Origin of the sequence: Arsenicicoccus cauae (assembly GCF_009707125.1) — a bacterium.
GTDB lineage: Bacteria > Actinomycetota > Actinomycetes > Actinomycetales > Dermatophilaceae > Arsenicicoccus > Arsenicicoccus cauae.
Window position 1 is genome coordinate 112,283 of record NZ_WLVL01000040.1, and the last position, 56,783, is coordinate 169,065.

Annotated in this window: 52 protein-coding genes and 1 riboswitch (2 of these 53 running past the window's edge); of the genes, 21 read left to right on the top strand and 31 right to left on the bottom strand. The window is 72.8% G+C overall.

Annotated elements, in window-relative coordinates:
* The 9 genes from GGG17_RS12615 to GGG17_RS12655 all read right to left on the bottom strand — a co-directional run.
* Positions 1–664 carry the 5' portion of a phage major capsid protein gene (locus GGG17_RS12615; RefSeq protein WP_154594060.1) on the bottom strand. The gene continues 236 nt to the left of window position 1, outside the view, so 664 of the gene's 900 nt are visible here — the first part of the coding sequence; its start codon is at positions 662–664; its stop codon lies off the left edge, out of view.
* A gap of 221 nt (positions 665–885) precedes the next feature.
* On the bottom strand, positions 886–1,053 hold the full coding sequence (locus GGG17_RS12620; protein ID WP_154594061.1) for a hypothetical protein: 168 nt from the start codon (positions 1,051–1,053) through the stop codon (positions 886–888).
* 19 nt (positions 1,054–1,072) lie between these two features.
* The gene (locus GGG17_RS12625; protein ID WP_154594062.1) at positions 1,073–1,507 is read right to left on the bottom strand and encodes a hypothetical protein; all 435 of its coding nucleotides are present in this window, start codon (positions 1,505–1,507) and stop codon (positions 1,073–1,075) included.
* Positions 1,504–2,085 carry a hypothetical protein gene (locus GGG17_RS12630; protein WP_154594063.1) on the bottom strand — a complete coding sequence of 194 codons (582 nt, stop codon included), beginning with the start codon at positions 2,083–2,085 and terminating at the stop codon, positions 1,504–1,506. Before GGG17_RS12630 ends, GGG17_RS12625 begins: the two co-directional genes overlap by 4 nt.
* Positions 2,082–3,365, bottom strand: a complete 1,284-nt coding sequence (locus GGG17_RS12635) for a phage portal protein (RefSeq protein WP_154594064.1) — start codon at positions 3,363–3,365, stop codon at positions 2,082–2,084. Before GGG17_RS12635 ends, GGG17_RS12630 begins: the two co-directional genes overlap by 4 nt.
* Before the next feature lie 8 nt (positions 3,366–3,373).
* Positions 3,374–4,840, bottom strand: a complete 1,467-nt coding sequence (locus tag GGG17_RS12640) for a terminase large subunit domain-containing protein (RefSeq protein WP_154594065.1) — start codon at positions 4,838–4,840, stop codon at positions 3,374–3,376.
* The gene (locus GGG17_RS17395) at positions 4,837–5,265 is read right to left on the bottom strand and encodes an HNH endonuclease signature motif containing protein (protein WP_154594066.1); all 429 of its coding nucleotides are present in this window, start codon (positions 5,263–5,265) and stop codon (positions 4,837–4,839) included. Before GGG17_RS17395 ends, GGG17_RS12640 begins: the two co-directional genes overlap by 4 nt.
* Positions 5,211–6,524: an AAA family ATPase gene (locus GGG17_RS12650; RefSeq protein ID WP_154594067.1), complete on the bottom strand. Its 1,314-nt coding sequence runs from the start codon at positions 6,522–6,524 to the stop codon at positions 5,211–5,213. The genes GGG17_RS17395 and GGG17_RS12650 overlap by 55 nt, the downstream gene beginning before the upstream one ends.
* A 169-nt stretch (positions 6,525–6,693) precedes the next feature.
* The gene (locus GGG17_RS12655) at positions 6,694–6,885 is read right to left on the bottom strand and encodes a helix-turn-helix transcriptional regulator (RefSeq protein ID WP_154594068.1); all 192 of its coding nucleotides are present in this window, start codon (positions 6,883–6,885) and stop codon (positions 6,694–6,696) included.
* 123 nt (positions 6,886–7,008) lie between these two features.
* On the opposite strand from GGG17_RS12655, the gene GGG17_RS12660 reads away from it, so the two are divergent.
* Together GGG17_RS12660 and GGG17_RS12665 are read left to right on the top strand one after the other, a co-directional pair.
* Positions 7,009–7,566 carry a helix-turn-helix domain-containing protein gene (locus GGG17_RS12660; protein WP_195849231.1) on the top strand — a complete coding sequence of 186 codons (558 nt, stop codon included), beginning with the start codon at positions 7,009–7,011 and terminating at the stop codon, positions 7,564–7,566.
* On the top strand, positions 7,548–8,624 hold the full coding sequence (locus GGG17_RS12665; RefSeq protein ID WP_311966661.1) for a tyrosine-type recombinase/integrase: 1,077 nt from the start codon (positions 7,548–7,550) through the stop codon (positions 8,622–8,624). Before GGG17_RS12660 ends, GGG17_RS12665 begins: the two co-directional genes overlap by 19 nt.
* 21 nt (positions 8,625–8,645) lie before the next feature.
* Here the strand turns inward: GGG17_RS12665 and glnA are convergent, their stop codons facing one another.
* A complete protein-coding gene (gene glnA, locus GGG17_RS12670; RefSeq protein WP_311966662.1) occupies positions 8,646–10,070 on the bottom strand; it encodes a type I glutamate--ammonia ligase in 1,425 nt (474 codons plus the stop codon).
* Positions 10,071–10,215: 145 nt separating this feature from the next.
* Between glnA and GGG17_RS12675 the strand changes: the two genes are divergently transcribed.
* The gene (locus tag GGG17_RS12675; protein ID WP_288800084.1) at positions 10,216–10,680 is read left to right on the top strand and encodes an RDD family protein; all 465 of its coding nucleotides are present in this window, start codon (positions 10,216–10,218) and stop codon (positions 10,678–10,680) included.
* Between the two features lie 151 nt (positions 10,681–10,831).
* On the opposite strand, the gene GGG17_RS12680 is transcribed toward GGG17_RS12675, so the two are convergent.
* Together GGG17_RS12680 and lipA are read right to left on the bottom strand one after the other, a co-directional pair.
* Entirely contained in the window at positions 10,832–11,635 is an 804-nt protein-coding gene (locus GGG17_RS12680) for a DUF4191 domain-containing protein (RefSeq protein ID WP_154594072.1), read from the bottom strand.
* A gap of 42 nt (positions 11,636–11,677) precedes the next feature.
* Positions 11,678–12,688: a lipoyl synthase gene (lipA, locus tag GGG17_RS12685; RefSeq protein WP_154594073.1), complete on the bottom strand. Its 1,011-nt coding sequence runs from the start codon at positions 12,686–12,688 to the stop codon at positions 11,678–11,680.
* Between the two features lie 183 nt (positions 12,689–12,871).
* Here lipA and GGG17_RS12690 point away from each other — a divergent pair, with 183 nt between their 5' ends.
* Positions 12,872–13,414, top strand: coding sequence for an ASCH domain-containing protein (locus tag GGG17_RS12690; RefSeq protein ID WP_154594074.1), 543 nt, complete (start codon positions 12,872–12,874; stop codon positions 13,412–13,414).
* A gap of 49 nt (positions 13,415–13,463) precedes the next feature.
* On the opposite strand, the gene lipB is transcribed toward GGG17_RS12690, so the two are convergent.
* The gene (gene lipB / locus GGG17_RS12695) at positions 13,464–14,174 is read right to left on the bottom strand and encodes a lipoyl(octanoyl) transferase LipB (protein ID WP_154594075.1); all 711 of its coding nucleotides are present in this window, start codon (positions 14,172–14,174) and stop codon (positions 13,464–13,466) included.
* Positions 14,175–14,328: 154 nt separating this feature from the next.
* Between lipB and GGG17_RS12700 the strand changes: the two genes are divergently transcribed.
* A complete protein-coding gene (locus tag GGG17_RS12700; RefSeq protein ID WP_195849232.1) occupies positions 14,329–16,068 on the top strand; it encodes a serine/threonine-protein kinase in 1,740 nt (579 codons plus the stop codon).
* 299 nt (positions 16,069–16,367) lie between these two features.
* On the opposite strand, the gene GGG17_RS12705 is transcribed toward GGG17_RS12700, so the two are convergent.
* From GGG17_RS12705 to GGG17_RS12725, 5 genes are all read right to left on the bottom strand, one after another.
* Positions 16,368–17,285, bottom strand: coding sequence for a TIGR01777 family oxidoreductase (locus GGG17_RS12705; protein WP_311966663.1), 918 nt, complete (start codon positions 17,283–17,285; stop codon positions 16,368–16,370).
* An 81-nt stretch (positions 17,286–17,366) separates the two neighbouring features.
* The gene (sucB, locus tag GGG17_RS12710; protein WP_154594077.1) at positions 17,367–19,238 is read right to left on the bottom strand and encodes a 2-oxoglutarate dehydrogenase, E2 component, dihydrolipoamide succinyltransferase; all 1,872 of its coding nucleotides are present in this window, start codon (positions 19,236–19,238) and stop codon (positions 17,367–17,369) included.
* Positions 19,239–19,299: 61 nt separating this feature from the next.
* The gene (gene lpdA / locus GGG17_RS12715; protein ID WP_154594078.1) at positions 19,300–20,676 is read right to left on the bottom strand and encodes a dihydrolipoyl dehydrogenase; all 1,377 of its coding nucleotides are present in this window, start codon (positions 20,674–20,676) and stop codon (positions 19,300–19,302) included.
* Between the two features lie 167 nt (positions 20,677–20,843).
* Positions 20,844–22,025, bottom strand: coding sequence for a putative zinc-binding metallopeptidase (locus GGG17_RS17245; RefSeq protein ID WP_154594079.1), 1,182 nt, complete (start codon positions 22,023–22,025; stop codon positions 20,844–20,846).
* 162 nt (positions 22,026–22,187) lie between these two features.
* Complete coding sequence (locus GGG17_RS12725) at positions 22,188–23,690, bottom strand: leucyl aminopeptidase (protein WP_311966664.1); 1,503 nt, start codon at positions 23,688–23,690, stop codon at positions 22,188–22,190.
* 117 nt (positions 23,691–23,807) lie between these two features.
* Here GGG17_RS12725 and gcvT point away from each other — a divergent pair, with 117 nt between their 5' ends.
* Both gcvT and GGG17_RS12735 read left to right on the top strand, forming a co-directional pair.
* Entirely contained in the window at positions 23,808–24,917 is a 1,110-nt protein-coding gene (gene gcvT, locus GGG17_RS12730) for a glycine cleavage system aminomethyltransferase GcvT (RefSeq protein WP_154594080.1), read from the top strand.
* 122 nt (positions 24,918–25,039) lie between these two features.
* The gene (locus GGG17_RS12735; protein WP_154594081.1) at positions 25,040–25,972 is read left to right on the top strand and encodes a DMT family transporter; all 933 of its coding nucleotides are present in this window, start codon (positions 25,040–25,042) and stop codon (positions 25,970–25,972) included.
* A 7-nt stretch (positions 25,973–25,979) separates the two neighbouring features.
* Here GGG17_RS12735 and GGG17_RS12740 read toward each other — a convergent pair whose 3' ends face one another.
* Genes GGG17_RS12740 through GGG17_RS12765 form a run of 6 tightly spaced genes read right to left on the bottom strand, consistent with a single transcriptional unit; the run spans position 25,980 to position 31,821 of the window.
* Positions 25,980–26,831, bottom strand: coding sequence for an adenosylcobinamide-GDP ribazoletransferase (locus tag GGG17_RS12740; protein ID WP_311966665.1), 852 nt, complete (start codon positions 26,829–26,831; stop codon positions 25,980–25,982).
* On the bottom strand, positions 26,828–27,373 hold the full coding sequence (locus GGG17_RS12745) for a bifunctional adenosylcobinamide kinase/adenosylcobinamide-phosphate guanylyltransferase (protein ID WP_154594082.1): 546 nt from the start codon (positions 27,371–27,373) through the stop codon (positions 26,828–26,830). The genes GGG17_RS12740 and GGG17_RS12745 overlap by 4 nt, the downstream gene beginning before the upstream one ends.
* A complete protein-coding gene (locus GGG17_RS12750) occupies positions 27,370–28,194 on the bottom strand; it encodes an ECF transporter S component (protein WP_154594083.1) in 825 nt (274 codons plus the stop codon). Before GGG17_RS12750 ends, GGG17_RS12745 begins: the two co-directional genes overlap by 4 nt.
* On the bottom strand, positions 28,191–29,861 hold the full coding sequence (locus GGG17_RS12755) for an ABC transporter ATP-binding protein (protein WP_311966666.1): 1,671 nt from the start codon (positions 29,859–29,861) through the stop codon (positions 28,191–28,193). The genes GGG17_RS12750 and GGG17_RS12755 overlap by 4 nt, the downstream gene beginning before the upstream one ends.
* Complete coding sequence (locus GGG17_RS16630; protein ID WP_154594085.1) at positions 29,858–30,982, bottom strand: energy-coupling factor transporter transmembrane component T; 1,125 nt, start codon at positions 30,980–30,982, stop codon at positions 29,858–29,860. The genes GGG17_RS12755 and GGG17_RS16630 overlap by 4 nt, the downstream gene beginning before the upstream one ends.
* 29 nt (positions 30,983–31,011) lie before the next feature.
* A complete protein-coding gene (locus GGG17_RS12765; RefSeq protein ID WP_154594086.1) occupies positions 31,012–31,821 on the bottom strand; it encodes an SCO2322 family protein in 810 nt (269 codons plus the stop codon).
* Positions 31,822–32,206: 385 nt separating this feature from the next.
* Between GGG17_RS12765 and GGG17_RS12770 the strand changes: the two genes are divergently transcribed.
* From GGG17_RS12770 to cobM, 6 genes are all read left to right on the top strand, one after another.
* Positions 32,207–33,403: a hypothetical protein gene (locus GGG17_RS12770; protein ID WP_154594087.1), complete on the top strand. Its 1,197-nt coding sequence runs from the start codon at positions 32,207–32,209 to the stop codon at positions 33,401–33,403.
* A 137-nt stretch (positions 33,404–33,540) separates the two neighbouring features.
* A complete protein-coding gene (locus GGG17_RS12775) occupies positions 33,541–34,002 on the top strand; it encodes a cobalamin biosynthesis protein (protein WP_154594088.1) in 462 nt (153 codons plus the stop codon).
* A 55-nt stretch (positions 34,003–34,057) separates the two neighbouring features.
* A complete protein-coding gene (locus tag GGG17_RS12780) occupies positions 34,058–35,149 on the top strand; it encodes a cobalamin biosynthesis protein (protein WP_311966667.1) in 1,092 nt (363 codons plus the stop codon).
* On the top strand, positions 35,146–36,642 hold the full coding sequence (locus tag GGG17_RS12785) for a cobyric acid synthase (protein WP_154594089.1): 1,497 nt from the start codon (positions 35,146–35,148) through the stop codon (positions 36,640–36,642). Before GGG17_RS12780 ends, GGG17_RS12785 begins: the two co-directional genes overlap by 4 nt.
* Positions 36,639–37,865 carry a precorrin-6y C5,15-methyltransferase (decarboxylating) subunit CbiE gene (gene cbiE, locus GGG17_RS16970; RefSeq protein WP_311966668.1) on the top strand — a complete coding sequence of 409 codons (1,227 nt, stop codon included), beginning with the start codon at positions 36,639–36,641 and terminating at the stop codon, positions 37,863–37,865. Before GGG17_RS12785 ends, cbiE begins: the two co-directional genes overlap by 4 nt.
* Positions 37,862–38,638, top strand: a complete 777-nt coding sequence (cobM, locus tag GGG17_RS12795) for a precorrin-4 C(11)-methyltransferase (protein WP_154594090.1) — start codon at positions 37,862–37,864, stop codon at positions 38,636–38,638. Before cbiE ends, cobM begins: the two co-directional genes overlap by 4 nt.
* 16 nt (positions 38,639–38,654) lie before the next feature.
* Here cobM and GGG17_RS12800 read toward each other — a convergent pair whose 3' ends face one another.
* Positions 38,655–39,776 (bottom strand): cobalt-precorrin-5B (C(1))-methyltransferase, encoded by a 1,122-nt coding sequence (locus GGG17_RS12800; protein WP_154594091.1) that lies wholly within the window; start codon positions 39,774–39,776, stop codon positions 38,655–38,657.
* A gap of 25 nt (positions 39,777–39,801) precedes the next feature.
* On the opposite strand from GGG17_RS12800, the gene GGG17_RS12805 reads away from it, so the two are divergent.
* Positions 39,802–40,551 carry a cobalt-precorrin-6A reductase gene (locus GGG17_RS12805; protein ID WP_154594092.1) on the top strand — a complete coding sequence of 250 codons (750 nt, stop codon included), beginning with the start codon at positions 39,802–39,804 and terminating at the stop codon, positions 40,549–40,551.
* Positions 40,552–40,771: 220 nt separating this feature from the next.
* On the opposite strand, the gene GGG17_RS16070 is transcribed toward GGG17_RS12805, so the two are convergent.
* Entirely contained in the window at positions 40,772–40,945 is a 174-nt protein-coding gene (locus GGG17_RS16070; protein ID WP_195849233.1) for a hypothetical protein, read from the bottom strand.
* A 158-nt stretch (positions 40,946–41,103) separates the two neighbouring features.
* A complete protein-coding gene (locus GGG17_RS12815) occupies positions 41,104–42,627 on the bottom strand; it encodes an AAA-type ATPase lid domain-containing protein (RefSeq protein ID WP_311966669.1) in 1,524 nt (507 codons plus the stop codon).
* Positions 42,628–42,823: 196 nt separating this feature from the next.
* On the opposite strand from GGG17_RS12815, the gene GGG17_RS12820 reads away from it, so the two are divergent.
* The 5 genes from GGG17_RS12820 (at position 42,824) to GGG17_RS12840 (ending at position 46,375) form a co-directional block, all read left to right on the top strand.
* Positions 42,824–43,867, top strand: a complete 1,044-nt coding sequence (locus tag GGG17_RS12820; protein ID WP_154594093.1) for an amidohydrolase family protein — start codon at positions 42,824–42,826, stop codon at positions 43,865–43,867.
* Between the two features lie 2 nt (positions 43,868–43,869).
* Positions 43,870–44,667, top strand: coding sequence for an iron-sulfur cluster assembly protein (locus tag GGG17_RS12825; protein WP_154594094.1), 798 nt, complete (start codon positions 43,870–43,872; stop codon positions 44,665–44,667).
* A complete protein-coding gene (locus GGG17_RS12830; RefSeq protein ID WP_230082954.1) occupies positions 44,664–45,698 on the top strand; it encodes an NAD(P)-dependent alcohol dehydrogenase in 1,035 nt (344 codons plus the stop codon). Before GGG17_RS12825 ends, GGG17_RS12830 begins: the two co-directional genes overlap by 4 nt.
* Before the next feature lie 126 nt (positions 45,699–45,824).
* Positions 45,825–46,040: a hypothetical protein gene (locus GGG17_RS12835; protein ID WP_154594095.1), complete on the top strand. Its 216-nt coding sequence runs from the start codon at positions 45,825–45,827 to the stop codon at positions 46,038–46,040.
* An 11-nt stretch (positions 46,041–46,051) separates the two neighbouring features.
* Positions 46,052–46,375, top strand: coding sequence for a putative quinol monooxygenase (locus tag GGG17_RS12840; RefSeq protein WP_154594096.1), 324 nt, complete (start codon positions 46,052–46,054; stop codon positions 46,373–46,375).
* A gap of 178 nt (positions 46,376–46,553) precedes the next feature.
* Here GGG17_RS12840 and GGG17_RS12845 read toward each other — a convergent pair whose 3' ends face one another.
* The 4 genes from GGG17_RS12845 to GGG17_RS12860 all read right to left on the bottom strand — a co-directional run bounded on the left by GGG17_RS12845 (position 46,554) and on the right by GGG17_RS12860 (position 51,067).
* Positions 46,554–47,090: a DinB family protein gene (locus GGG17_RS12845; RefSeq protein WP_154594097.1), complete on the bottom strand. Its 537-nt coding sequence runs from the start codon at positions 47,088–47,090 to the stop codon at positions 46,554–46,556.
* A 505-nt stretch (positions 47,091–47,595) separates the two neighbouring features.
* Positions 47,596–49,125 carry a precorrin-3B C(17)-methyltransferase gene (cobJ, locus tag GGG17_RS12850; RefSeq protein WP_154594098.1) on the bottom strand — a complete coding sequence of 510 codons (1,530 nt, stop codon included), beginning with the start codon at positions 49,123–49,125 and terminating at the stop codon, positions 47,596–47,598.
* A complete protein-coding gene (locus GGG17_RS12855; protein ID WP_288797658.1) occupies positions 49,125–49,754 on the bottom strand; it encodes a precorrin-8X methylmutase in 630 nt (209 codons plus the stop codon). The genes cobJ and GGG17_RS12855 overlap by 1 nt, the downstream gene beginning before the upstream one ends.
* Positions 49,751–51,067: a ferredoxin-like domain-containing protein gene (locus tag GGG17_RS12860; protein ID WP_154594099.1), complete on the bottom strand. Its 1,317-nt coding sequence runs from the start codon at positions 51,065–51,067 to the stop codon at positions 49,751–49,753. Before GGG17_RS12860 ends, GGG17_RS12855 begins: the two co-directional genes overlap by 4 nt.
* A gap of 193 nt (positions 51,068–51,260) precedes the next feature.
* Positions 51,261–51,340: riboswitch (cobalamin riboswitch) on the top strand.
* A gap of 48 nt (positions 51,341–51,388) precedes the next feature.
* Between GGG17_RS12860 and cobN the strand changes: the two genes are divergently transcribed.
* Both cobN and GGG17_RS16975 read left to right on the top strand, forming a co-directional pair.
* A complete protein-coding gene (cobN, locus tag GGG17_RS12865; protein ID WP_154594100.1) occupies positions 51,389–55,057 on the top strand; it encodes a cobaltochelatase subunit CobN in 3,669 nt (1,222 codons plus the stop codon).
* Positions 55,054–56,783, top strand: partial view of a VWA domain-containing protein gene (locus GGG17_RS16975; RefSeq protein ID WP_154594101.1) — the 5' portion only. 403 nt of this gene lie beyond the right edge of the window; 1,730 of the gene's 2,133 nt are visible here — the first part of the coding sequence; it begins with the start codon at positions 55,054–55,056; the stop codon falls past the right edge of the window. The genes cobN and GGG17_RS16975 overlap by 4 nt, the downstream gene beginning before the upstream one ends.

The window sequence follows — 56,783 nt, forward strand, 5'->3', positions numbered from 1 at the left end:
CGCCCCAGACGCGGAACACGCCGTCGGCGGTGGGGTCAGCCTGCAGCAGGTAGCGGCCGGAGCTGTCCTTGATCTTGCGGAGCGCGACGAAGTCGCCGGGGGTCATGAACCACTTGAGCGAGGCCATGTTCACGTTCGCCGCCAGGGCCAGGCCCCACGCGGTGAGCAGGTGGTCCAGGGTGAGTGCGCCGCCCACGTTGACGTTCTGCGTGCCCGCCCAGGCGAACATGCCACGCGGGGTGGCGATGCCGTCGCCGGAGGCGGAGAGGAACTGCGCGTCGATCTTGGCGGCGACGTCGCGGACCAGTCGCTCACGGATCGCCGCGTCCAGGTTGATGACGGACTGACGGACGAGCTCGTTAGACGTGCGCGTGATGACCTTGACCGACTTCATGGTCGAGGGCAGCAGGTGCAGCTCGTCGAAGTCGACGTCGCGCTCGGGGATGAGCTCGTTCTCGCCGGTCCAGCCGGGGTCAGCGATCGGGCCGCCGTTCTTGGGGAGGCGCAGCGGTCCGGCGGTGTCGAAGATGCGGGGGCCGGAGGCGAGGAACACGGACTGTGCCTGCAGCGGCTGCACGAGGATCGTGGAGACCTGCTCGGCGGTCAGCTCGGGAACGGCGGTGCTGCCAGCGGCGGCGGTGGTGGTCTGGGTGGCAAGGGCCATGGTGAGTCTCCTACAGACAGAACGGATTTCAAGGGGGGTTCACGTTCGGTCACCAGGGCCGTGCGTAGGGTGAGCGCCAGGCTCACCACAAGTATACCCCAGGGGGGTATGCTAGAGGTGCCTCCGGAGAGGGAGGCGGGTTGGCGCCCGGGACAGGCGTCGTAGAAGCGAGGCCCCCCACGATCCAGTCGGACTGTGGGGGGCCTCTCAGCTGTCTGGGCCTACTGGGACCGCAGACTCTCGTCCTCCTGCCGGGAGTTGATCTGCTCCAGCGACAGGGCGATGGACACCTGTGCCCATGCCTTGGCCAGCTCGATGCGCCGGTCGTCCGTCAGGCCGGACTCACGGACGTCGGCGAGTACCGCCTGCGCGTGGGTTCCGTAGCTCATGGTGATTCCTCTCGTTGGGTTAGGTCCGCGCCCGCATCAGGCCGAGCAGCGAGACCGGCTCGGCGGCCGTCATGGCCCCCTGCCCGACCGATCCTGCCGGACGACGGCTCGCGAGGTGGGGCTTGCGGGCCAGAAGCGCGTCCACAGCGGCCGTCAGCGCGGCCTCGTCCTCGAGGTGCGCCTCGTCGTAGGGAAGGTCCGTCGGGTCGGCCAGGCGGCCCGTCGCCGTCACGAGCGCGAGGTGCAGGCGCTCGGCCAGGTCGTCCCTGTCCTTGGCACGCACGCGGGCGTCGGCGGCCTCCTTGCGCAGGCGCTCGACGTAGTCGCGGGGGAAGCTCTCGGGGTCGTCACCACCCTTTTCGGTGGCGTCGCCAGAAAGGTCATCGGGGGTCGGTTCGGGCTCGACGGCGTCGGGGGTCTCGTCGGTCTCGGTGGTGGTGGTCTCGTCGGTCATGAGTTGGTCCTCTCGGTGGTAGTGACGGGGATGGGGTGGCAGCGGTCGCCGGGGTGCAGGTGCATGGGCTGCTCGGCCCGGTAGACGTGGCCCTCCCTGTAGAGCCACTGGCACAGCTGGCAGGCGTCGGCGGTGAGGCCGCGCCTGTAGCCGGTGACGTGGGGTGACCGGGCGATGCCGTCGTTGAACGCGCGCCCGGCGGCGTCGATCGGCTCGTTGCGGCCGAGTCGTTCGGTGCGCATCCGGGCTGTCTCGCGGGCGGCGTCGTCGGTCAGGTCACCGTCGGTCAGGATCGTGTCGACGGCCTTGCGGAGCCGGTCGAGGTCGTCGGCGGCAGGCGCGAGGCCGAGGACGGGGACGGGGTGCCCGGTCTGCTCGGTCAGCGTCGCCGCCAGCGCCACGTCGGCGAGAGCCGTGCCGTGCCCGTTGGCGCGGGCGATGGTCGCGGCGATGGCCGTCAGGGCTTCCTCGAACGACAGCAGCCCGTCGAGGAACGCAGCCAGCAGGGCCAGGGCTTGACGGCTGGTCCCGTCGCCCAGGGCCGCGAGCAGCTTCTGGTAGGGGGTCTCGTCGATCACTGCGCCACCACCCGGGACAGGTCGAGGTTCGCGACGGCGTCACGGGACCGGTCGGCCCGGATCGCGTCCACCTCGTCCGCGGTGTAGCCGAGGCGCCGCAGCGCATAGCTCGCGGGCAGCAGCCCGGCCGCAAACAGCTTCACGACAGCGTCGGCCTCCTGCGCGGCCGACCGGGTCGACGGGTCGGCCCACTGCACGGTGACGTCCACGCTGGCGGGGTCGACGCCGTGACGGACCGCGGTCATGAGCTGCGCGACGTGCTGCCAGGCCTGCCCGAAGGTGCCCTGACGCGCCTCGGCGCGGGCCGTGAGTGCGGCCTCGCTGGCACGGATCGCGTCGGCGCTGGTGGGGTTGTCGCCGCCGATCCCGAGCAGGTGCTCCGGCAGCCCGGTGACGGCACTGATGGATCGCATGATGACGCCGATCGCGGCCTCGTAGCCGGCGAGGTCGGCTCCGGCGAGCTGGCCGAACCGGGCTTCGGCCGCCTCGGTGACCATCATGCGGTCACCCTCCGGGAAGGGGTTGGTGACGTTGCCGTCGGCGTCCTCGACCAGCTCGACGCCGGACGCCCAGCGGCGGGGCCGGGCGGCGTACTCCGAAGCAGTCATGAGGTCGACGTGCAGCTTGGTGAGGCAGTCCGTGAGGCTGAGGACGTCCTGCATCTCGCTGACGCCGGTCTGCACGAGCCGGTCCCCGTTGCGCAGCCACACGACGGGCACGACGCCGAGCGGGTTGGCGATGGTCTCGACCTTGCGGTAGCCGGTGGTCGCTGCGCCACGGGCAGGACTGTGCCAGCGGGTGATGCGGTCGGGCTCGAACCACACGACATGGGTGCCGTCCTCGGCCCCCCACCGCTTGATCGCCGAGGACACCTCCCGCGTCGCGGGGTCGGTGGTGACGGCCACCTGGGTGGCCGACTCGACGGTGACGAGCGGGGAGCCGTCCGGACGCGCCCAGACGACGACGAACGAGTCGCCGAGCAGCAGCGCCTCGCGGTGCGCGACCCGGTGCTGGGTGTCCAGGCCGTTGCGCCGCCAGTCCTCCCACGTGTCCGGGCGGGACAGGCCGGTGACGCGCAGCCGCTCGCCGATGGTGTCGACCAGGAGTCGGGGAATGTTCACGGACACGGCGCTGAGCCGGTTGTTGAGGGCGAGTCGGGACTCGGGCGACAGGAACGTGAGGGGCTGCGCGCCGTCGTAGTAGCGGGTGAGCGTCGAGTAGACGGCCGCCCGCTCGTCGATGCGCTGCAGGATGCGGCCGAGGGTGTCGAGGTCGGTCATGGGGTCTCCTATCGGAACGATGCCGCGCGCCGTCGCGGCTGGTTGTTGGTGTGGAACGCGGCGCGGTCGAGGGCGACGATCGACGCCACGGCGGCGTCGATCTTGCGGGGGGAGTTGCGTTTGTCCTTGACGATTAGGTCGCCGAGCGTGGTGGGCTTGGCGACCGCGTGGGCGACGTGCGCCGCCAGCCGGGGGTCGCCGTCGTGGGTGACGGCCTGCGTCACCACGGCCTGGTAGAGGCGGTCGGTGGCGGGGGCCATGCGTTGCGCGGCGGCGGTGTTCCACTCGATGACGCGCCGCTCCCCTTGCCGGGTCGCCCACGCCTCGATCTCCGAACGCCACCCCCACGGGTCCGCCGCGAGCTCGACCACGTCCCAGCGGTCGAACGCCAGCGCCACGGCGTTGTCCACGTCCTCGCGCGGTACGCGCCAGCCGCGGTCGCCGGGGTTCTCCCATAGGCCCGCGACGAACAGGTGCGGGTCTGGGCCGACCGTGCAGCCCACCAGCGCGGTGGAGTCACCCGACGCGGAGCCGTCGAACGCTAGGACCACCTTGGACCCGTCCGGGGGCGTCCCGAGGTCAGGTGCCGCGCAGGCGTCCCACGCACCGAACGGCAACCACGCCTCCGAGCCGGACACCCATTGCCCGAGGCGCAGCTGCCGAAACACGGGCTCACGCAACGTGCGGCGCGCAGCCTCCAGGCCATCCTCGGCCAGGAAGTCACCCAGGGCCGGGTTGCCGATCTTCCACGCCGCACGATCGTCTGTTGCGCACCCGTCCGGGGCCGCGAACTCCCGCAAAAAGAAAGCCGGGTCGGTGCCCTCCCGGCCGTGCTCGACAAGCCGGAACATCACGCAATCCGGCGAGGTCGATGGGGTGCTGATCGCCAGCGTCAGCGACTCCGGCCGCTTGCCCGACATGCTGGTCACGGCTTCCCAAACGGGTTCAGTGACGACGTGCAACTCGTCAACGACAAGCAATGAGGGGTCCCAGCCGTGCAGCGCGCCCGGGTCGGCCGGGAGCGCCATCATCGTGGCGTCGTTCTCCGGGACGACGATCCTGTCGGCATAGATCATGGCCCGCTCGGCCAAGTCGGGGTTGAGCTCGATCATGCGCTTGGCCATGCGCAGCGCGATGTTCGCCTGCCGCTGGTCGGAGGCCACGACCAGCACCTCGGCGGACGGGGGGCCGACGAAAAGCTCGGCGACCGCCAGCGCGGCAGCAAGCGCGGTCTTGCCGTTCGCGCGCGGCAGGCTGACCAGCGCGGTCCGGATGCCGGGAGCGAACGCGCCCGTGACGATCTCCCGCTGCCAAGGCCGGACCTTGAACGGCTTGAGCGCACCCTCGCCCTTGGGCGTGAGGATGTAGTCGCGGATGAACCGCAGCCGACGAGCAGCCCGAGCCCGGGGCCAGCCGGTCAGGTCCAGGGGCTCGGCCGTGACCTGAGCCTTCGGCCCGGCCTTCGTGCCGCTCAACTCGAACACCCGTGCGAAGTGAGACCCAGATTTTGCCTGCACGGGAGGGGCGAGGACGACCCGGCAGGGGGGTCACCCCCCAGGGTCTCGCGAGTTCCCTTGCGGCTGTTGCACTTTCGGCACAGCACTTGAAGGTTGTCGATCCTGTAGGCCAGGTCGGGTCGGGCGGCGAGGGGCACGACGTGGTCGACGGTCAGGTCGTCGCGGCTGCCGCAGGCGGTGCAGAACGGCTGCATCCGGCGGAGGCGGGCGGACAGCCGGGCCCAGCGGGCGGTGCGTCGTTCCCCGGTGCGCTTGCGCGTGTCGGGCAGTTGGTGGTCGGGGCAGCGGCTGGCCGGTGTCGGCTCGCCGCAGACGAGACAGGGCTTCATCATCGTCCGCCTCCCTTCACGACACGGAGGGCGGCAGCGTTGAGCAGGCCGCATCCGGGATGGGTGGTGGTGCCGGGCTCGACGTAGGACATCGGCTCACCGCAGCCCGTGCAGGTGGGTGTCCCATCTGTCCCGTTGTCCCATTCAGCGGGGGTCTCGGTGTCCCCATTGGGACACTGGGACACTTGGGACAGGGGGACACAGGGGGCGTAGCGACCACGCTCGGGCTTGGACAGCCGCCGGGCCTCGGCGAGCCGTGCAAGGTATCGGCGGGCATCCGTTATGCCGAGGGCACCCTCTACCTGCTTTGCGGACACCGGCTCGGCTTGGGCGTTGACGTACGCGATGATCTCGGCAGAGCGGTCCCCAAGACCGTCACTCACCTTGACCTCGGCTGCCTTGCGGGCGGCGTCAGCCAGGGCGGCACCGTCGATCAACCACCTGCCGCTATCGGACGTGACGGCGTACTCGCCTTCGACTACGTCGCGGCCGGTGACGCGCAGGATTCCCGTGACCTCGTTGCGCTGGCGGGACAGGTTCACCGTGAAGTCGGCAGCACCGTTCAGTCCGTTGGTCCCGGACGTGGAGTCCATCCAGTCCGCGTCCCCGGTCCGCTTGTTGACGTGGTGGACCACGAGCAGGGTCGAGCCGGGGTGCGTGTCGACTAGTCGCTTGAGGGTTGACCCGATGCGGTAGTCACGCTGATATGCGCCCTCACCCGGTAGCGCAGCGGGCATGACCTTGCCGAGCGTGTCGAGGACGACGAGGGGTCGCTGGTGCCCGTGCTTGCCGAGCCATGCCCGGATGAGCTGAACGACGTCCTTGGGGGCCGTGTCGGTTGCGAAGTCCAGCCGTTCGGGGATTCCCACGCCGTCACCGAGCAGGCGGCGGCAGCGACCCTGTAGGCGTCGACTGCCGTCTTCCAGGGCGAGCAGCAGCACGGGCCGGGGGCGGCCGGTGTCGATCTTGCCGAGCGCGGGCGTGCCAGCTGCGACGGCGAGGGCGATGCCGAGGGCGGCCCAGGACTTGCCTGCCTTCGGGGGGCCGGTGAACAGGCCGAAGCCCTCGGGGATGAGCCCGTGGACCGCCCAGGACAGGGCCGGGAAGGTCTGGGCGTCCAGCCACGCACCGGACTTGAGACCTGCGAGCAGGTCAACCTCTTCGGGGTCGTCAAGCGGAGGCGCGTCGGAGGGGGCGGGCGCGTAGGTCACAGGCGACCGCCCGTCGCCATGGCGAGGAGACGGCGCGCGGCTGCCTCGTCTACGGCCATGCGCAGCCCGTAGAGGAATCCGAGATCCCAGCCGCAGGACCACGCCTGGTGGATCGTTTCCAGTTGCGGTGCTGGGGCTAGGGGCTGCTCGAGGTCAGCGAGCACGGCGTCTATGAACGCGGTACGATCGGGGGTAGAGATGGCTGCAAGCTTCTCGTTGCCCTCGCCGGAGTTGCCGCTCCGAGCGGGGGCGTTCTCGTGTCCGGGTCGAGTCATGCCGACCGCCCGGCGGATGCGTACTGCGCGTCCAGCCACCCGGTGACGTCCTCGCGCTTGTAGACGACGCGGCGGCCCAGCTTGAACCACCGCGGCCCCTTGTCTCCAACGTGCCGCCAATAGCGGAGCGTGCCGACAGGAGTGCGGGTCCACTCCGACACCTCGGCCTCGGTGAGCAGATCTGACATGACTGATCCTTTCCATGTTGGAACACTGGGGCGCGTTCCGATACATGGAGTATTGGACGCGGGGACGTTGATGTCAAACAGCAGGGATTGACGTGCGCCGTAATGTTCCGGCATGGTTGGCACATGACGACAGCGGACGAACGTTTCGGGCGTGAGGTGCAGCGGAGGCGCGAACAGAAGGGCTGGTCGATGACGAGGTTCGCGTCCCTGCTCACCGAGGCAGGGGTCGACAACTTCCACTCCACGACGGTCGGACGCATAGAACGGGGGGAGCGGCCCGTACGCCTGAGCGAGGCCGTGGCAGTGGCTCAGGTGCTCGACGTGCCGCTCGAATCCCTGATCCCCACGGACGCACAGACTCTGACGGATGCAGAACGGGCAGTGAGGCTGTATTCCGAGACCAAGCGGGCGATCAGGGTTCTGGCGCGCCTACTGGCCGACCGGCTGGCAGGACTTCCCGCCGTGCGTGAGGACCTAGTGGAGGTGCTGGAGTCCGGCGACCTGGACGAGGCCGGGATCAAGCAGGCTCGGAAATGGTTGGGGATCGTTGACATGAACTTGGCGGAAGGCTGGCGGCTTCCCACCGAACAGGAAGTCCGCGACATGACGCCGGTGCAGATGGGCCGGGCTCGTGCTTCAGTGCTCTGGATGGGGGACGACCTGTGGCAAGCCGAAGCGTAAAGAAGCGCCAGGACGGCGTCTGGCGCGCCCGGTATCGCGACGAAGCGGGCAAGGAGCACGCCCGGCACTTCAAGCGCAAGGTCGACGCACAGCGATGGCTGGACAGCGTCACGGCGTCGGTGGTCCGCGGGGACTACGTCGACCCCAAGACTGCCCGCCTCACGGTGGGGGAGTGGTGCGACCTGTGGCTCGTCGGCTACGCGACCCGGCGGCCGTCAACGGTCCGTCAGGCCAAGGTGCACGTGAACGTCATCCGAGACGGGCTGGGTGACAAGCGGCTGTCCGACGTCAAGCCGTCGCACGTGAAGGCGTGGACGGTCCAGCTGCAAGGCAAGTACGCGCCGAGCACGACGTACGCGATCTATCGGCGGCTGGCACAGATCATGAGCGACGCCGTCCACGACGGCATCATCCCCAAGTCGCCATGCTCGCGGCGCACGTCGCCGGGGCAGGCGAAGCAACGGCCGTACGTCGCCACCACGCATCAGGTGTGGGCGCTGCACGACGCGATGCCGGAGCATCTGCGGGCGGCCGTCCTGCTCGGCGCGTTCGTGGGCCTGCGTGTCTCCGAGGCGGTGGCGCTGCGTGTCTCCGACGTCGACTTCATGCGCGGCATCGTGCGGCCCGAGGTGCAGTACCCCGACGAGCCCTTGAAGACGGAGACGAGCCGGACGCCGATTCCGATCCCGCACGAGCTGGCGCTGGCACTGTCCGCGAACGTGGAGCGCTACGGCGGGCCGACGATCGTCACGAACCAGCTGGGGCGTCCCGTAGGTCCGGCGGCAGTCGAGCACGCCGTGCGGGCCGTGCGGGGGACCGTCGAGGGCTTGCCTGAGGGGTTCCGGTTCCACGATCTGCGGCACTACCTTGCGTCGCTGCTCATCTCGCAGGGGCTCGACGTCAAGGTGGTGCAGACGCGGATGCGGCACGCGAACGCGACGACGACGCTCAACGTCTACGGGCACATGTTCCCGGACACGGACGAGTCCGCACGGGCGGCGGTGGCTGTTGCCTTCGCTTCCCGTGCGGACTCGTTGCGGACTGAGGCGGGGTCTTAAGCCTCTGACCTGCGGCGTTGCTCAGATGGAGAAGTACATCTCGAACTCGTAGGGGTGGGGGCGCAGACGCAGCGGCGCGACCTCGTTCTCGGTCTTCCAGTCGATCCAGGTGCGGATCAGGTCCTCGGTGAAGACGTCGCCCTCGAGCAGGAACTCGTGGTCCTTCTCCAGCGCCGTGAGGACCTCCTCGAGGGTGCAGGGCACCTGCTCGATCTGCTCGTGCTCCTCCGGGGGCAGCTCGTAGAGGTCCTTGTCGATCGGCTCCGGCGGCTCGATGCGGTTCTTGATGCCGTCCAGGCCGGCCATCAGCTGCGCGGCGAAAGCCAGGTAGGGGTTGGCCGAGGGGTCCGGGATGCGGAACTCGATGCGCTTGGCCTTGGGGCTCGTGCCGGCGATCGGGATGCGGATGCAGGCCGAGCGGTTGCGGGCAGAGTAGACCAGGTTGACCGGGGCCTCGAAGCCGGGCACCAGGCGGTGGTAGGAGTTGGCGCTGGGGTTGGTGAACGCCAGCAGGGCCGGGGCGTGCTTGAGCAGACCACCGATGTACCACCGGGCGATGTCGGACAGGCCGCCGTAGCCCTGCTCGTCGTAGAACAGCGGCTTGCCGTCCTTCCACAGGGACTGGTGCGTGTGCATGCCGGAGCCGTTGTCGCCGAAGATCGGCTTGGGCATGAAGGTGGCGGTCTTGCCCTCCTCCCACACGGTGTTCTTCACGACGTACTTGAACTTCATGATGTCGTCGCCGGAGTGGAGCAGGGTGTTGAACTTGTAGTTGATCTCCTGCTGACCGGCGGTGCCCACCTCGTGGTGGCTGCGCTCGACCTCCAGCCCGACCCGGTCCAGGTTGAGGCAGATCCTGTCGCGGGTGTCGGCGAAGTGGTCCACCGGCGGCACCGGGAAGTAGCCGCCCTTGAACGCCGTCTTGTAGCCGCGGTTGCCGCCCTCCTCCTCGCGACCGGAGTTCCAGGCCGCCTCGACCGAGTCGATCGCGTAGAACGAGGTCTGGGCGTTGTTGGCGTAACGGATGTCGTCGAAGACGTAGAACTCCGCCTCGGCACCGAAGTAGGCGGTGTCGGCGATGCCCGTGGACCTGAGGTAAGCCTCGGCCTTGATGGCGATGTTGCGGGGGTCGCGGCTGTACGGCTCGTCGGTGAACGGGTCGACGATCGAGAAGTTCATGATCAGCGTCTTCTCGGCGCGGAAGGGGTCGAGGTAGGCCGTCTTGACGTCCGGCAGAAGCTTCATGTCGGACTCGTGGATCGCCTGGAAGCCGCGGATCGAGGAGCCGTCGAAGGCCTGGCCCTCCGTGAAGAAGTCCTCGTCGAGCGACTTGGCCGGCACGTTGAAGTGCTGCATCACGCCCGGCAGGTCACAGAACCGGATGTCGACGAACTTGACGTCCTCGTCCTTGATGAAAGTCAGGACCTCTTCAGGGGTGCTGAACACATCGTCCTCCTGTGTGTCGTCGGCCCGACTGGCCGACCCGTTGCCCACCAACCTAGGGGCAGGCCGTTACCCGACCATGACTCCGATGTTTCCCGCGTGTTACACGCTGTCCAGCCGGACCCCTCCCGCCGGGTAGCCTGAGGAGGTGGTGGATCGCAGGGACGTCGGTGGGTGGCTCGAGGGGCCGGGTCGGCTGACCCAGCAGGGTGCGTATGCCGGGGAGCGGCTGGGTCTGCCTGCGTCGGGTCCTGGCGCGATGGCCCCGCTCGGACGCCGCGTCCTGGCCCTGCTCGTCGACTGGCTGCTGTGCTGCGCCATCGCGATCGGGTTGTTGCGCATGCCGGTCGGCGCCACGGGCCTCGACTCGTTCATCCCGCTCGCGGTGTTCGCCGTCGAGAACGTCCTGCTCGTCGGCACGGCGGGGTGCACCATCGGGCACCGCCTGCTAGGGCTGCAGGTCCGGCGCGTGGCGGGGGGACCGCTGGGGGTCGTGGGGGCCGCGCTGCGGACCCTCCTGCTCCTGCTGGTCATCCCGCCCGTGGTCTGGGACAGCGACGGCCGGGGCTTGCACGACAAGGCCGCCGGCAGCGTCATCGTCCGCACCCGCTGACACGCTCGGTCCCGCGTCCCCCGTCTCGGCTCGCGTCCCCCGTCTCGGGCTGCAGCACGAGACGGGGGACGGCCGCCGAGACCCACGAGGCCGGCCCGGGCGTGATCCTCGTTCCTCGCCCAGGGCCCCCGACCTCCGCATACGCGCTTCGTCAGCGACCGCGCATGCCCTTGCGGTCCACCCGCGTCCGCGTCGGGTCCATCCCCGCCGGGATGCCCGCGCCGGCGCGCATGCCGTTCATGGCCTTGAGGCGCTTGTTGACCACGCCGACCTCCTCCTTGGTCAGCACCGGCTTGAGGCGCTGCACCTTGGAGGCGAGCTTGCGCACAGGCACCACCTCGACGTCCCCGCTCTGCCCCTCGGACTCGGCGTCGCCCACCCGCATGAGGTGGACGGGGGAGCCGGAGGCCAGACGCTCGACCTTGCGGCGCTCCTCGACGAGCAGCTTCTTGGCGCGAGCGGAGGGGCCCTCTGCGACAAGCACGACACCAGGGCGACCCACGGCGCGGTACAGGGTCGCGACGTTGGTGTAGTCCTGCCCCTTGGGTCGCCCGTCGGCGGCGATGGGCTGCTGCTCGATGAACCAGCCGCCCCGGCGGATGGAGGACAGTGCGGCCATGGTGGCGCCGGGCTTGCCCTCGATCATCGAGTAGGCACCGCGGTCGGTGCGTCGGCTCATCACGATCATCGCGGCGAGCGCGGCGAGCGGGATGCCGAGGATGAGGAAGTACCACGGGTGGCCGACGAGGAAGCCGATGGCGACCATCACCAGCAGCGTCAGGAGCGCGGCGCCGACCATCCACCGGGTGATCGTGGGGTCCACCTGCTTGGCGAAGCCGTACGCCTGCTTCATCTGGGCGACGCGGCCCGGCTTGTTGGGGTCCTTGGGCGGCTTGGGCGCCTTGGCGCGCCCGAACCGCGACGCCTTCGTGCTGCCGGATGCTTCTCGTGCCATGGGGCGGATCTTACCGTTCTGTGGTGGTGGGGCCCGGGGGCGTCAGCGCTGGGCGAGCAGCGAGGACGCCTCCTGGCGGGTGGTCTGGTCGGCGGCGTCCGCGAGGTGCGACAGGTGCTCGGGCAGCGGGCGGCCGAACTCGCGCATCGCCTGGCTGTAGAGCTTGCCCGAGCGGTAGGACGAGCGGACCAGGGGCCCCGCCATGACCGCCTTCATCCCGCGGCCGAGCGCGAGGTCGCGCCAGTGCACGAACTCCTCGGGCTTGACCCACCGGTCGATGGGGTGGTGCAGCTTGGACGGCCGGAGGTACTGCGTGATCGTCAGGATGTGGCAGCCCGCGTCGACGAGGTCGCCGACGGCCTGCTCGATCTCGGCCTCCCCCTCGCCCATGCCGAGGATCAGGTTGGACTTGGTGATGAGCCCGGCGTCCTGCGCCATCGACAGGACGCGCAGCGACTTGTCGTAGGTGAAGGCAGGCCGGATCCGCTTGAAGATCCGGGGCACGGTCTCGAGGTTGTGCGCGAACACCTCGGGGCGGGCGTCGAAGACCTGCCCGACGAGCTCGGGCCTGGCACCGAAGTCCGGCGGCAGGATCTCGACCCCCGTGGTGGGGTTGAGCCGGTGGATCTCGCGGATCGTCTCGGCATACAGCCAGGCCGCCCCGTCGGGCTGGTCGTCCCGCGCGACGCCGGTCACGGTCGCGTAGCGCAGCTGCATCGTCGCGATGCTCTCCGCCACCTTGGTCGGCTCGCCGCGGTCCAGCGCGGTGGGGCGCCCGGTCGCGATGTCGCAGAAGTCGCAGCGGCGGGTGCAGACGTCACCGCCGATGAGGAAGGTCGCCTCGCGGTCCTCCCAGCACTCGAAGATGTTGGGGCAGGACGCCTCCTGGCACACCGTGTGCAGGCCCTGGCCCTTGACGCGCGACTGCATCTCGGAGTACTCCGGGCCCATCCTGGCCGTCGTCCGGATCCAGCTCGGCTTGCGCTCGATGGGGGTCTCCGCGTTGCGCGCCTCGACGCGCAGCATGCGACGACCCTCGGGTGCGACGGTCATGGTGCTCCTTGCGATCGTGTGCGTCAGGCCGTATGCCGACCCCTAGCAACCGGCCGAGTCCCGGGGGGCGGGGGCGACCGTTCCCTCAGGGTACGCCGCTGCACCGACACACCCCGAATGCGCCCGTGCGGGCTCGCCGGGGTCCCAGGAGCCCGGCATGGCCGCCAGGTCTACCGTGGTCTCATGCAGACCCGGCCCTCCGACCCGCGCCCCGACCTCGTCGAGGCCTTCTGGACCGAGGCGCGGCTGCGCTCCGGCCTTGTCGGGGAGGAGATCTATCAGGGCTTCTCCTCGTCCGCGGCCCTGCGGCCACCGGCCTGGTCCTTCGGTGACACGAGGGACATGGCCGACGAGCTGTGCGAGCTGGTGCTGGACGGCCGCAAGACGGCGACCTCGTCGCCGAGGTGGGCCTACGAGGAAGCGGACGGAGGCACCGACGGCACCGACGACGCCGGTGAGCCCCTACCCACGGTCGGGTCGGTCACCATCCTCTGCGACGGGTCCGGCGCGCCGCGGGCGTTGCTGCGCACGACCCGCGTCCGGGTGGTGGCGTTCGACGAGGTGGCGGCCGACCACGCGCGCGCCGAGGGTGAGGGTGACCGGTCCTTGGAGGCCTGGCGCCGAGAGCACCAGGCGTTCTTGGAACGTGTCGGCGACGGCGAGCAGCCGTTCAGCCCCACCATGGAGGTCGTGCTGGAGGAGTTCGAGGTGCTCGCCCGCGCGTGACGGCGGTCCGGTCCGCAGGGGGCGGACGGCATACGCCGTATGCCGGGGGTCAGTGCAGCAGATCGGGCAGGACCGTGGTCCCGGTCACGGTGCCGCGCAGCCGCGCGGCCTCGACCGCCTCGTCCGTGCTCATGTCGAAGACCCTCACCAGGTGGTGCTCGGCGAGGGGGAGGATCTCCTGGACCGTGACGTCCCGGCCCAGCTCGTGCGACAGGGACGTCACGCCGGCATCGGCGATCCCGCACGGCACGATGACCTGGGCCCAGGACAGGTCGCAGTTGCCGTTGAGCGCAAAGCCGTGCATGGTCACGTCGCGGCTGACCCGGATCCCGATCGCCCCGATCTTGCGATCGCCGCCGCGTGCGTCCGCCATCACCCACACGCCGCTGCGGCCGGCCACGCGGGCGGTCTCGACGCCGAGGTCGGCGCAGACGCCCATCATCATGTCCTCGAGCCGCCGCACGTGGGCCACGACGTCGCGGTTGCTGGGCAGGTGCACGATCGGGTAGCCGACGAGCTGACCCGGGCCGTGCCAGGTGATCTTGCCGCCGCGGTCCACGTCGACCACCGGGGTGCCGTCCCACGGCCGTTCGTGCGGCTCGGTGCGCTTGCCGGCGGTGTAGACGCGCTGGTGCTCCAGCAGCAGCGTCGTGTCGGGGATCTCACGGGCCACCACCTGCGCGTGGATCTCCCGTTGGTGGTCCCAGGCCTGCTGGTAGTCGACCAGGTCCGGCGCGAAGCCCAGGTGCTCGAAACGCATGCCACCACGATACGACCGGGGCAGGGATGCTCCGTCCACAGCCTTTGAACGTTCATGACCCCACCTGTGGATGACGGAGCGACCCGGACCGCGACAGGCGGCATGGTGGTGGACGAGGGGGACCGGCCTCCTCCCGGCAGGCAGGAGGGCAGCCATGGCCAGGCCCGCGGTTCCCGGGTATGACGTCCAGGCCGTCCTCGGTGGCGGCGCCGCGAGCGTGGTGTGGCGCGCGGAGCGACTGTCCGACCGACGCGCCGTCGCGCTCAAGGTGTCGCGCGAGCCCCTACGGCTGGACGACCCCTGGCAGGCCAAGGGCTGGTCCACGGCACCGCGGGACGCCGAGAGCGTGCTGCGTGAGCTCGACTGGTTGCGGCAGGTCCACCACCCCGGCGTCGTGGAGCTGCTCGACGCCCTGGTCCTCGACGACCAGCGGGTCGTCGTCGTGCTGACTCTCGCGGAGGGCGGCTCGTTGTCCGACCTCGTCCGGTCGCGGGGTCACCTCACACCGTCGGAGGTGGTCTCGGTCCTGCTCGGGCTCGCCACCACGATCCGCGACCTGCACGGGGCCCGTCTGGTGCACGGGGACCTGTCGCCGGGCAACGTCCTGCTCGACGCGGCCGGGCGGCCCCTGGTGGGCGATCTGGGGACCCTCAGCGCCTTCGACGAGGCGGTCGAGGACCCCTGGGGGACGACGGGTTTCGTCGCTCCGGACGTCGTGGCGGGCGGCGAGCCGAGAGCGGCGTCCGATGTCTACTCCCTCGGAGCGCTCGCGTGGTATGCGCTCGTCGGGGAGGCCCGCCCGGCGGCCACCGACCCGCGCGAGCTCGACGCCAGGGTCCCCGACACGCCCGCCGAGCTGCTGGACGTCGTTCGGGCCTGCCTGGCGCCCCGCCCGGACGACCGCCCGGAGGTGGGCGACCTCGTCGACTCCCTGGCCGCGCTCGGCTCGGCCCCCGTGGAGGTCAGCCCGGCCGATCGCCCGGAGGACGTGACCCGGCGGGTGCGCGAGCAGGCCGCCGAGCAGGAGCGTGCGCTCACGCGCGCCCGGGTGCGGGCCCAGCACCTCGAGGAGGCGAGGCGCCGGGCCGCCCGTCCTCGGCTGCTGCTGTCCCGTCGCGCCCTGGCCCTGTCGATCGTCGTGGGGCTGGCCCTCGGCGTGCTGGGCGGCCGCTGGTGGCTGGACCGGCGTGATGCGCAGGCGGCTGCGGCGGCCGCCGCGCGCCCCGCAGCGGTGACAAGCCGCCAAGGGGCGGTCGCGAGCGCCCCGGCGGCGACCAGCGCTGGGACCCGGTCGGGCTCGGCGCCCGCGCCGAGCGCACCGACGTCCACGGGTCAGGGACAGCCTCAGGGACAGGGACACGGACAGGGACAGGGACAGGGACAGGGACAGGGACAGGGTCAGGGGCCGCGACCGGGTCAGGGGCAGGGGCAGGACCCGGTCAGGCCATCGAGTCGGTCCGACGGGGTGCAGACGGATGCTCGCGCCGTGCTCCAAGACCTGTTCGACGCCCGCGCGGCCGCCCTCATGGCCAAGGACGCGGCAGCACTCGGGACCGCCGACGCCGACGGCTCGTGGGCCCGCACGCACGACGACGAGACGATCGGTGAGCTACGACGCCGGGGCCAGAGCCAGCGGGGGCTGCGGTTCGTCGTGCAGCAGGCGCAGGCCGTCTCCAGCGCTGCTGGGTCCGCCACGGTGCGGGCGTCGGTCCGGCTGGGCGACTACACCTGGACGGAGGCCGGTGCCCCACCTCGGACCGCGGCCGGGCACGGGGGGCGCAGCGCCGACTACCACCTGCGGTGGACGGCGCACGGCTGGCGGCTCGACCGTGTCGACGAGCCGGGAGCAGGCGGCCAGAGCGTGGCGTCCGCGTCGCCCCGCACCGGGCCGTGAGCCTGCGAGCTCACGCGTGGCAACCGTGCCGGGCCTGCGGTGGGGGAGATGCGCAACAACGAGCCTGGGGGAGCCATGAGAGTGGCACGCGCCGCGTCCTTCGTCGCCGTCGGAGCCCTGGTCGGGGCGCTGTGGTCGTCCCGGGGGTTCGACGGCCGACATCCGACCTGTCTCAACCTCGTGGGGCCGTTGCTCATGGCCCGCGGCACCGGCGCCGGGCTGTCGCTGGTGGCGGCGATCGCCGCCGTGGCGGGACGCCGCAGCCGGCCCGGGACCGTGGCCCCGCTGACGCGTCCTCGTCAGGGGCGCACCGTCAGGTCGTGCCAGGGGCTCGCCACCTGCCGCACGGCGTCCTCGAGCCGCGCGTGGCGCCATACGAAGCTGGTCTGCTCGAGCACGGCCGGGCGCACCAGCTGGCTGCCGAGGACGTCGTCCGCCAGCTCGCCGAGGGCGAGCCGGAGTGCCGCGGCGGGGGTGGGGACCACAGCCGGACGGTGCAGCGCACGTCCGAGGGCGCGGGCGACCTCGATCTGCCGAGCGCTGCCGGGCGAGACGAGGTTGACGGGGCCGTGGACATCCTCGTCGACGAGGTGCAGGAGGGCTCGCACCTCGTCCTCCATCGAGATCCACGGCCACCACTGACGCCCGCTCCCGATGGGGCCACCCAGGCCCAGGCGAGCCAGCGGGAGGAGCGGGCCGAGCGCGCCGCCGTCCGAGGTCAGCACCAGCCCCGTGCGGGCGAGGGCGACGCGCCGACCCCCGTCCTGCGCGGCGCAGGCCTCGAGCTCCCAGGCCTTGACCACGTCGGCGAGAAAGGTGTGCCCGGGGTCGCTGGCCTCGGTCAGCTCCTCCTCGCCCCGGTCGCTGCCATAGACGCCGACGGCCGACGCATTGATGAGGGGCACCCGCTCGCCGAGCCGGTCGAGGTGCTGGACCAGCGTTCGGGTGGTGTGGACGCGGCTCTCGAGGAGCTCGCGCTTGTATCGCGGCGTCCACCGACGCCCCACCGGCGCCCCGGACAGGTTGACGACCGCGTCGACGGGCTCGACCTGCCCCACGTCCACGTGTCCGGCGGTCGGGTCCCACCGGATCTCGTCGGCGCCCGAGGGCGGGCGACGCACCAGCCGGACCACCTGGTCGCCACGGGCGGCCAGCGCGCTGCGCAGCGCGGTGCCGATCAGGCCACTGGCGCCGCTGACCAGGATTCGTCGTGCCACGGGTGCCTCCCAGGTGCGTCGTGCGGAGATGGCCGCGGGCCGTGACCACCGGTGGTGACCACGGCCCGCAGACCGGATGGCTCAGAGCCCGAGCGAGGACTCGAACCTGCCCTCCTCCAGGCGCGCCTTGAGCGCCGAGAGGAACTTGCCGGCCAGCGCACCGTCGACCGCTCGGTGGTCGTAGGTGAGCACGAGGTACATCATCGACCGCACGGCGATCGCGTCGTTGCCCTCGGCGTCGGTGACGACGGCAGGCCGCTTGACGATCGCGCCCGTGCCGAGGATGCCGACGTTGGGCTGGTTGATGATCGGCGTGTCCAGCAGCGATCCGTTGCTGCCGATGTTGGTGATCGTGAAGGTCGCGCCACCCAGCTCGTCCGGCCCGACCTTGTTGGTGCGGGTGCGGTCGGCGAGGTCGGCGATCTTGCGGGACAGGCCGGCGATGTTGAGGTCGCCGGCGTCCTTGATGACCGGGACGAGCAGGCCGCGCTCGGTGTCGACCGCGATGCCCATGTGCTCGGCGCCGTGGTAGACGAGGCTGTCGCCGTCGATGCTGGAGTTGAGCTGCGGGAACGCCTTGAGAGCCTCGACCGCGGCAAGAGTGATGAACGGCAGGTAGGTGAGCTTGACGCCCTCCCGCTGCTGGAACTCGCCCTTGGCACGGGCCCGCAGCGCCACGACGCGGGTCATGTCGACCTCGACGGTCGCGGTCAGCTGCGCCGAGACGGACAGCGACTCCACCATGCGCTGCGCGATGACCTTGCGTAGGCGCGGCATCTTTTCGGTGGTGCCCCGCTTGGCCGCCGACGCAGGGTCGGCCGTCGGCACCGCCGTGGGCGCGCCACCGCCGGCGGGAGCCGCCGCGGCTGCAGGAGCCGCGGGCGCTGCAGCGGGGGCCGCCTCCGGCTCGGAGGCCTTCTTGGCGGCGTCGAGGACGTCCTGCTTGCGGATCCGGCCACCGACGCCGGTGCCCTTGAGGCTGGACAGGTCGACCCCGTTGTCGGCGGCCAGCTTGCGGACCAGGGGAGTGACGTATGCCGACGCATCCGCATCTCCCGTGGACTCGGCACGAGGCGCTGCGGCCTTCGGCTCGGACGCCTGCTGCGGGGCCACCTGCTGCTTGGACTCCTCCTTGGGAGCCTCCTGCTTGGGCTCCTCCTTGGGAGCCTCCTGCTTGGGTGCCTGCTCCTTCGGCTCCTCGGACGCGGGCTCCTCCTGATTGGCGTCGTCACCGCCGGGGTCCGTGCCGCCCCCGGAAGCCTCGCCACCGATGACCGCCAGCTCGGCGCCGACCTCGGCGGTCTCGTCCTCCTGGACGAGGATCTTGGTGAGCGTGCCGGCGAACGGGGAAGGGATCTCGGTGTCGACCTTGTCCGTGGAGACCTCGAGGAGCGGCTCGTCCACCTCGACGTCGTCGCCCTCGGCCTTGAGCCACCGGGTGATGGTGCCCTCGGTGACGGACTCGCCGAGCGCGGGCATCGTGACCTTGTCACCGCCGGAGACCGAGCCGCCGGAGGCCCCTGCGGAGCCGCCCTGGCCGGAGCCCGAGGTATCGGCGTCGCTCTCGTCCGCCGGCTCCTCCTGCTCGGTGGAGGGAGCCGCCTGGGCGGTCTCCTCGACCGTCTCCTCGGTCTCGGGCTGGGAGGAGTCGGACTGCTTGGCCTGCTCCGCGGCGGAGGTGTCCTCGTCGCCGGAGTCGTCCTTGGCGGGGGCGTCGCCGTCGCCGATCACCGCGAGGTCGGCGCCGACCTCGACCGTCTCGTCCTCCTCCACCAGGATCTCCTGGAGGGTGCCCGCGGCGGGGGAGGGGATCTCGGTGTCGACCTTGTCGGTCGAGACCTCGAGCAGGGGCTCGTCAACCTCGACCGAGTCACCCACGGACTTGAGCCAGCGGGTCACGGTGCCCTCGGTCACCGACTCGCCAAGGGCGGGCATCGTCACGCGTTCAGACATGTGTGAGTTTCTCCTTCGGTGAGCCGTTGACGTTCGATAGCCACCCTACTGCGACAGGGCGCTAGGAGTGCGCGTGGAGCGGCTTGCCGGCGAGAGCCAGGTGGGCCTCGCCGAGCGCCTCGTTCTGGGTGGGGTGCGCGTGGACGAGGGAGGCCACGTCCTCGGGCAGCGCCTCCCAGCCGTAGATCAGCTGGGCCTCACCGACCTGCTCGCCCATGCGGGCGCCGATCATGTGCAGCCCCACGACCGGACCGTCCTTGCGTCGCACGAGCTTGACGAAGCCTTGCGTCCCGAGGATCTGGGACTTGCCGTTGCCGCCGAGGTTGTACTCGGAGCTCTCGACCTCGCCGAAGGCCTCCTCAGCCTGCTCCTCGGTGTAGCCGACGGACGCGATCTCGGGGTCGCAGTAGGTGACGCGCGGGATGCCGCGCTCGTCGATTCGGGCGGGCTCCAGCCCGGCGATCGCCTCGGCGACGTAGATGCCCTGGGCGAACCCGCGGTGCGCCAGCTGCAGGCCCGGCACGATGTCGCCGACCGCCCAGACCCCCGGGACGGACGTGCGGCAGTCCTCGGCCAGCACGTAGCCGCGGTCCGTGGCCACACCGATCTCCTCGTAGCCGAGCCCCTCGGTGACCGGGCCGCGGCCGACGGCCACCAGCAGCAGCTCGGCCTGCAGCTGCTCCCCGCCCTCGAGGGTGACGGTGACCTGGGCGTCCTCCTGCGCGGCGGACTCGAAGCGGGCGCCCGGGCGGACGGCGATCTTGCGCTTGCGGAAGGACCGCTCCAGCTGCTTGGAGATGGCGGGGTCCTCGGCGGCGACGAGACGGGGCAGCGCCTCGACGATCGTCACCTCGGAGCCGAAGCTGCGCAGCGCCGAGGCGAGCTCGACCCCGATGACGCCGCCGCCGAGCACGATGGTGCGCGCCGGCACCTCCTCCAGCCGCAGCGCCTGCTCGCTGGTCATGATCCGGCCACCGATGTCGAGCCCGGGCAGCGACTTGGCGTAGGACCCGGTGGCGAGCACGAGGTTGCGGCCGGTGAGGCGACGTCCGTCCACCTCGACGGTGTCCGGAGCGACGACCCGCCCGGTCCCCTCGACATAGGTGAGCCCGGCCGCCTTGACGAGGCCCTGCAGCCCCTTGTACAGGCGGTTGACCACGCCGTCCTTGTAGGCGTGGACGGCGGGCAGGTCGATCGACTCGAACGTGGCCCGGACCCCGAACTGGGCGCTCTCGCGCGCGGTGTCGGCCACCTCGGCGGCGTGCAGCAGCGCCTTGGTGGGGATGCAGCCGAGGTGCAGACAGGTGCCGCCCAGCTTGGACCTCTCGACCAGGGCCACCGACAGGCCCAGCTCCGCGGCGCGCAGCGCGCAGGCGTAGCCGCCGCTGCCCCCTCCGAGGATGACGATGTCGTAGGTGTCCTGCTGCTGGTCAGCCATGGTGCGCTCCCTTGCGTCTCGGCCGTCGGTGCTCGCGATGGCACCGGGGCGCTCGTGACGCCGCCGAAGCCGCGGTCATCCTCTCACCCGCGCGGCACGCCGGCGCAAGCCCGCCCAGGCTCAGCCGCCGTCGGGCCACGCCCCGCCGCGCCGCCGGCCGCCCACGCTCAGCCGCGGGTCACGAGCCCTCGCCACGGGCCGCAGACGCCGGGGTCCAACCGCCCCGCCCGTGCCTCGGCCTCGAGGAAGGCGCGCTTGGCCATCCCCGCCGTGGACGCGCCCTCGACGGGCGCGGTGCGCGAGGTGCCGTAGAGGCACCAGTACGCGTAGCTCTCGGCGAAGTCCTCGGTGGGGTGGCTTGCCGCGTAGGTCGACACGAACGCCTCGGGGGCGGTGGCGTGGAAGGACCGGAGCTCCTCGGGGAAGGGCCGGCGGTCGGCATACAGGCCTGAGATCCGGCTGCGCTGGGCCGGCGTGTAGGTGCCGGCGTAGAACGCCACGAGGGGGCTCGACGGGTCGGCGCAGGTGCCGGCGTCGTCGATCACCCATGGGCAGCGGGGGTCGCGGGACGGGTGAGTCCGGTCCGGGTAGAGGCTGACGACGTGCCCGACCTCGTGGGCCATGGTGAGCAGCTGCTCGCTCGGCGCGAGGACGGTCGCGAGCGCGAGGCGGTAGCGCCGCGGGTCGGCCGGGTTGGGCTCGAAGAAGCCGGTACGAACCCCACCCTGGCGGGAGGGGTCCTGGAGCACCTCGGGCGGGTAGTCGTACAGGACGACCTGGTCGAGGGCGGCGAGGTGGGCCGCGGGTATGCCGGAGCGCAGGACCTCCCACCGCCACCGGTCGCACCCGTCTGCCGGACCGGCGCCGTCGAGCGCCTGCAACCGCCCCGCTCGCACGGCGTAGACGCGGCGCAGGCGGGCGCCCTGGCCGAGGCTCGCGGGGTCGTCGGTGTATCCCGTCCCGCTCGGCAGGCGCGCGGCGCGTCGTGCTCCTGAGGCGCCCTCGCCCCCGTCCTCGCACGAGGCCGGCAGGGGCCAGGTGAGGTGGCGGACGGCCTGGCCGTCCGCGGCGGTGACCGCGCTCCCCGACCTCGTCGGGCGGACCGGGCCGACCAGGCCGGGCGCCACGACGGGCGCCACGACGGGCGCGACGGCGGGCACGTCCCGAGGGATGTCCGTGCGGCTCCGCCGGGAGGCCACCGGGCCCGGCCGGTCGTCGGCGTGCTGTGTGAGCGCCGCGAGCGTCGGCAGCACCAGGGTCGCCAGCGCGAGGAGTGCCGTTGCCGCGCCCAGGGTGAGGTCACGACGGGCCCGAGGGGCGCGTCGTGGCTGGTGGGAGCGGTGGGGCACAACGGCATCTCACCCCAGCGCAGCCCTCCGTGGCGGGGCCTCGACGGAGCTCGGCACCCGTCCTGCCGATCACTATCGCGCACAGGGACGGCGCCCGTCACGAGAGTGATCGGGCGCCGTCCCTTTGGGTGATGGGGCGCGTCAGCGCCCGTGGAGTCGTCCTCAGTCGGCGCTGAGCACCTCGGCGAGACGGACCAGCGTGGCGACGCCGAAGCCGGTGCCGCCCTTGGGCGCGACCCCGCGAGGGGCCTGCTCGTTGAAGGACGGGCCCGCGATGTCGACGTGCGCCCACGGGATGGGGTGTCCGTCTGCCTGGGGGACGAACTCCTTGAGGAACAGCCCGGCGGTCAGCATGCCTCCGGCCGGACCCGCCTTGTGGGCGATGTCGGCCACCTCGGTCTCGAGCCCCTTGCGGTAGGCCGCGGGCAGGGGCATGGGCCACAGGTCCTCGCCCATGTCGTCGCCGGCGCTGCACACGCGGGTGCGGAAGTCGTCGTCGTTGCCCATGACGGCGGCCACCTCGTGCCCGAGGGCGACGACCTGGGCGCCGGTGAGGGTTGCGATGTCGACGATCGTGTCCGGCCCCTCCTCACCGGCCGCGCACATCGCGTCACCAAGGACCATGCGTCCCTCGGCGTCGGTGTTGAGGATCTCGACGGTCATGCCGTTGCGCATGGTCACGACGTCGGAGGCGCGCTGGGCGGTGCCCGACGGCATGTTCTCGGCGAGGCCGAGCCAGCCGGTGACCTGAATCGGCAGGCCCAGCTCCGCGATCGCGAGGACGGCGCCGGCGACGGCGGCCGCGCCCGCCATGTCGGACTTCATGGTGGCCATGTTGTTGGCGGGCTTGATGTCGAGACCGCCGGAGTCGAAGGTCATGCCCTTGCCGACGAGGGCCAGGTGGTGCGTGGCCTTGGCCGGCTTGTAGGACATCGACACGAGCCGGGGCGCGTGCGCCGAGCCCTGGCCGACGCCCAGGATCCCGCCGAAACCGCCCTTGGCGAGGGCCTTCTCGTCGAGCACCTTGATCTTGACCTTCGAGGCGGTGGCGCGCTCGCGCACGCTGTCGACGAAGGTCTGCGGGTAGAGCAGGTTGGGGGCGGTGTTGACGAGGTCGCGGGCGTAGCCCACGGCCTCGGCGACCGCGGCGGCCCGCTTCACGGCGGCCTTGACGGCGGAGTCGCGCCCACGGTCGGTCACGACGGTCACGGTCTCGACGACGGTGGGCGGGGTGGACGTGCCGCGCTGGGCCGTGAACCGGTAGGCCCCGAGGGCAGCGCCCTCGGCGACGGCGCCGACGGCCGTGGCAGAGCTGCCCGGGAACGCGACGGCCACCGTGCCGGCGTCCTTGATGGCGCGGGTGGCGGTCGCGGCCGCACGGCGCAGGGCGTTCTCGTCGACGAGCTTCTTCTTGGCGGGCTCGGGGCCGAGGCCCGCGAGCACCACGCGGGGTGCCTTGACCCCGGGCACGGCGGGCAGCACCACCGTGGAGTCGGCGGCGCCGGTGAAGCCCAGGGTGGGCAGGGCCCCGGCGAGGTAGGTCGTCGTGGCCTCGGGGAGGCCGGACGGGAGGACGGGTGACGCGTCGCCGCCGAAGGCGCCGACGACGAGGACGTCGACGGCGAGGTCTGCGGCGGAGCGCGCGGTGACGGTGAGCGAGGTCACGACAGCTCCTGGGTGGCGGAAGTGCGGATGGCGGTTGGTGCGGCCCGGGGAGGCCTTCCGGACAACCTAGCCTCCCGGCGCGATGCGTGCCCAGCGGCCCCTTGTAGTGTCGGCCCCATGACGGAAACTTCAATGAGGAAGTCCCCCCTCCACGAGAGGCATGTCGCGCTCGGCGCCAAGATGGCCGACTTCGGCGGCTGGGAGATGCCGATCGAGTACCCCGGCGGCGGCGTGATCCGCGAGCACACCGCGGTCCGCGAACGCGTCGGCATCTTTGACGTCTCGCACCTGGGCAAGGCCAGGGTCTCCGGCAAGGGCGCCGCCGACTTCTGCAACGCCTGCTTCACCAACGACCTGCGCAAGGTCGAGCCGCCCAAGGCGCAGTACACCATGTGCTGCGACGAGCAGACCGGTGGCGTCGTCGACGACCTGATCCAGTACGTCAAGAGCGACGACGAGGTCTTCCTCATCCCCAACGCCGCCAACACGACCGAGGTCGTGCGCCGCATGCGGGACAGGCTGCCCGACGGCCTGGAGCTGACCAACCTGCATGAGGAGTACGGCGTGATCGCGGTCCAGGGCCCGCGCTCCGAGGACGTGGTCAAGACCTTGGGGCTGCCGACCGACCTGGAGTACATGTCCTTCGCCGAGGCGGAGTGGAACGGCCGCCCGGTCATCGTGTGCCGCACCGGCTACACGGGGGAGAAGGGCTACGAGCTGCTGCCGACCTGGGACAACACCCCGGCCGTGTGGGACGCGCTCGTCGAGGCGATGCAGCCCTACGACGGCCTGCCGTGCGGGCTCGGTGCGCGGGACACGCTGCGCACGGAGATGGGCTATGCGCTGCACGGTCACGAGCTGTCGATGGACATCACCCCCAACATGGCCCGCGCGGGGTGGGCGGTCGGCTGGGGCAAGGAGGAGTTCTGGGGCAAGGAGGTGCTCGCGGCGCAGAAGGCCGCCAAGGAGTGCCGCCTGTCCTGGGGCCTGCTGGTCACCGGCAAGGGGATCCCGCGCAAGGACTGCGTGATCAAGGACGCGGACGGTCGCGAGATCGGTGTCGTCACCTCCGGGACCATGTCGCCGACCCTCAAGCGGGGCATCGCGCTGTGCCTGCTGGACCGTGGCGCTGCGGAGGGCGACGAGGTCGTCGTCGACGTGCGCGGCCGCGCGGTGGCGGCCACCGTCACCAAGCCGCCCTTCGTCCAGGGTGGTGCCGCGAGCTGATCGGCATACGGCACCTGAGAGGGTCTCCTGCCGTATGGCGACAGGCCCTCGCAGCGTGTCGCCGCGCGGTGCCCCGGCCGGACCGTCGCGCAGGCACCCGCCGCGGTCGTTAGCGTGGCGGCGTGCTGCGTGGCTACCTGCTCGTCCTGATCTCCGCCGTCGGCTTCGGGGTCAATCCGCTGCTCGCGACGGCGGCATACCGCGCGGGCGTCGGCGTGCCGACGGTCCTGCTCTACCGCTTCGCCGTGGCGGCGGCGGTGCTGTGGGCCCTGTGCGCGAGCCGGGGGGTGGTGCGTCCGCTCAGCCGCTGCGCCGTCGCCGGGCTGACCATCGCCGCACTCGCGTACGTCCTGCAGGCCGCGACCTACTTCTACGCGGTCCAGCAGATCTCGGCGGGACTAGCGGCCCTGCTGCTCTACCTCTACCCCTGCCTCGTGGCGCTGGTGACGGCGCTGGTCGCCCGCGTGTTCCCGTCGCGCGCCGTGGTGCTGTCGCTGGTGCTGTCCTTCGCCGGGATCGGTCTCGCGCTCGGGCGCGTGAGCGGTGCGGGCAGCCTCCCGGGGGTGCTGGCGGGGGTGGCGACGGCCCTGTGCTACACGGCCTACGTGCTGCTGACCGACCACCTTGGTGCCACCGTCCCGCCGCTGCCGGCCAGCGCCTGGGTGTGCACCCTCGCGACCGGGTTCGTCATGGTGGTGACGTCCGTGACCGGGACCTTTGACCCCGCGCAGGCTCTGCGAGCACCCTGGGCGGTAGCCGGGGTGGGCCTCGCCGGTGGGGCTCTGGCGATCGCGACCTTCTTTGCCGGGGTGGCCGTGGTGGGCGCGACGCAGGCGTCGATCGTGTCCACCGTCGAGCCGATCATCTCGGTGGTGGGCTCGGCGCTGCTGCTGGGCGCGGCGATGACGGGGTCGCAGTGGGTCGGCGCGGCGACGGTGCTCGCGGGGTCAGCGGTCGCGGTGCTCGCCCATGCCCGGCAGGACGACGTGGTGGAGGAGGTTGCCATGGAGGGCACGCAGGTGCACGGGCGGCCACGCCGCGCACCGCAGGGGTGAGGCCGGGTCAGACCAGCAGCGAGGCCGCCACCAGCGACAGGGTGAGCGACACCTCGATCGCCGCTCCGAGGACGTCGCCGGTGATGCCCCCGAGGCGCCGCACGGCACGCTCCACCACGAGCCAGCAGCCCACGAGTCCTGCTGCGGCACAAGGGACGACGTGCCACCAGCCCGCCGGCGTGGCGGCCGCGCCCAGCAGGCCCGCCCCCGCCAGCAGCACCGCCAGGGCCGCCCCTGCCTGCCACGGCGCGACGCTGCCGGCGACCATGGCCCCGAGCCCGCCCGGGCGGGCGCTCGGCACGCCCCGCAGGCAGCCCCAGGCGAGCACGTGCCGACTCACGACGAGGGCGACGGCACCGAGCGCGACGCCGTGCCAGGACGAGGCGAGCGCCCCGAGGCTCGCGGCCTGCAGCAGCAGGCACAGCGCGATGGCGGTGGCCCCGGAGGGGCCGACGTCGCCGGTCCGCATCACCGCGAGGGCGCGGTCGCGGTCATAGCTCGACGACAGCCCGTCGGCGTAGTCCGCGAGCCCGTCCTGGTGCATCGCCCGCGTGAGCAGCACGAGCAGGGCCACCGCGACGGCCCCGGTGACCAGGGGCGGCGCGGCCGCCCATCGCGCCACGAGAGCGCAGCCGACCCACGCCGCGAGCAGGGGCAGCGTGGCGAGCGGGGCGAGGAGCATGGCGACGCCGGCGACGGGTCGGTCGACGCGACGAGGTGGCGGCACAGGCACCGCGGAGAGCATCCCCCAGGCGAGGCGCAAACCGTCGGCCCACCGGCCCGAGCCGGTCCCGCCCACGGCAGGGGGGTCGCCGTCCGTCCCGCCCACGGCAGGGGCGTCGCCGTCTGTCCCGCTCACGGCACCACCGGCGCCGTCGACAGGTCGAGGACCCGCCCGGCGACCACGAGCGCGACCCGGTCCGCGACGGCCGACACGTCGGCGTTGACGCGCCCCAGCTCGTCGCGGAACATCCGTCCCGAGGCGTGCTCGGGCACGACGCCCCACCCGACCTCGTTGGTGACGAGGACGACGTCGACCCGGGCGGCGCAGAGAGCGCCGACGAGTCCTTCGCGCGCCCGGCCCACCTCCTCGGCCGCGGCCACCGGGTCGTCCCAGGCGCCGGCGTCGTCCACGAGCCGGGTCACCCAGGTGCCGAGGCAGTCGATCAGCACCGGCGAGCTCGACGAGCACACGACGGCGGCGAGGTCGGACGACTCGACCGTGGCCCAGCAACCAGGCCGACGCTCCCGGTGCGCGGCGACCCGCCGTGCCCACTCGCCGTCGCCGCCGAGGGGCACGAGGCCGGGGGCCACGTAGGCGGCGGGCCGGGAGGCGGGGACGAGGCTCTCGGCATACCGGCTCTTGCCGGACCGGACCCCGCCGGTGACGAGGGTGATCATGCTGCCTCCTGCGGGACGCTGACGTCCCTGTCGACGAAGGTGGGCGACGCGTCGAAGCGGGCGCGCCGGACCGCCCGCCGCAGGACGCGGTCGACGGCGGGCCCGGCCCACCACACGAGCACGGCGGTGAGCAGGCCGCGGGGCAGGTCCCAGCCGAGCGAGGTGAGGACGTAGAAGGTGGCGTAGTGCGCCGCATTGGTCGCGAGGTCCCCGCCCGGCACGAAGCCGGCGCCCTCGGGGGCCATGGAGGTCGCGAGGAAGGGCCAGAACCAGAGGTTCATGACGAGGCCGTAGCCCAGGCCGGCCAGCAGGCCGTAGACCGCGAGCAGGCCCCGGCGGCCGAGCCTCCCCAGCCGGGCCGTCGGCAGCAGCCCCGCGCCCAGCGCGACCCAGCCCGCCGTGATCATCTGGAACGGCACCCAGGGACCGATCGTGCCGGTGAGCAGGCCGCCGGTGAGCAGCGCGAGCGCCCCGACGACGAAGCCGGCGCCCGGGCCGAGCACCGCGCCGGCCATGACCAGCAGGAAGAACATCGGCTCCAGCCCGGCCGTGCCCGCGGAGAGGACCCGGAGTCCGCCCCCGGCGGCGCACAGGACCCCCATGACCGCCACCGTCTTGGCGTCGAGGCCGTCGGCGGTGACCTCGGCCAGGCAGACCAGCGCGAGCAGCCCGAGGAGGGCGGCAAAGACCCAGGGCGCGTCGTGCGCGTGCGCGAGCACTGCAGGCGAGGTGGTGACGAACGGCCACAGGAAGGCCGCGGCGCACACGAGGCTGACGAGCAGCAGCGTGAGGGCCGAGGTGGGGCGCATCCGCAGGTTCATGGGCGGCCTCGTACGACGCCCGCGCGGGTCACCAGGTCCGTGGCCGCCGGGACCGTGAGCACCGGCAGGGGGTGCAGGACCTTGGCCACCTGCGGCGCGAACGCCGTGGAGGCCGAGAGCACCTCGTCGGCGGGACCGTCGGCCACGACCTCGCCCTCCGCGAGCAGCACGACGCGGTCGGCGACGTCCGCGGCGAGCTCCACGTCGTGGGTGGCGAGGACGACGGCGCGCCCCTCGGCGGCCAGCTGGTCCAGGACGTCGACGAGGCGGGCCTTGGCCGTGTAGTCCAGCCCGCGGGTCGGCTCGTCCAGCAGGACGACCCGGGGTGCGCCGGTGAGCACCACGGCGAGGGCGAGCAGCAGGCGCTGCCCCTCGGACAGGTCACGCGGGTGGCGGCCGTCCAGGTCGGCGGGCCCGGTCGGCCCCAGCAGGCGTGACAGCAGGGCCCGGCAGGTCCCCACGACCACCCCGAAGTCGTCGTCGGCCGCGTGGCACTCCCGCGCGACGGTGTCGGCGTGCAGGAGGGAGCCCGCGTCCTGGGGGACCAGACCGACGTGGCACACGAGCTCGCGCGCCCGGGTGGAGCCCGGGTCGACGCCGTCCACGCGGACCTGGCCACGCGACGGCCGCAGGGTGCCGGTGAGCACGCGGAGCAGTGTGGACTTGCCGACACCGTTGCGACCCATGAGGGCGACCACCTGGCCTGCGCGGGCGTCGAGGTCGACGCCCCCGAGCACCGGCTGGCCGTCCCGGACGACGGCGAGGCCGTCGACGGCGACGCAGGGCGCGCCGGGCTCCCGACGACCGGTGCCGGCGCGGCGCGCCGTGACAGGGCGCGCCGCGACAGGGGGCGCCGCGGCGAGTCGGTCGCGCAGCGGCCGCACGGCACGACGGGCGTCACGCACCGACAGGGGCAGCGGCGACCAGCCGAGGGCCCGGCCCAGCCCGACGACGGGCGGGTGCACGGTGGAGCGGGCCATCGCCGCCGCGGGGGGCAGCACGTCAGAGCAGGTCGCCCCCTGCAGGAGCACGATGCCGTCGGCGTGGTGCACGACCCGCTCGAGGCGGTGCTCGGCGACCACGACGGTCATGCCGACGTCGTGCACCAGCCGGGTGATCGACGACAGGACGTCCTCGGCGGCCACGGGGTCGAGCGCGGAGGTGGGCTCGTCGAGTACCAGGATGCGGGGGCCGGCCGCCAGCACGGCGCCGATGGCGACGCGTTGCTGCTGCCCGCCGGACAGGCTGCGCAGCCCTCGGTCGCGCAGGTCGGCGAGGCCGAGCAGGTCGAGGGTCTCCTCGACGCGGCGCCGCATCGCGGTGGGCGACAGCCCGATGGCCTCCATGCCGTAGGCCAGCTCGTCCTCCACCGTGTCGGTGACGAAGGACGCGGCGGGGTCCTGGACCACCATCGCGACGACGTCGGCGAGGTCGCGTGGCCGGTGGGTGCGGGTGTCGCGTCCGGCGACCTGCACCCGCCCGGAGACTGCCCCGCCGCTGAAGTGGGGGACCAGTCCGTCGAGGCTGCGCAGGAGCGTCGACTTGCCGGACCCCGTCTCGCCGACGACGAGCACCAGCTCACCCTCGTCGACGTGCAGGTCGGCGTCCTGCAGCGCCGGTCGGGCCGCTCCGTCGTAGGTCACCGTCCAGCCCTCGACCTGGATCACGCCGCGACCTCCCGTCGCTGTCGCTGCGCCGTTCGCCGCGCGGCGGCGGCGTCCCGGGCGGCCGGGCGAGGCAGGGGAGGGGCGGCGACGGCGGCGAGCGCCGCGCCGACGATGGCGACGAGCGCCGGGACGACGAGCGGCGGAGGGGTGAGCGGGACGGCCTGCAGGGTGAGCCCCGGCACCTGCCGGGCCGCGAGCGTCACCAGGGTCAGGGCCGGTATGCCGCCCGCCAGCGTCACGCCCCACTCGGGCCATCCCCAGGGGTCGCGGCGGTAGCGGGTGCGGGTGTCGTGGCGGGCTCCGAGGACCAGGGCGAGGGTGCTGACCAGCACGCCGAGGACGAGCAGCGGCCACCCGAGGGGCGACCCGGCGGAGCCGTCCAGGAGGGCGTACACCCCGGCGACCAGGCCGAGCAGGCCCGCGACGGTGACGGCGCCGGACCAGCGCCGTGCCCCGCCCTCGCGGGGGTGGCGGCCGTAGCCGCGGGCCTCCATCGACGCGGCCAGGTCGAGCGAGCGGTCGAAGGCCGCCTCCAGGACGGGCACCAGGGTGCGGGCCAGCTCGCGCGGGCCGCGCCCGTCGTGGCCCCGCAGGCGGCGGGCGGTGCGCACGGCGCGGGCGTCGACGACCATGCGCGGGGTGAAGGACAGGGCGACGACCACGGCGGTCCCGACGTCGTAGAGGGTGGCCGGGACGTAGCGCAGGAGGCGCCGCGGGGAGGCCAGGGCGTTGGCGGCTCCGATGGCGGCCAGCATCGCGGCGAGCTGCAGGCCCTGCCAGAGCGCGGCCAGGACGCCCTCGAGCGTCACCGGGCCGCCGAGACGCAGGCTGCCCGCCGCCTCGGGGAGCGGCACGCGGGGCAGGGTGACGAGCACGACCTGGCCCGTCGCGCCCCCGCCCACGAGGATCGACAGGCCGACCCGCAGCGCGACGGCGACCAGCCCCAGGGCGAGGAACATCGTCAGGGGTGCGTCCGCGTGCGGGTCCTCGCGCAGCGCGACGACGAGGATCGCGACCGCGACGACGGCGAGCAGCAGCAGCGGGTTGTCGGTCCGGGACGCGGCCGTCGCGAGCCCCAGGGCCCACAGCCACCACGCCACGGGATGGACCCGTCGCGGCACGCGTGCTCGACCGGACGTCACGAGGTCCGTCAGCGCCCGTCCGTGCGGCGGCGTCGGGCCATGGCCCAGGCCGCGGCGGCGAGCAGTGCTAGGACGGCGAGTACGCCGACGACATACGCGGTCGTGCTGGAGGACGAGCTCGAGGACGAGGCTGCGGCGGCGGAGGAGGAGGCGGCCGCGCCCGAGGTGGCGGCTGAGGACGAGGCCGAGCGGACGTCGATGGTCACCGGCTGGTCAGCGGCCCTGGCGGCGGCCGGCACGTCCGCGACGGTGTCGCTGCAGCCGCTCGCCGGGTAGCCGTCGATGCCGCACACCATGGCCTTGTCCACGCGGGGCTTGGCCGCCGCCGCCAGGACCTGCGCACCCGTGGCCGCCGTGGGGACGCTCACGCAGGTGGCGTAGGGGGGCGGCACAGCGGTGCCGGGCTCCCGCGCGTCGGCCTCGCGCCCGAAGTCCACGACCACGCCCACGCGCTTGCTCCCGGAGACGGCCGGGGTCGAGCCGCAGGCCTGGTCGAAGGTCACGACCGCGCGCGGCAGCCGCGGGGTGCTCGTGTCGCCCAGGGCGAAGCGGTAGCCCTCGACCGACCCGTCGGCCGGCGTCGTGCCGTCGGGCCCCTTGGTCGCGAAGCCCCACGTGCCGTTCGTCAGCTGGTAGTAGCCCCAGAAGCGGTAGGCGTCCGCCGCGTGGGCGGGCGCCGCGAGGGCGATCGTCGACACGAACGCCGACAACAGCGTCGCCAGGAACAGGGCGAGCACCGCGGTGATCGGCGTGACGACGTTCCCATCCGCCCTGCGGGGACGGCCAGCACGAGAGATGGAGCGGGACGTGGAGGACACGGGCGACCTTCCTTGGCGGGCGTGGGCCGCCTCGGAACTGCCCGGGACGAGCTCCACCCGCATGCCACGGCGGATAGACGGAGCCGACGCGCAGGACGGGCGGTCCGGCTGCTCCAGGCCACGGATGGCGCCAGGAGGTCACGGTTGCGGGTCAGCGCCGGAGTCTCACCGGCTTCCCCGCCCTGCGGTGTTCGGTGCCCGCAGCCTACCAACGGGAACCCTGGCCCGGCCCCGGGGGTTGGTAGGGGTGGACCGGCAACGACCAGGGTCGCGACAGGGTGGACCCTGGTCGGATCGGGCTCCGCCGGCCCGGATCGGCGAGTAGGTTCGAGTCAGTGGCCGGCCCGCCAGGGCCGCCGACACCAGGATCCAGGGGGACACCAGGATGGACACGCGCAGCAGGATCATCGCCGGCCTCGTCGCCGCGCCGCTCGCGATCGGGACGCTCGCCGCCTGCGGGGCAGGCACGACCGGCAGCGACGCCAAGGCGGCCGCGGCGGTCGGGTCGGACGCCAAGGGAGCGTTCTTCTCCGCCTACGACAAGACCGGTGACAGCAAGCGCCAGCGCGTCACGACCAAGCTCGAGGCGAGCCCGGACACGATCATCAAGCTCGCGTCGAGCATGGGCAGCGGCAGCGGCAGCGGGGGCTCCACCAGGACGCCGAGCGTCTCGCCCAAGATCGCCCAGCTGATCTCCGGGTCGTCCATCGTCGTCGACATGCAGTCGACGGGGGCGGCGCTCAAGGACGAGACCGACCCGACCAAGATCAACACCTCGATGTCCTGGAAGACGGACTCGGACCTGTTCAACCTCAGGACCGCCGCGCAGGACACCTTCGTCAAGCTCGACCTGGCCAAGATCGCCGACCAGACCGGCGCGTTCTCCATGGCCGACGTGCAGGGCGCGCTCGGGCAGGCGCCGAGCTGGATCAAGGACGCCGTCAACGGCAAGTGGGTGGGCTTCGACAAGGGCACCGTGGAGCAGCTGGCGAAGTCCAGCGGCGGCGCCGCCGCCACGACCAACCCGACCCAGCTCACGCCGGACCAGACCAAGCAGCTGACCGCCGCCGTCAAGAGCAACCTCGACACCAACGGCACGTTCACGAGCGAGGGCGACACGGTCAAGGTGCAGGTCAAGATCCAGCCGTTCCTGACCCAGATGTTCCAGGACGGCAAGCGGATCGCGCCCAAGCAGTTCACCGACCAGATGGTCAAGGACGCCACCAAGAGCCTCGCCGAGCTCAAGGCCGGCTCGGTCCTGGCCTTCGACGCCACGATCGCCGACGGTCGCTTCACCGCCGTCAAGGGCGACGTGATGCAGGTCCTGAGCTGGTTCGACGAGACCAAGGCCGAGGACGCCAAGAGCAAGAAGGAGCTGCAGGACCTCAAGGCCAAGAACCTGCACCTGACCCTGGTGTCCCAGATCTCCGAGCTCGACCGTGACCTGACCAAGCCCGAGGGCGCCCGCATGGTCACCAAGGCCGAGCTGGAGCAGCTCGGTGGCATGGGTGGCTCGATGGGGAAGCCCTCGTCCGGCTCGGGCTCGGGCTCGGCGGTGCCCTCGGCCCAGCCCGCCGGCTGACCAGGTCCACGCCTCACAGACCGCAGCAAGCACCGCAGCACCAGTGCGAGAGCCCGTCCCCGGCCAGGGGCGGGCTCTCGGCATACCCGCCCGTCCGGTCGGGAGGACGACCTGGGCACGGTGGCAGGATCGCGCCCATGAGTGAACTGATCCTGGGGGTGGGCACCCGGTCCGGCGCCCCCGTCGACGAGCTCGTCGCGCTGGTCGACGGGCTGGTCGAGGACCAGCAGGTCGACGGGCTGGTCGAGGGGCTCGACGAAGGACGGTTCGACGAGCAGGTCGACGGTCCCGCCGACGGCGACGCGGTCGTCCCCCGCGACACGGTGGCCGCCGTCGTGACCTCCACCCGCAAGCGGACGGAGCCTGCCGTCGTCGAGCTGGCGAGGCATCTCGGCGTGCCCCTGCAGACCTACGACGACGAGACGCTCGCGTCCCAGCAGGTCGCGGCGCCCAGCGAGGTCGTGCGTCGCCACGTGGGCGTGCCCAGCGTCGCCGAGGCGGCGGTGCTGGCGGCCGGCGGCGCGGTCGTCGCCCGGGCCCGGTCGGCGACCGCGACGGTGGTCCTCGGACGCCTGCCCGGAGCCGCCCTGACGCCCTGAGCGACTCCCCTGGCCAGTGGCCCGGGCAGCCTCACGAGGTGGATAGGGTGTGCGGGTGCAGTGGCTGGAGCGTGTCGGACCGCGGGCGGGGGGCCTGGTCCTGGGGTATGCCGCAGACCTCGTCCTCGCCGACCCACGCCGGGCCCACCCGGTGGCGGCCTTCGGCGGGGCGGCGGCCCGGCTGGAGCGCCTGACCTATCGGGAGGCCCGCTCGGCGGGGACCCTGCACGTCGCCCTGCTCGTCGGCGCGGTGACGGGCGCGGGGGGCCTGGTGGAGCGCGGCCTGCGTGACCGGCCGCTGGCCCGGACGGCGGCCACCGCGGTCGCCACCTGGGTCGTCCTCGGCGGCACCAGCCTGGCGCGCGAGGGCGACGCCATGGCGCGGCTCCTCGACGCCGACGACCTGCCCGGTGCGCGAGACCGCCTGAGCCACCTCTGCTCCCGCGACCCGGACGGCCTGGCCGCGGACGAGCTGGCCCGGGCCGCCACCGAGTCCTTGGCCGAGAACACCTCCGACGCCGTCGTCGCCCCGCTGCTGTGGGGCGGGCTGCTGGGCGTGCCGGGCCTGCTCGGCTACCGCGCGATCAACACCCTCGACGCGATGATCGGCTACCGCAACCGGCGCTATCGCGAGTTCGGCTGGGCCGCAGCCAGGCTCGACGACCTCGTCAACCTGGCGCCGGCCCGCGCGTGCGCCGCGCTGACCGTGGCGCTGGCCCCGCGGCACGGCGGCGACCGGGCCGAGGCCCTGCGCGCGTGGCGCGAGGACGCCCCCCACCACCCGAGCCCCAACGCCGGTCCCGTCGAGGCGACCTTCGCCGGGGCCCTGGACGTGCGGCTCGGGGGGGCCAATCGCTACGACGACGAGGTGGAGGACCGCGGCACGCTGGGTCGCGGACGTGCGGTCGTCACCGCGGACCTGGCTCGGGCCGTGCGTCTCTCGCGGACCATCGGCGCGGCGGCCCTGGCCGTGGCGGCGATCGTCGGAGCGGTGGCGGACGGCATACGACCGGCCCGAGGACCCGTCGGCCCGGCGCACCGCCTCGCCGAGCGCGGGGACGGGACCACCACGACAACGGCGACAACAACGACGACGACAATGACAACAACGACGACAACGACGACGACGACGGGCGGGCAGGCATGACCAGGGGGCTGCTCGTCGCCGGGACGACGTCCGACGCGGGCAAGTCGCTCGTCACCGCGGGCATCTGCCGCTGGCTGGCCCGCGAGGGGGTGCGCGTCGCGCCGTTCAAGGCGCAGAACATGTCCAACAACTCGATGGTCTGCCCCGACGGCGCCGAGATCGGGCGGGCCCAGTGGGTGCAGGCCCTCGCGTGCGGCGTCACGCCCGAGGCCGCGATGAATCCCGTGCTCCTCAAGCCCGGCTCGGACCGCCGCAGCCACGTCGTGCTGCTCGGGCAGCCGTGGGGCGAGCTGCAGGCGGGGGAGTGGGCGACCGGCCGGCGGGCCCTGGCGGACGCCGCGTTCGAGGCCTACCGCGACCTCGCGTCGCGCCACGACGTCGTCATCGCCGAGGGTGCCGGGTCGCCCGCCGAGATCAACCTGCGGTCCGGGGACTACGTCAACCTCGGGCTCGCGCGCGCCGTCGGCCTGCCCGTCGTGGTGGTCGGGGACATCGACCGCGGCGGCGTGCTGGCCGCGTTCTACGGCACCCTCGGGATCCTGGACCCGGAGGACCAGGCGTGCATCAAGGCCTGGATCGTCAACAAGTTCCGCGGCGACCTCGGGCTGCTCGAGCCCGGCCTGCGCATGCTCGAGGAGCGCACCGGAGGCCGGCCCGTGCTGGGCGTCGTCCCCTACCTGCGGGACGTGTGGCTCGACTCCGAGGACGCCCTGGCCATCTCCGGCTGGTCACGCGCCGACGCCGTCTCGTCCGCCGAGCCGCGAGAACCCTTGAGGGTGGCGGTGATCCGGCTCCCCCGCGTCAGCAACGCCACGGACGTGGACGCCCTGGCCATCGAGCCCGGCGTGCAGGTCGAGGTGACCACGGACCCGGCGGTCGTGGCCGCCGCCGACCTCACGGTCCTGCCGGGCTCGCGCGCCACACAGAGCGACCTCGCCTGGCTGCGCTCGCGCGGGCTCGACCGCGCCGTCGTCGAGCGCGCCCGGGCCGGGCGTCCGGTTCTCGGGATCTGCGGTGGCTACCAGATGCTCGCCGAGCAGGTGCACGACCCGTATGCCGTCGAGAGCCCCGCTGCCGCAACGGTGCCCGGGCTCGGGCTGCTGCCGACGCGGGTGACCTTCGCGCGGGAGAAGCGCCTCGGGACGCCGACCGGGCAGTGGCACGGGCACCGGGTGACGGCCTACCTCATCCACCACGGCGTGAGCGAGCGCACCGACGCGCCGGCGTCCGAGCGGTATGCCCAGACCGTCCCCTTCCTCGACGGGTGGCAGCGCGGCTCGGTGTGGGGGACCACCTGGCACGGAGCCTTCGAGAACGACGGCTTCCGGCGCGGCTTCCTGCAGGTGGTGGCCGAGCGGACCCGGCCGGCGTGGCGGCCCGAGCCCGGCGCATCGGCCTTCGCCGAGCAGAGGACCGCGATGCTCGACCGGTTGGCCGACGCCGTCGCCGACCACCTGGACACCCGCGCGCTGAAGGAGCTGATCGGACTGTGAGCGCACCCGTGGTGGTCGTCGGCATCGGCGCGGACGGGTGGGCCGGCCTTGCCGACCGCGCCCGCGCCGCCGTCAGCGGCGCCGACGTCCTCGTGGGCAGCCCGCGCCAGACCGACCTCGTCGTCGGCCACCACCGAGCGCGGGTCGAGCCGTTGCCGGTGCCCCTGCGCGAGGGCCTGCGCCCGCTGCTCGACGGGCTGGGCGACGACGTCCGGGTCGTGGTGCTCGCGAGCGGAGACCCCATGCACCATGGCATCGGGCGCACCCTGGCCGAGCTGCTGGGCCCCGACAGGGTCGACGTGATCGGGGCGCCGTCATCGTTGTCCCTGGCCTGCGCCCGCCTCGGCTGGGGTCTCGAGGACGTCGACGTGGTGTCCGCCGTGGGCCGCCCCCTCGAGCGCCTCGCCGTGGTGGCGCACCCGGGCCGCCGCGTCCTCGTGCTGTCCCGAGATGCCTTGACCCCCAAGGCCGTCGCCACGTTGCTGACCGAGCACGGCCTGGGGGACAGCCTGCTGTGGGTGCTCTCGGACCTCGGCGGCCCGGCCGAGCGGGTCGTCGAGGGCGTCGCCGCGTCGTGGGACGCCGACCCCGGCAGCCCGCTCAACATCGTGGCGGTGCAGTGCCTCTCGTCATACGACTCGTCGGTGGGGCTCGTGCCGGGGCTCGCCGACGAGCTCTACGAGACCGACGGGCAGCTCACCAAGCAGCACGTGCGCGCCGCCACTCTGGCGGCGCTGCGCCCGGCGCCGGGGGAGCTCCTGTGGGACATCGGTGGTGGGTCCGGCAGCATCGGCATCGAGTGGCTGCGGGCGCACCCGACGTGCCGCGCCGTCACGGTCGAGCCCCGCCCCGACCGGGTCAAGCGGATCCGCCGCAACGCCGAGCGGCTCGGCGTGCCCGGCCTGCAGGTCGTCGAGGGTCTGGCGCCTGGCGCGCTGGCCGGGCTGTCGCGGCCGGACGCCGTCTTCGTCGGGGGCGGGCTGACCGCCGACGGTCTCGTGCCGGCCGTCCTGGACGCCCTGCGCCCGGGTGGCCGACTCGTCGCCAACACCGTGACCTTGGACTCGGAGGCGTTGCTGTTCACCATGTTTCGTCGGTATGGCGGCTCGCTCACCCGCCTCGAGGTGTCGCACGCCGACGCGGTGGGGGGCTTCACGTCGTGGAGCCCCGCGCGCCCGGTCACGCAGTGGTCCGTCGTCCGACCCGAGGAGCTGCCCGCATGACCGTCCACTTCATCGGCGCTGGTCCCGGGGCGGCCGACCTGATCACCGTGCGCGGTCTGCGGCTGCTGCAGGCGTGCCCCGTCGTGCTCTACGCCGGGGCGCTGGTCCCGGACGAGCTGCTCGCCGAGTGCCGCGCCGACGCCCGCCTGGTCGACACCGCGCACCTGGACCTCGACCAGATCATGGCCGAGATCGTCGCCGCCCACGAGGCGGGCCACGACGTGGCGCGGCTGCAGTCGGGGGACCTGTCGGTCTTCTCGGCGGTCGCGGAGCAGGTGCGCCGGCTGGAGGCGGCGGGGATCGACTACGTCCTGGTGCCGGGGGTGCCGGCCTTCGCCGCCGCGGCGGCCGCTCTGGGCCGCGAGCTCACCGTCCCCACCGTCGGGCAGACGATCATCCTGACGCGCCTGGCCCGCAACGCCTCCGCGATGCCCGAGCACGAGACCATCGCCACCCTCGGCCGGTCCCGTGCCCTGATGGCCCTGCACCTCGCCACGCATCTCGCGGACGAGGTGGTGGCCGAGCTGGCCCCGCACTACGGGCTCGACTGTCCCGCAGCGGTGGTCGCGATGGCGAGCCGGCCCGAGCAGGTCGTGTGGCGCGGTACCCTCGGCGAGCTCGGTGACGCGGTGCGCGACCACGGGCTGCGACGGACCGCCATCATCCTGGTCGGGCAGGTGCTCGCGGCGTCGGAGTTCCGCGACTCGCACCTCTACTCTCGCGAGCGGGACCGGCACGACTGCGCCCTGCCCCCGCCCATCGCCCCCCGCTGAGCGCCGGGGCGGCAGGTCAGGCGGGGTCGACGCGCCCCACGATCGTGCCCGCCCGGTCGATGCACACCACGTCGACCAGGACCGGCGCGCCCTGCAGCACCTCGAGGGCGCTCTGGCGGGCGGCATACGCGACCTCGTCCCCGAGGGGCACCCCCGCCTCCCGGCACAGGGTGAGGGCCTCGAGCCCCGTGTTGACCCCGTGCAGGCGGCCGACGAGATCGGCTGGGGCGCCGGCCTGCTCGGCGAGCGCGGCCAGGTGCGCCTTGTCGACCTGGGAGCGCCCCGAGTGCAGGTCGAGGTGGCCGTTGGCGAGCTTGGACAGTTTGGCGAAACCCCCGCAGATCGTCAGCCGCGGGCGGGGGTGCTGGCGCAGGTACTTGAGCACCGCACCGACGAAGTCGCCCATGTCGAGCAGCGCCGGCGTCGGCAGGTCGTAGAGCTCGGTCACGACGCGTTCCGAGGTCGAGCCGGTGCACCCCGCGACGTGCGGCAGGCCGAGCGCCTCCGAGACGTCGATGCCGCGGCGGATGGAGTCGATCCACGCCGCGCAGGAGTAGGGGACGACGACCCCGGTCGTGCCGAGGATGGACAGGCCGCCGACGATGCCGATGCGGGGGTTCCAGGTGTGCGGGGCCATCTCGACGCCCTGGTCGACGCTGATCTCGATGTCCACGTCGGGGTCGGGCGCCCCCTCTGCCATCCCGACGGCTTCGCGCACGGCCTGGCGCATCAGCTGACGCGGGACCGGGTTGATGGCCGGCTCACCGACGTCGAGGGGCAGGCCCGGCAGCGTCACCCGCCCGACCCCGTGGCCGCCGCGGAACACCACCCCCGTGCCTGGCGCGCCGTGCCGCACGCGGGCCCGCACGACGGCGCCGTGGGTCACGTCCGGGTCGTCGCCCGCGTCCTTGGTGACCGCGGCCTCGGCCCAGCCGTCGCCGTGGGCCTCCGCGGTCAGCGCGAACGCCGGTGTGCGGCCCTTGGGCAGCGTGATGGTGACCGGGTCCGGGAAGTCCCCGGTCAGCAGCGCCGTCCACGCCGCCTTGGTCGCGGCGGTCGCGCACGCCCCCGTCGTCCATCCCGGCCGCAGCCCCGTGTGCTCCAGCTGCGCCTCGCGACCGCCCGTGACCTGCGCCATGGCGGCATTGTCGCACTGTGATGAGATGGGTCCCGTGACCCGTCACGTGCTCGTCCTCGGCGGCACCACCGAGGCCCGTCAGCTGGCAGCGCTCCTCGCGGAGCGCCCCGAGTCGTATGCCGTCCGCTACTCCCTCGCCGGGGTGACGTCCGCGCCGCGGGTCCCCGACGTCGAGGTCCGGGTCGGGGGCTTCGGTGGCGTGGCCGGGCTGACGGCATACCTCCGCGCGGAGCGCGTCGACGTGGTCGTCGACGCCACCCACCCCTATGCCGCCCGGATGAGCGAGCATGCGGCGCAGGCCTGCTCGCAGGTCGGCGTGCCCCTGGTGGCGCTGCGCCGGCCGGGGTGGGAGGAGCAGGACGGCGACGACTGGCACCGTGTGCCGACGCTCGCGGACGCCGCCCACATCGGGGCCTACCTGGGGCGGCGGCTGTTCCTGACGATCGGGCGCCAGGAGGTGGGGGAGTTCGCGTTCCTGCACGACACCTTCTGCCTGGTGCGGTCGGTGGACCCGCCTGCGGTGGTCCCGCCGTATGCCGAGGTCGTGCTGGCTCGAGGGCCGTTCCGCGTCGAGGGGGAGCTGGCGTTGTTGCGCGAGCACGCGATCGACGTGGTGGTGACCAAGGACAGTGGGGGCACGGCCACGGCCGCCAAGCTCGAGGCGGCGCGGCGACTCGGGCTGCCCGTCGTGATGGTCGACCGCCCGGACGTGTCGGACGTGCCGACCGTCGACGACCCCGAGGCCGCCGTGGCGTGGCTGGAGGCGCGGCGATGAGGATCATCTCGGCCGACGAGGCGCGATCGGCCTGCGCAGGCTCGGCACACGGGGAACGTTCCGCGTCCGCCAAGGTGGGGCGACCGCCCTGGCCGTCCTGGTGGGGCTGACACTCCTCGCAGACCTGCGCCAGAGGCAGGTCGGCGTCCGGTGGTGGATCCAGCTCGTGCTCGTCCTCCTGCTGGTCTGCACGACGGTCCGCGCCGTGCTGGAGTGGCGCTCACGGGCCCGACTTGCCCGCGCCCCAGGCGATCTCACTGCGATGACCGTGGCTCCTGAGGTGCACACCACCCACCACCGCCTCGCCGCGGGCCCGCAGCCGGCAGGCACCGAGCACGACGACGACGACGTCGGGGGCGATCGTGTCGATCGACTCGAGGATGTGGCGGAGCATCCCCTGCAGCGCCCGGATCGGCTGGCCCTGGCGGTCGGTCAGCCGCGTGTGCGCCCGCGCGTGGTGGTTGCGGTGCAGCAGCGACGGCGCGTCGACGACGAGCAGCAGTCGGCGGGCACGAGACCCGAGTGCATGCTCCCACGCGGGTCGCGACGAGGTCAGGTCGTGCGGGGGACGTGGATGTCGTAGTGCGCGATCTTGCGGTAGACCGTGGCCCGGCTCATGCCGAGCTCCTCGCCCGCCTCCTTCATCGAGATGCCGGGCCGGGTCAGCACCCGGACGATCTCGTCGCGCTCGAACGTCTCGATCCTCGTCAGGCGTCGGGAGGCGCCCGAGACCACGTCGGCCGGGAGGTGGCGTACGTCGATGGTGTCACTGCGGCGGGCCGCCTGGGTGACCACCTCGACCAGCCGGCGCGCGTTTCCGGGCCACCCGCAGTCGCGCAGCGCCGCCTCGGCGGCGTGGGTGAAGGTGACCTCGCGACCGCGTGCGCGTCGGGCCGCCAGACGCGCGAGCGGGAGCACGTCCTCGGTACGCTCGCGCAGCGGCGGCACCGCCACGATGGTGTCGACGAGCGGTGTCAGGGCCGGCGGGAGCGCGTCGAAGCGACTCGCGGTCATCGCGAACGGGACGTGGTCGCCGCCGTGCGCCCGGACCCGCGCCTGCACGACGAGGTCGCGCACGTGCTCGGCCACCCACTCCGGCAGCAGGTCGACGTCGCGGACGAGGATGCTGGTCCCGGGCTTGCCGAGCTCCGGGATCCAGAGCCCCAGCCACGCCTCGCTGTCCTGGGGTGCCGGAGGTGAGGCGGCAAGGATCCGGTCGCGCGGGAAGGCCTGCCGCAGCGCCTGGGCCAGGACGGTCGCCCGCCCGGCGCCCTCCTCGCCGACGGCCAGCACGATCCGCTCGTCGCGGATCGCCGTGCCTGCCCGGCCCAGCACGTCGGCCCAGGCCGGTCCGAGGTCCGCCAGGCTTCCGGTGCCCGGCTCCAGCCGCGAGGTCTCGACCCGGAACACCTCGCCGCGCTGCGGGACCCGCGCCTTCTGGCCGCGCGAGCGCGCCAGCATCATCGCGGAGGTGTTGCTCGCCGCCGACTGGGCGAGCGCGAGCAGGAGGTTGCTCGACTGGGTCGACCACGTGGTGAGGTTGACGCAGCCCTCGAGGTGACCGCTGATCGGGTCGAGCACGGGCACGGCCGCGCACGTGTAGGTGCAGAGGCTGAGGGCGTAGTGCTCGTCGGCGCGGACGACCGTTGGCGCACGGTCTGCGATGGCGAGCCCGAGGCCGTTGGTCCCGACGGCGCGCTCGGCGTACGCGAAGCCGGGCGCGAGGTGGACGGCGTCAAGGGCGCGGAGCAGCGAGGTGTCGCCGCTCATCCGGTTGAGGACGAGGCCGTCGGCATCGGTGAGCATGAGGGAGACCGGCTCGTTGATGAGGGTCTGGTGCAGGCTGGCGAGCACCTCGCGGCCGCACTCGAAGAAGAGCGACTCATCGTTGAGCGTGCCGGTGAAGGACGGCTCGACCGCCTCCAACGAGACGCCGTAGTCCTGGCTGCGCTGCCACGAGGCGACGAGGCGAACGGACATCTGTGAGCCGAGGGCGGGGATGGCGCCGAGCGAGCGCCGCACCTCACGGTGACGACGGGCCCGCTCGGACACGGCCTGGTCGTCCACCGGGACCACCTGCCTCTCCTGCTCGCCTCCTGTGACGGACGTTACATCCTCGACGGCGACACGACCTCAGGGATGCGTTTCAAATTGAGACGCCCGCGGATCTCAGATTGAGACGTCGTCGCAGTGCGACGGCCCGTCGCGACGACCTAGCCTGCGGAGGGTCGCGTGATCAGCGTCACATCATGGCCCGAGCAGGAGGACGCACATGTACACCAAGGACGGCGAGTCCTACTTCATCGTCGACGCCCACATCGCCCTGTGGGACGCGCGCCCGGAGAACCAGCGCAACATCCACGGCAAGCAGTTCATCGACTGCTTCTACGACTACCACCGCAACCTCTCCCCGGAGGATCAGGCCTGGGAGTACGACGAGTTCCTCTACCAGGGAGGCGAGCGCCTCATGCGCGACGTCTTCGACGCCGGGATCGTCGACCATGCGATCTTCCAGCCGGCTCACCTCGGTGAGTTCTACGCGAAGGGCTTCGCGCAGGCCGAGGAGTCGTTCGAGCTCGCGCGGGCCAACCCCGGCAAGCTGACGTACAACCACCACTTCGATCCCCGCAACGGCGAGGCCGGTCTCGACCAGCTTCGGGCCGACCACGAGGCCATGAAGTTCCGCGGGGTCAAGCTCTACACCGCCGAGTGGCACGGGCAGTCGCGGGGCTGGAAGCTGAGCGACCCGTGGGCCTACCGCTACTTCGAGGTGTGCCGCGAGCTGGGCATCACGAACGTCCACATCCACAAGGGCCCGACGATTCGCCCACTCGACCGCGACGCGTTCGACGTCGCCGACGTGGACCACGTCGCCAGCGACTTCACCGACCTCAACTTCGTCGTCGAGCACGTCGGCCTGCCGAGGCTGGAGGACTTCTGCTGGATCGCGACGCAGGAGCCCAACGTGCATGGCGGCCTGGCCGTCGCGATGCCGTTCATCCACACGCGTCCGCGATACTTCGCGCAGATCATCGGCGAGCTCATCTACTGGATCGGCGAGGACCGCATCCAGTTCTCCAGTGACTACGCGATCTGGACGCCGCGTTGGCTCGTGGAGCGGTTCGTCGACTTCCAGATCCCCGACGACATGAGCGAGTACTCCCCGATCACGACAGCGCAGAAGAAGAAGATTCTCGGGCTCAACGCCGCCAAGATGTACGACATCGAGGTGCCGGCCGAGCTCCGTCTGCCCACGGCGGGGGAGACCGCGACCGGGCCCCGCGAACCGGAGCGCGCCGACCTGGCGGCGGTGTGACGATGACGCTCGCACCAGCCCCGACGTCGTACGGCGACGAGGTCCGCGTGGCGCTCTCGGCGGTCCTCGACCCGGAGCTCGACGAGCCGATCACCGACCTCGGGTTCGTCCGGTCGGTCGCGGTCGACGATGCCGGGGGAGTGGAGCTGCACCTGCGGCTGCCGACATCGTTCTGCTCGCCGAACTTCGCCTACCTGATGGCCTCCGACAGCAAGGACGTGCTCACGGCGCTTGCGTGGACCGGGCAGGTCGTGGTCGAGCTCGACGACCATCACGACTCCGACAAGATCAACGCCGGGCTCGCGGCCGACGCCGGCTACCGCGGCACCTTCGCCCACGAGGCGGAGGAGTCGCTCGACGAGCTGCGCACCACGTTCCGACGCAAAGCGCACACGGCCGCCATGGAGCGGTGCCTGACCGCCCTGCTGCGCGCCGACCCCGACCGCGATGTCGAGTCGCTGGGCTCGGTGACCCTGGCCGAGCTCCCGGCCGGACCGCACACCGACGCGCTCCTGAGGCGCCGGGACACCGTCGGACTGCCCCTCGACCCGGATGCCCTGGTCCTCGTCGACCACGACGGGGTGCCGCCGGACGACGTACCCCTCGCCGTGCGGCGGGCCCGGTCCACGCGCATCTCGATCGACGGCAACGCGCACTTCTGCCGCGGCCTCCTCCGGACCCGCTACCCCGGGTCCGAGGACGACCAGGTCCACCGCCCGGACGGCGCGGAGCGCGCCGACGAGGCGTACGACCCCACCTTCATCCCCCTCACCTCCCTACGGAAGGACCCCCTGTCATGAGCACGATGCGAGCCGTCCAGGTCATCGGCTACCACCAGGACCTCGAGATGCGCGAGGTCGACGTCCCCGAGGTCTCGGGACCGTTCGACGTCATCGTGCGGATCGGCGGCGCTGGCGTATGTCGCACTGACCTCCACATCCTCGAAGGACAGTGGGCGGAGAAGACCGGCGTCGCGCTGCCCTACACGATCGGTCACGAGAACGCCGGCTGGGTGCACGCCGTCGGCTCCGCGGTGACGAACGTCCGCGAGGGCGACAAGGTGATCGTGCACCCGCACATCACCTGCGGCCTGTGCCGCGCCTGCCGCACCGGAGACGACGTCCACTGCGAGAACAGCCAGTTCCCCGGCGTCGACACGAACGGAGGGTACGCCGAGTACCTCCGCACGTCGGCGCGCAGCGTCGTGCCCATCGACGACGACCTCGAGCCGGCCGACGTCGCCGCCCTGGCCGACGCCGGGCTGACGGCGTACCACGCAGCGGCGAAGGCGGCGAGGCGGCTGACGCCCCGGGACACCTGCGTCGTGATCGGCGCCGGAGGCCTCGGCCACATCGGCATTCAGGTCATGAAGGCGCTGTCGCCCGCGCAGCTGGTGGTGGTCGACCGAAACCCGGAGGCCCTCAAGCTCGCGCTGGACCTCGGCGCCGACCACGGAGTGGTGGCCGCGGGCAGCCAGGTCGAGGAAGTCCTCGAGATCACCCGGGGCACAGGGGCGGAGGTGGTGCTCGACTTCGTCGGCGAGGGCGGCTCGACCAGCGAGGGCATCGCGATGACACGCCAGGCCGGCGACTACCACGTCGTGGGCTATGGCGAGAACGTCGACGTCCCCACGATCGACCTGATCTCGGCGGAGAAGAACGTGATCGGCAACCTCGTCGGGTCGTACAACGACCTGTGCGACCTCATGGCCCTCGCCGCTCGAGGCGCGGTCACCCTGCACACGCAGAAGTACGCCCTGGACGACTTCCAGACGGCGATCTCGGACCTCGACGCCGGCCGCGTGCGCGGTCGCGCGATCCTCACCCCCTGACAAGGAGAACGAGCCTGAAGTCGTCCGGCGCGCTCCAGGGCTCGGTGATGAGCCGGGGCCTCGGACGTGAGCGCCTCGGCCCTCGCGCTCGCCGTGGTGGTCACGATCGTGGGCTTTGCGCTGTGAGTGGAGGCGGCGCTGCCGCTGCCGTCGATCATCACGGGCGGGTTCGGCGGCGCGGCCGTCTTCTTCGACACCGGCTGCGACCTCGGCGGCGCGCTCCTGGCGATCGCCGTCGGGACGGTGTTCGGTATCGTGTCGGAGGAGGTCGGCGGGCTCATCCAGTCGTCGATCGGCTCCGCGCAGACCGCCACGACGCGCGTCGCCACCCCCACAACCTGAGGAGACACACCTTGATCTTCATCACCGCCAAGTTCCCCGTCCGTCCTGAGCATGCCGACGCCTGGCCCGAGATCTCCCGTGCCTTCACCGAGGCCACGCGCGCCGAGGAGGGCTGCCTGTGGTTCGAGTGGTCGCGCAGCCTGGACGACAGCAATGAGTACGTCCTCGTCGAGGCGTTCCGCGACGGCGATGCCGGTGGCGCGCACGTCAACAGCGACCACTTCAAGGCTGCCCAGGCCGAGCTGCCGCAGTACCTCTCCGCGACGCCGAAGGTCGTCAGCCAGTCCGTCGACCAGGACGACTGGAGCGAGCTCGGCGAGATGCAGGTCGACTGACCCTCGGCGCGCCGGTGCGCGATCGTGAGCAGCCACGACAGCGCCTTGCCGCTGGCCGCGTCGAACCGAGCACTGGTGCGCCACACCTCGCCGCCTCGTCACCGTCAAGGCCGCGGTCGAGCGGTTGCGCGCCTGACCGGCCCGGCGGCGAACGGGCTGCTGGTCCGGGTCGACCGGATCAGTAGCCCGTCCGGCCGTCGACGGCCTCGCGGAGCAGGTCCATGTGGCCGAGGTGGCGGGCATATTCCTCGACGAGGTGCACCAGGATCCACCTCAGGTTGAGCTGCTCGCCGTGGCGGAGCCCGCGGACGGGCGCGTCCAGGTCGGACCAGGCCGCAGCGGTGGCCCGGGCGGTGACCAGCACCTGCTCGTATGCCGCGACGTCCGCCACCGCAGTCGCCGGCGACCCGTCCTCGAAGTCCCCGTCTGGGCGGTCGGGGGTGCAGTAGCGGTCGGGCACGTCCTCGTCGAGGAGGACCGCGCGCAGCCAGTACTCCTCGACCTCGGTCAGGTGGCGGATGACGCCCAGCAGGCTCAGGCTCGACGGCGGGACCGCGCGTCGGGCCAGATGCTCCGCGTCCAGGCCCGCGACCTTGAGCAGCACCGTCTCGCGGTAGAGCTCGAGCCAGGTGTCGAGGCTCTCGCGGTCACCCGCGAGCTTGGGTGGGTCGATGCGCTCGTCGGCGCGCTCGGGGACGACGTGGTGAGTGGGCATGCGGGCACGCTAGCGCAGCAGCCCGATCCTCATGCAGTCACCCCGTTGCGCGCCGAGGTGGGGAGACGTGCCGGGTGTCGGTGGGGTGATGACCGTGAGCACCCCGTCCGGGTCGAGGTGCCGGGTGAACCCGGGGGCCTCCATCGCGTAGTTGTGCGCCTCGCACAGGCCGACCGCGTTGTCGGCGCTGGCGGGTCCGCCCCGCGCGTAGGGCCGGGCGGGTCCTCGTGGCGGATGGGCGCGTCGCAGTAGGGGACCCGACAGGTCCCGTCCCGCCAGACGACCAGGCGCCGCACGATCCCGGTGAAGGATCGGCGCTTCGCGTCCATGGACGCCAGCTCGCCGGTGTCGGGGTCCGCGAAGAGACGGCGAAGCCACGATGTCGGGGCAGCTCGCCCGCCAGCTCCCGGTCGGCGCGCAGCTGCGCCGAGCCCGCCGCGTGGCGGATCCGCTCGAGCAGAGTGAGCTGCTGGACGGCGTCGGCCGCGTCGTCGCCATCCAACTTTCAATCCGGATAGCGGCGCGGGGTCCACGCCACGACCTGCGCCGCGCCACCGGGGCGGCGCGTCACCATCTGCGTCTGCGACGACCCGACGAGCAGCAGGGTGCGCATGTCCACCTCGTCGCACGGCAGGTCCGCCAGCCGTATGACGCGCACCCGCTCCTCGGGGCCGCCCACGTCGCGGGCGATCACCACGGGCGTGTGGGGGCCGCGCAGCGACAGGGCCAGCGCCTTCAGCTCCACGACCTGCTCGCGGCGCGAGCGCGAGGCGGGGTTGTAGATCGCGACGACGAGGTCGGCCTCCAGGGCTGCCCGCACCCGCGCCGAGACGACCGACCACGGCTTGAGCCGGTCCGACAGCGAGATCGTGGCGTAGTCGTGCCCGAGGGGCGCACCAGCCCGCGCGGCGGCCGCGTGCGCCGCCGTCATGCCCGGGCACACGCGCACCGGGATGTCCTGGTAGCCAGGCTCGCTCGCGACCTCCAGCACCGCGGTCGCCATGGCGAAGACGCCCGGGTCCCCGGAGGAGACGACGGCCACGTGGCGCCCCCGACGGGCCAGGTCCAGCGCGAAGGCCGCGCGCTCGGACTCCACCTTGTTGTCCGACTCATGGCGGATCTGCCACGGCCGCACCGGGACTCGTCTGACATAGGTGGTGTAGCCCACGAGATCCGTTGCGGCGGCGAGGACTCCGCGAGCCTCGGGGGTGAGCCACTCGGCGCCCGCGGGTCCCGTCCCGACCACGGTGACCGACCCGAGCGGCACCGAGGCACCGACGGCGGGCAGGGGAGCGGGCTTGCGCGGCATACGGCTCGGCAGCAGCACGACGGAGAAGTAGGGGACCTCGGACGGGTCCACGTCGCGGGCTGGCAGGGCGCGTTCGCCGGACATGGTGGCCCGCTCGACATAGATGGCGTCGTCGAGCCGACCGGCGCGCTCCAGGGCGGAGCGGACGCCGGCGAAGGTGCGTCCCAGCTTCATGATCACGGCGCTGTCGGTCGACTGGAGGGCCGCGACGAGCTCGTCCGCGGGCAGCGTGCCGGGGACCACCGTCAGCAGCTCGGTGTCCTCCACCAGGGGCGTGCCCGCGACGGCGGCGGCGGCCGTGATCGAGGTGACCCCGGGGATCACGGTGGTGTCGTATGCCGCAGCCAGCCGCTGGTGCAGGTGCTGGTAGGAGCTGTAGGTGAGGGGGTCGCCGAGGGACAGCACGGCCACGGTGCGGCCGGCGTCGAGGTGGGTCGCGAGGCGGGCCCGGCACTGCTCGTAGAAGGCGGCGAGCTGGTCGTCGTAGTCGTCGCACTCCTCCGTCGTGACGGGGTAGACGAGCTGCTCCTCGATCACCCCCTCGCGCAGGTGGGGATCGGCGATCAGCCGGGCGGTGGAGCGGCCGTGCCGGGCGGAGTGGTAGACGACGACATCGGCCTCCTCGATGGCGCGAACCGCCTTGAGCGTCAGCAGCTCCGGGTCGCCGGGGCCCAGCCCGACGCCGATCAGCCGGCCGGGCCTCGGGTGGTCGTCCTCGGCGGCCATCACTCGACCTCGGAGGCGATGGCGTTGAGCGCCCCGCACGTGATCGCCGAGCCGCCACGCCGGCCGTGCACGACGAGGTAGTCCAGACCCAGGTCGTTGGCGGCCAGCGCCTCCTTGGACTCGACCGCGCCGATGAACCCGACGGGGATCCCGACCACCGCCGCCGGGCGAGCCTCGGTGTGCCGCAGCAGGTCCAGCAGGTGGAAGAGCGCGGTCGGGGCGTTGCCGATGGCGACGACGGCGCCGTCGAGCCGGTCGCCCCACAGCTCGAGCGCGGCGGCCGAGCGGGTCGTGCCGAGCTGGCGGGCCAGGTCCGGCACCCGCGGGTCGTTGAGCAGGCAGATCACCTCGTTGTCGGCAGGCAGCCGCTTGCGCGTGACCCCGGACGCCACCATCTGCGCGTCGCACAGGATCGGAGCTCCGGCCTGCAGGGCGGCCCGGGCGCGTTGGATCACGCTGGGGGAGTAGGCGATGTCGTCGACGAGGTCGACCTGGCCGCTGGCGTGGATCATCCGCACCGCGACGTAGGCGACATCCTCGGGCAGGTGGTCCAGCCGCGCCTCGCGCCGGATCGTCGCGAAGGACCGGCGGTAGATCTCGGCGCCGTCCTTGATGTAGTCGTGCGTCACGCAATGCTCCCAGCGGTCGTCAGCAGGGCGATGGCCTGGCCGGAGGAGACTCTCTCACGGCTCGGGCCCTGCTGCGGCGCGTGGGAGCCGTCATGCAGGAACATCTCGAACTCGTCGGTGCCGGTCGCCACGAGGGCGTGGTGGGCGGTCGCGGGGTGGCCGCACTGGCGGGCGCATCCGGACCACATGACCGGCAGGCCGTCCAGCGGCTCGGTGCCCAAGGAGTCGACGAGGTCCTGGGCGCGGGCCTGCACGTCAGCGTGGGACCGCGCGCACAGCGGCAGGCCGGTGCAGGCGTGCACGTCGAGCCAGGGGTCGGCCGGGTCGGTGGCCCACCCGGTCCGGGCGAGCGTCTCCCGCAGGGCGGCGGCCTGGTCAGCGGGGACAGCTCGTATGACGACCGCGTGCCACGGCGTCACGCGCAGCTGCCCATCCCCCTGCTCGGCCACGTCGCAGGCGGCGCGCCACCCGGCGCTGCTGATGGTGGCCATCGGCGCCTTCGCCAGCACCGCCACGCGCCCGTCCCCGTCGGGGACCGTCCCCGCGAGGCGGGGCTGCTCCGTGGCGCGGCGCACCGCCTGGTCGGCGGGCTGCAGGGACGCGCCGACCCGGTCGTGCAGGTCGTCGCGGGCGGCGGGGGACAGGTCGTCGACGTTCCAGACCTCCTCGGCGTGGTCCGCACGCACGGCGAGCCAGACCCGGCAGACGTCGGCCAGGGTGGCCGCCACGGCGGCGGGGTCGGCGAGCGGGCCCACGGCACAAGTGTCCTCGTCTCGGCCTGAGCCCAGGGCGAGGACCAGCTGGTCGTGGTGCACCTGGGCGGTCAGGTCGAGCGGCAGGGAGGCGACGTCGCCGGAGCCGTCGTCGAGACCGATGAGGAATCGTCCCGCGAGACCGGTCAGCTCCGGCGCCGCGCAGATGGCCCGGTCCAGCGCCTGGGCGACCGGGATGACATCGGCTCGCCCGTCGATCCCCGTCAGGGGGCTGACGACGGCGTTGCGCGTGCGCTCGTGGGTGCGGGAGGGCAGCAGGCCGGCGGCCTCGACCCGCTCCGGGAACTGCGCGGCGTCGTCCTCGCTCAGGCCGCGCAGCTGCACGTTGGCCCGGGTGGTGAAGAGCACGTGTCCGTCGCCGAGCTCGTCGGCGAGGTCGCCCAGGAGCCGGGCCTGGGCGACGGTCATGGGCGACCCGGCGAGGCGGACGCGCGCGATCTTGCCGTCCGAGGCCTCGAACATGCGCAGCGCCCCGGGGCACTTGTCGGGCACGGCGTGGCGCTCGAGGACGGGCGGGACAGCAGAGGCAGAAGTCACCATGTTCGCCGAGCATAGTGAGGTGCCGGGGAAGCAGATGGGGCGGGGCCAGGTCGCTCGGTGCCCAGGCACCGCAGCACACGTTTCTTGTCGACCAAAGCAGGGGTGTGCCTGCGTCGGGCGGCGACATACGGGCTGCTAGGCTCCCGACCAGCCGGGGTGACCGCCCCGGCGCATACCGCTGACGGCAGCAGCGGAGGAATCCGGTGCAACTCCGGAGCGGTCCCGCCACTGTGAGCGGCCCGGGCGCAGCCCGAGGTCGCGAGCCAGGAACTCCCGCCGTCGACGCCACCCACGGGCGAGGACACCCGGGATAGGACCTGCATGCTGACACTGCTGTCCACGTCGGACACCGACCTGCGCAGCGCACGAGCGGCCGACGGCCCCGTGACCTGGCGCTATGCCAACCCCAACCGCGTCTCCATGGACGAGCTCGACGAGCTGCTGGACGGCACCGACCTCATCGTCGTGCGTCTCCTCGGCGGACGGCGTGCCTGGGAGGAGGGGCTGGACCACCTGCTGGCGGGCGCGCGGCCCGTCGTCGTCCTGACGGGGGAGCAGGCCCCCGACGCCGAGCTGATGTCCGCCTCCACCGTGCCCGCGGGCGTGGCCGCGCAGGCCCACGCCTACCTGGCGCACGGTGGCGCTGACAACCTCGCCGAGCTGGCGTCCTTCCTGTCCGACACGGTGCTGCTGACCGGGCACGGCTTCGCCCAGCCGCAGGCCGCGCCGTCCTGGGGCCCGCTCGACGACACCGTCGCGCTGACCTGCCCCGACGGTGACGAGCGACCCTGCGTCGCCGTCCTCTACTACCGCGCCCACCAAATGAGCGGCAACACGGCCTTCGTGCGTGACCTGGCCGACGCGCTCGAGGCTGCGGGCTCGCGAGCGCTGCCGCTCTATGTCGCGTCGCTGCGCACCCCCGAGCCCGAGCTGATGGCCACCCTGGCCCAGGCCGACGCCGTCATCACCACCGTGCTCGCCGCCGGTGGCACCACCCCCGCCGCCGCGCAGGCCGGTGGCGAGGACGACGCGTGGGACGCCGGCGCCCTCGCCGACCTCGACGTACCCGTCATCCAGGCGCTGTCGCTGACCTCCTCGCGTGAGGAGTGGCTGGCCAACGACGACGGCACCACCCCGCTGGACGCCGCCACCCAGGTCGCGGTGCCCGAGTTCGACGGGCGCCTCATCTCGGTTCCCTTCTCCTTCAAGGAGATCGACGAGGACGGCCTGCCCGTCTATGTCACCGACCCCGAGCGCTGCCGCCGCGCCGCCGGGATCGCCCACGCCCACGCCCGGCTGCGCCGTGTGCCCCCGGCGGAGCGGCGCATCGCGATCGTGTTGTCCGCCTACCCGACCAAGCACGCGCGCATCGGCAACGCCGTCGGCCTCGACACCCCCGCCTCCACGCTGGACCTGCTGCGGGCCCTGCACGCGCGCGGCTATGACATCGGCCCGCTGACCGGCGAGGGCGCCCTGCCGGGCCTGGAGTCCGGCAACGGCGACGACCTGATCAAGGCGATCATCGCCCGGGGCGGCTACGACCAGGCCTGGCTGACCGAGGACGAGCTGGCGGCAAACCCGTTGCGCGTCAAGGCCTCCGACTACGCACGGTGGTTCGCCGACCTGCACGAGGACTTCCGCGCCGAGATCGTCCAGGGCTGGGGCGAGGCCCCCGGCGAGATGTACCTCGACACCTCCCGCGCCGGTCGCGGCGAGGCCGGCGACCTGGTCTATGCGGGTCTGACCGCCGGCAACGTCGTCGTGCTCGTCCAGCCGCCGCGCGGCTTCGGGGAGAACCCGATCGCGATCTACCACGACCCCGACCTCGCGCCCTCGCACCACTACGTCGCGGCCTACCGCTGGCTGGAGGCGGACCAGGCCGACGGCGGCTACGGCGCCCACGCGATCGTGCACGTCGGCAAGCACGGCAACCTCGAGTGGCTCCCCGGCAAGGGTGCCGCCCTCGCCGGTGACTGCGCCCCCGACGCGGTGCTCGGCAACCTGCCCTTCATCTATCCCTTCCTCGTCAACGACCCGGGCGAGGGCACCCAGGCCAAGCGCCGCTCGCACGCCACCCTGGTCGACCACCTGGTCCCGCCCATGACCCGGGCCGACTCGTATGGCGACATCGCCCGCCTCGAGCAGCTCCTCGACGAGTACGCCACCGTCTCGGCGATGGACCCCGCCAAGGCGCCCGCCGTCCGGCAGCAGATCTGGACGCTCATCCAGGCCGCGCGCCTCGACCACGACCTCGGGCTGACGGATCGGCCCGAGCTCGACGACGCCGACGCCTTCGACGAGTTCGTGCTGCACGTCGACGGCTGGCTGTGCGAGATCAAGGACGTCCAGATCCGTGGCGGACTGCACGTGCTCGGGCAGGAGCCGACCGGCGAGGCCCGCGTCTCGCTGGTGCTGGCGATGCTGCAGGCCACCCAGATCTGGGGCGGCGACCGGGCTCTGCCGGGCCTGCGCACCGCCCTCGGCCTGGACGAGTCGGCCAAGAAGCGCGGCGAGACCGACGCCGTCGAGGCCGCCGCGCGTGCGTTGGTGGAGGGCATGGAGGCTCGCGGCTGGGACGGCGACGCCATCGACGCCGTGCTCGCGGAGATGCCGGAGCGCCCGGGGGTGGACCCCGCCGGCATACGAGCCGTGCTGCAGTTTGCCGTGGACGAGGTCGTGCCGCGCCTCGCGGGCACCGGCGGCGAGATCGACGCGGTGCTGCACGCCCTGGACGGCGGCTTCGTCCCGAGCGGACCGTCCGGGTCGCCGCTGCGCGGGCTGGTCAACGTGCTGCCCACCGGGCGCAACTTCTACTCCGTGGACCCACGCGCCATCCCCAGCCGTCTCGCCTACGAGACCGGGGTGAGCCTCGCCGAGTCCCTGGTGCACCGCTACCGCGAGGACAAGGGGGAGTGGCCCGACTCGGTCGGCCTGTCGCTATGGGGCACCTCGGCGATGCGCACCGCCGGCGACGACATCGGAGAAGCACTGGCGCTCATGGGGATCCGCCCCATCTGGGACGGCGCGTCCCGGCGCGTCACCAGCCTGGAGCCGATCCCGCTGACCGAGCTCGGGCGTCCGCGGGTCGACGTGACGCTGCGGATCTCCGGCTTCTTCCGCGACGCCTTCCCGCATGCCGTGGGCCTGCTCGACGACGCCGTGCAGCTCGCCGCCTCGCTGGACGAGCCGGCCGGCGACAACTTCGTGCGCGCGCACGTGCAGGCCGACCTGGCGCAGGGGACCGAGCAGCGCAAGGCCACCACCCGCATCTTCGGCTCCCGCCCCGGCACGTATGGCGCCGGCCTGCTGCAGCTGATCGACTCGCGGGACTGGCGCACCGACGCCGACCTCGCCGAGGTCTACGAGGTGTGGGGCGGCTACGCCTACGGCCGCGACCTGGAGGGGGTGCCCGCCCGCGACGAGATGCGCTCGGCCTACCGCCGCATCCGCGTCGCCGCCAAGAACGTCGACACCCGCGAGCACGACATCGCCGACAGCGACGACTACTTCCAGTTCCACGGCGGGATGGTCGCGCACGTCCGGTCGATCACGGGGGAGAGCCCCGAGGCCTACATCGGGGACTCCACCCGCCCCGAGCACGTCGCCACCCGCACCCTGGTCGAGGAGACCAGCCGCGTCTTCCGCGCCCGCGTCGTCAACCCCAAGTGGATGTCCGCGATGCGCCAGCACGGCTACAAGGGCGCCTTCGAGATGGCCGCGACCGTCGACTACCTCTTCGGGTATGACGCCACGACCGGCGTGGTCGCCGACTGGATGTACGACCGGCTCACCCAGGAGTACGTCCTCGACGAGACCAACCGCGAGTTCCTCGCCGAGGCCAACCCCTGGGCGCTGCACGGCATGGCCGAGCGGCTGCTCGAGGCCGTCGAGCGGGGCCTGTGGGAGTCGCCGGACCCGGACGTCCTGGCCGAGCTGCGCGCCGCCTACCTCGACGCCGAGGGTGAGCTCGAGGGGGCGGACGAGCGATGAGCACCGTTACGGCGCAGACGTTCCCGTTCTCCGCGGTCGTGGGGATGGACGACATGGGGCTGGCGCTGTGCCTGTCCGCGGTGTCCCCGGCCATCGGCGGCGTCCTCGTGCGCGGTGAGAAGGGCACCGCCAAGTCCACCATGGTGCGCGCTCTCGCGTCGGTGCTCCCGCCGGTCAGCGTCGTGGCGGGAGACAGGTTCTCGTGCGACCCGGGGGCGCCGGACCCGGACTGCCCGGACGCCGCCCGGCACGGTGACGGGTCGGTGACGCGGCCCGTACGCCTCGTCGAGCTGCCCGTCGGGGCGTCCGAGGACCGCGTCGTCGGCTCGCTGCACCTGGACCGGCTGCTGTCCTCGGGGCAGGTCGCCTTCGACCCCGGCCTGCTCGCGCAGGCGCACCGCGGCGTGCTCTACGTCGACGAGGTCAACCTGCTGCCCGACCACCTGGTCGACACGTTGCTGGACTCCGCGGCGATGGGGCGCGCCCGCATCGAGCGGGAGGGCGTATCCGTCACGCACGCAGCCCGGTTCGTGCTGGTCGGGACGATGAACCCCGAGGAGGGGGAGCTGCGCCCGCAGCTGCTCGACCGGTTCGGCCTCGCCGTCGACGTCACCGCGTCGCGCGACCCCCGCGTGCGCGTCGAGGTCGTCCGGCGCCGGATGGCCTACGAGGACTCCCCGGCCACCTTCCAGAGCGCGTATGCCGACGCGGAAGCCGCCCTGGCCAGTCAGATCGTCGCCGCCCAGTCGTTGCTTGGGCGGGTCCGGTTCGGTGACGACGCGATCGAGCGGATCGCCGCGATCTGCGCGGCCTTCGACGTGGACGGGATGCGCGGCGACCTGGTCACCGCCCGGACCGCCGTTGCCCACGCCGCCTGGTGTGGGCGGGACGCGGTGTCGGACGAGGACATTCGTGTCGCGGCCCGGCTGGCGCTGCCGCACCGCAAGCGCCGCAACCCCTTCGACGACGGCGCGGAGCACGACCTCGAGGACATCCTGGACGACACCCTGCCTGAGCAGCCTGACCAGTCTGAGCGGCCCGAGCCGCCGGAGGACCCGGAGGACCCGGAGCCGACCGACCCGGAGCCGACAGACCCCGACGGCGGCCCGTCCGGCGACGGGGGCAGCACCCCGCCGACTGGTCAGCCCCCGACGGACACCACCCCGCCGACCGGTCAGTCCCCGACGGACGCCAGCACCGAGGCCGAGGACCCGCAGGGGGACAACCACACGTCCGGAGCCCCGGCGCTGCCCGGTGGTACGGCGGGGGAGCGGGCCGGATCGGCATACAAGGCACGGCTGCTCACCCTGCCTACCGCGGGCACCGGTGTGGCGGGCCGGCGTTCGACGGCGGACACCGCGACCGGGCGCCACGTGCGCGCCGTCGCCCCGGACGACCCACGAGGACAAGGGATCTCGCTCACCGGCACCGTCCTGCGCGCCGCCTCGCGCGTGGTGTCGGGACGTGCCGCCGGTGACCCGCTGGGGGTGCACCCCGGCGACCTGTGCCGCAGCGTGAGGCGGGGCAAGGAGGGCAACCTCGTCGTCTTCGTCGTCGACACGTCCGGCTCGATGGGCGCCCGGCAGCGCATCCGCGAGGTCAAGACCGCCTGCGTGTCGCTGCTGCTCGACGCCTACCAGCGGCGGGACAAGGTCGCGGTGCTGACCTTTGCGGGGCAGCGGGCCGACCTGGTGCTGCCGCCGACGACCAGCGTCGAGCTGGCCGA

Excerpts from the sequence above, each read along its gene's own strand:
- GGG17_RS16070 (WP_195849233.1), bottom strand. The coding sequence starts at position 40,945 with ATGCTCCGCCACATCCTCGAGTCGATCGACACGATCGCCCCCGACGTC.
- GGG17_RS12690 (WP_154594074.1), top strand. The coding sequence starts at position 12,872 with ATGCAGACCCGGCCCTCCGACCCGCGCCCCGACCTCGTCGAGGCCTTC.
- GGG17_RS12805 (WP_154594092.1), top strand. The coding sequence starts at position 39,802 with ATGGGTCCCGTGACCCGTCACGTGCTCGTCCTCGGCGGCACCACCGAG.
- GGG17_RS17395 (WP_154594066.1), bottom strand. The coding sequence starts at position 5,265 with ATGCGGCCTGCTCAACGCTGCCGCCCTCCGTGTCGTGAAGGGAGGCGG.
- GGG17_RS12770 (WP_154594087.1), top strand. The coding sequence starts at position 32,207 with ATGGACACGCGCAGCAGGATCATCGCCGGCCTCGTCGCCGCGCCGCTC.
- GGG17_RS12655 (WP_154594068.1), bottom strand. The coding sequence starts at position 6,885 with ATGTCAGATCTGCTCACCGAGGCCGAGGTGTCGGAGTGGACCCGCACT.
- GGG17_RS12860 (WP_154594099.1), bottom strand. The coding sequence starts at position 51,067 with ATGGTGACTTCTGCCTCTGCTGTCCCGCCCGTCCTCGAGCGCCACGCC.
- GGG17_RS12775 (WP_154594088.1), top strand. The coding sequence starts at position 33,541 with ATGAGTGAACTGATCCTGGGGGTGGGCACCCGGTCCGGCGCCCCCGTC.
- GGG17_RS12750 (WP_154594083.1), bottom strand. The coding sequence starts at position 28,194 with ATGAACCTGCGGATGCGCCCCACCTCGGCCCTCACGCTGCTGCTCGTC.
- gcvT (WP_154594080.1), top strand. The coding sequence starts at position 23,808 with ATGACGGAAACTTCAATGAGGAAGTCCCCCCTCCACGAGAGGCATGTC.
- GGG17_RS12800 (WP_154594091.1), bottom strand. The coding sequence starts at position 39,776 with ATGGCGCAGGTCACGGGCGGTCGCGAGGCGCAGCTGGAGCACACGGGG.
- GGG17_RS12635 (WP_154594064.1), bottom strand. The coding sequence starts at position 3,365 with ATGACCGACCTCGACACCCTCGGCCGCATCCTGCAGCGCATCGACGAG.
- GGG17_RS12785 (WP_154594089.1), top strand. The coding sequence starts at position 35,146 with ATGACCAGGGGGCTGCTCGTCGCCGGGACGACGTCCGACGCGGGCAAG.
- GGG17_RS12700 (WP_195849232.1), top strand. The coding sequence starts at position 14,329 with ATGGCCAGGCCCGCGGTTCCCGGGTATGACGTCCAGGCCGTCCTCGGT.
- lpdA (WP_154594078.1), bottom strand. The coding sequence starts at position 20,676 with ATGGCTGACCAGCAGCAGGACACCTACGACATCGTCATCCTCGGAGGG.
- cobM (WP_154594090.1), top strand. The coding sequence starts at position 37,862 with ATGACCGTCCACTTCATCGGCGCTGGTCCCGGGGCGGCCGACCTGATC.
- cobJ (WP_154594098.1), bottom strand. The coding sequence starts at position 49,125 with ATGGCCGCCGAGGACGACCACCCGAGGCCCGGCCGGCTGATCGGCGTC.
- cobN (WP_154594100.1), top strand. The coding sequence starts at position 51,389 with ATGCTGACACTGCTGTCCACGTCGGACACCGACCTGCGCAGCGCACGA.
- GGG17_RS12625 (WP_154594062.1), bottom strand. The coding sequence starts at position 1,507 with ATGACCGACGAGACCACCACCACCGAGACCGACGAGACCCCCGACGCC.
- lipB (WP_154594075.1), bottom strand. The coding sequence starts at position 14,174 with ATGCGTTTCGAGCACCTGGGCTTCGCGCCGGACCTGGTCGACTACCAG.
- GGG17_RS12830 (WP_230082954.1), top strand. The coding sequence starts at position 44,664 with ATGAGCACGATGCGAGCCGTCCAGGTCATCGGCTACCACCAGGACCTC.
- GGG17_RS12680 (WP_154594072.1), bottom strand. The coding sequence starts at position 11,635 with ATGGCACGAGAAGCATCCGGCAGCACGAAGGCGTCGCGGTTCGGGCGC.
- GGG17_RS12620 (WP_154594061.1), bottom strand. The coding sequence starts at position 1,053 with ATGAGCTACGGAACCCACGCGCAGGCGGTACTCGCCGACGTCCGTGAG.
- GGG17_RS12825 (WP_154594094.1), top strand. The coding sequence starts at position 43,870 with ATGACGCTCGCACCAGCCCCGACGTCGTACGGCGACGAGGTCCGCGTG.
- sucB (WP_154594077.1), bottom strand. The coding sequence starts at position 19,238 with ATGTCTGAACGCGTGACGATGCCCGCCCTTGGCGAGTCGGTGACCGAG.
- lipA (WP_154594073.1), bottom strand. The coding sequence starts at position 12,688 with ATGACCGTCGCACCCGAGGGTCGTCGCATGCTGCGCGTCGAGGCGCGC.
- GGG17_RS12845 (WP_154594097.1), bottom strand. The coding sequence starts at position 47,090 with ATGCCCACTCACCACGTCGTCCCCGAGCGCGCCGACGAGCGCATCGAC.
- GGG17_RS12820 (WP_154594093.1), top strand. The coding sequence starts at position 42,824 with ATGTACACCAAGGACGGCGAGTCCTACTTCATCGTCGACGCCCACATC.
- GGG17_RS12660 (WP_195849231.1), top strand. The coding sequence starts at position 7,009 with ATGACGACAGCGGACGAACGTTTCGGGCGTGAGGTGCAGCGGAGGCGC.
- GGG17_RS12745 (WP_154594082.1), bottom strand. The coding sequence starts at position 27,373 with ATGATCACCCTCGTCACCGGCGGGGTCCGGTCCGGCAAGAGCCGGTAT.